Consider the following 57,671-nt stretch of genomic DNA (forward strand, 5'->3'; position numbering starts at 1 on the left):
CCCCTCGGAGATGTACAAGGCCTTGCGATTGGCATCATCCAGCCGGACCGATTCCCAGCGTCCGTACGTTGGCGATCCCACCCGAAGATCAGCCACCACATCGAGCACCGCACCATGCACACACGTCACGTACTTCGCCTGGCCGGGCGGTACATCGGCGAAGTGGATTCCTCGTACCACACCACGACGGGATACCGACATACTCGCCTGAGCCAGTCTCAGCGGATGGCCAACCTTCTCGGCGAGCCGGTCAAAGCGATACCACTCCAGAAACAGCCCACGTGAATCCCTGTGCTGCTCCGGCGTGACTTCCCAAGCGCCTTCGATACCCAACTGGTGGAGCCTCAACGTCGTCACCCCTTCCTTGCAAGGAGACCGAGTAGGTAGTGGCCGTAGCCGCTCTTGAGGAGCGGCTTGCTCAGCTCGCGCAGCTCTTCGTCGCCTATGAAGCCTGAGCGCCAGGCGGCTTCCTCCACACAGCCGATCTTGAACCCCTGGCGCTCCTCGATCACCCTGACGTATTCGGATGCCTGTACCAGTGAGGCGAAGGTGCCGGTGTCGAGCCAGGCGGTGCCTCGGTCGAGCACGGTCACCTGAAGCCTGCCTCGGCGCAGGTAGTTCTGGTTGACTGAGGTGATCTCCAACTCGCCGCGTTCACTGGGCTCGACAGCTCGGGAGATCTCCACCACCTGATTGTCATAGAAGTACAACCCGGGGATTCCGTACCGAGATTTTGGCTTGGTCGGCTTCTCTTCGATGGATACCGCTCGACCGTCTGGGGCGAACTCCACCACTCCGTAGGCGGCAGGGTTGGCCACCGGGTAGGCAAAAATGCGACCGCCCTTCGGGTTGCTATGCTGCCGTAGCCGAGTTCCCAATCCGCTACCGTGGAAGATGTTGTCCCCGAGGACAAGAGCCACAGGTTCGTTGCCGATGAAGTCCGCTCCTATGACGAACGCTTGAGCAATGCCGTCGGGGCGCTCCTGTACGGCGTACTGCAATCGTAGGCCGAGCTGCGAACCATCACCGAGAAGCCGCTCAAACTGCCAACGGTCCTGGGGGGTTGTGATGATGAGGATCTCCCGAATGCCCGCCATGATCAGGGTGCTCAGCGGATAATAGATCATGGGCTTGTCGTACACCGGTACGAGCTGCTTCGACACCGCTCTAGTGAGCGGCCAGAGTCTGGTGCCGGTTCCACCCGCAAGAAGAATCCCGCGCATGGGCAGAGTCTAGGGAGCCGGTGAGCGCAACGGTGATGCATTCAAAAGAAAAATACCCCGGACCTGGAGCATACGGTCTCACGGGGTTGCACATCCCGTCAGAGGTGTGAAGCTCAATGCGTTGAATGCCACCGCGCACTGCTTCGCTATCAATCTGATTCCGATCCCTGAGACTTACTCACCCACACGGGGGATGGCAACCTTGAATCGGGCACTGCCCTCCGAATGAATGTAGCCATGCGTATACTTGTCACCGGCGGTGCTGGCTTCATCGGCTCCGAATTCGTCCGATCCCTGCTTGCGAGCCGCGACGCCACGACGCGCGGCCCGCGGGTCACCGTCCTGGATGTACTCACCTATTCTGGCGTGGCCGCGAACCTCGACCCCGTCGCCATGCAACCCGGGTACTCCTTCGTCCACGGTGACATCTGCGATGCCGACCTGGTGGACCAGGTCATGCCCGGCCATGACGCCGTGGTGCACTTCGCTGCCGAGTCACATGTCGACCGCTCCATCGTCGGCGCAGGGCCGTTCGCGGTGACCAATGTCCTGGGGACTCAGGTGTTGCTTGAAGCGGCTCGTAGGCACAGGATCGACCGTTTTGTGCACGTTTCGACGGACGAAGTGTACGGCTCCATCGCGCGTGGTTCATGGGCTGAGGACTCCCCAGTGGACCCCAACTCACCATATGCCGCGTCCAAGGCCGGCTCCGATCTGATGGTGCTGGCCTACCACCGGACCCACGGCATGGACACGGTGGTCACTCGCTGCTCAAACAACTACGGGCCGTACCAGTTCCCGGAGAAGCTTATTCCGCTCTTCACCACCAACCTGCTGGACGGCAGGCGTGTGCCGCTATACGGCGACGGCCGCAACGTCCGCGAGTGGCTCCACGTTTCGGACCACTGCCGGGGTATCGGCCTTGTGCTTCGTAGGGGCCGCGCCGGTCAGGTCTACCACATAGGCGGCGGTGCCGAGTTGACCAACAACGAGTTGACCGGTCTCCTGCTGGAGGCAACCGGCACGAACTGGGAATTGGTAGACCGGGTAGCCGATCGCAAGGGCCACGACCTGCGGTACTCGCTGGACACCACCAGGATCGCCAAGGAACTGGGCTACCGCCCGCAGATCGACTTCCGACAGGGGCTGGCCGCCACCATCGCTTGGTACCGCGCCAACCGGGCGTGGTGGGAACCGCTCAAGGCGAAGGCAGCGATGCTGCCATGACTCCTCACGGCAGCATCGCTTGGCGAACGAGGCAGGTACGGTGGTTGGTCACCGGCGCGGCTGGGATGCTCGGCCGGGACCTCGTTGCGGTGCTCGACGCGGACCCGACCGCCGAGGTGACTGCGCTACGCAGAGTGGAACTGGATGTCACCGATGCCGCAGCAGTGCGCGCTGCCGTCGGTGGACACGACATCGTGGTCAACGCCGCGGCGTGGACCGACGTCGACGGTGCGGAAAGCGCCGAAGCCGCTGCCACAGCGGTTAATGGCACCGGGGTTCGCCACCTCGCTGAGGCGTGTGCACTGGCGCATGCTCGGCTCCTGCATGTCTCAACGGACTACGTGTTCTCCGGTGACGCGGACGCTCCGTACCAGGAGGGCGCGCCGACCTCGCCGCTGAACGCCTACGGTCGCAGCAAACTGGTCGGAGAACGCGCCATCGCCGAACTGCTTCCGCATGCCGGCTACACGGTCCGAACCGCCTGGCTGTACGGGGAGCACGGCGGCGGCTTCGTCGGAACCGTGCTGCGGTTGGCACATCGACGGCAGACCCTGGAAGTGGTCGACGACCAGCAGGGCCAACCCACCTGGTCCTTCGTGCTTGCCGATCGGCTCGTCGAGCTGGGGCGCAAGGCGCTGGTCGGCTTGGCCCCAGCCGGGGTCTATCACGGCACTGCCTCTGGCCGGACCACGTGGCTCGGACTTGCCCGGGCCGTCTTCGAACTCTCTGGCCTTGATCCCGCGAGAGTTCACCCGACCACATCCGCGGCGTTCGCGCGGCCTGCCGCACGCCCAGTCTTCAGCGTGCTCAGCCACGACCGATGGGCAGTTGCAGGCCTCTGTCCACTCCCGCATTGGCGGACCTCACTCGCGGTGGCCCTCCGACGTCCAGCCTTCGCTTCCCATGCGTTGGGGGACCCATCTGGCTGAATGAGCGTCGGATGCCGAGTCCCAGCCCTGGTTGTTGAAGAGAGTGTCCGCCGACCAGCGCCCGGGCCACAACACGCCCCAGCCTAGGGGCATCGTGATCATTGTGGTGTCCGAAGCCCGATGATCACGAGGTGGCCCGTGCCTGCTGCCTCCACCGGTCGGGTCACGCCCGCTGCGGCACCAACTCCTCGATCACCGGGACCGGGTCATTGAGGGCCGGGCTCCGCAAGTGGTCGCCACGCAGCCGGGCGGCGTTCTCCGCGAAGCACGCCCGCGAGATCGCCCGCCTGATCGACGTCACGAACATCAGCGGATTTCTCATAGCGCCTCCACCGCCAAGGAAGTCGCTGCTGCGCAAGAGGAAACCGCCAACGACATGGGCTGGTAGCCGGGACTGGTGGCAGTGGGCCGGGGATGCTCGGCGGAGCCTGTGGCGAACGTGCGTCTGTCGTGCCGGCGTCAGCTCCCGAAGGTGCGCCGGTAGGCGGTGGGGGTGGTGTCCAGTACGCGCCGGAAGTGCAGTCGCAGGTTGGCGGCTGTGCCTAGTCCACAGTCACGTGCCACGCGGTCCACTGGGTGATCGGTGGTCTCCAGTAGTTCTCGTGCCCGGCCAAGACGGGCGTCGAGCAACCACTGCAATGGGGTCGTGCCGGTCTCCTCGGTGAACCGGCGCATGAGGGTGCGCGGTGAGAGGCCCGCGTGCCGGGCGAGTTGGCGTAGTGTGACCTGCTCGCCGAGGTGTTGCAGAGCCCATTCGCGAGTGTCGGACAGCGACGCGTCGCCGGCTACCGCGACGGGGGCGGGCACGTACTGGGCTTGTCCGCCTTCGCGGTGCGGGGCGGCGACCAGGCCGCGGGCGATCCGGTTGGCCACTACCGCGCCGAGGTCGCGGCGCACGATGTGCAGACACAGGTCGATGCCGCAGCACACCCCGGCCGAGGTGAGGACGTCGCCCTCGTCGACGTAGAGCACGTCGCGATCCACTGACACAGCGGGGAAATCGCGTTCGAACTCATCGACGTACTGCCAGTGGGTGGTGGCGCGCAGGCCGTCCAGCACACCTGCCGCGGCCAGCGCGAACGCTCCCGTGCAGATCGACACCATCCGCTTACCCTGCTCGTGCGCCTCGGCCAGTGCGGCAAGCATGGCTTCCGGCTGCCGACGGGGTGGCTCGGACCCCGGCACGATCACGGTGTCGGCGGCGCGCACCTGTTCCAGGCCTCCGTCGGTGACCACCGCGAAGCCCCCGGTGGTGTGCACCTTCGCGTCGAAGGTGCACACGGTCATCTCGTACGGGGTCTCCGGCCGAGCCGAGAAGATCTGCGCTGGGATCGCCAGATCGAGGGGCATGACCCCGTCCAGGGCCAGGATCGCGATCCGATGAGTCGTCATGGCAATATCCTATCGAAGTTAGGAAATTTTGCCTATCGCGAGGTCAAAGCGGTTGCCAGCAAACTGAGGACATGACCGGACCTACCCATGAGGCGACCACTGAGGGGTCGGCCGACCTGATCACGCTGCCCAGTACACCGCTGGCCGAGGCCGTGGTGGAGCTGATCCGCCCGGTGGAGACGCCGTCGGTGTTCAACCACAGCGTCCGCAGTTACCTGTTCGCCCGGCTGGTGGCCGGCCGCCTCGGCCTGTCCGCGGGCAGCGACTACAACGACGACCTGCTGTTCTGCGCGTGCGCGATGCACGACCTCGGTGTCGCGACGGACGGCCCGCACAGTCAGCGATTCGAGGTCGAAGGCGCCGATCGCGCCGCCGAATTCCTCGTCGAACGCGGGGTGCCCACATCGGAGGCCGATCAGGTGTGGCAGGCGATCGCTTTGCACACCTCGCCGGGCATCGCGGAGCGCCGCGGCACGCTGTGCGTGCTCGTCCGCGAAGGCGTCGCTCTCGACTTCGGCGGCCCGCTGGGCACCGATCACCTCGAAGCCGTCACCGACGAGCAGGCCGACGCGGTGCATGCCGCCTACCCGAGACTGGAGATGATCCGTTCGCTCACCGACGCGATCGTCGCGCAAGCCGCGAAGAACCCGAAGAACGCACCCCGCTACGCGATTCCCGGTGAATTCCTCAGAGAACGTGAGACCTTCGGCCGGACCCGGCTGGAGCACGCCTGTCGTTCGTCCCGCTGGGGCAGCTGACGTCACGGATCCCACAACCAGTCAACAGAGAGAGGGAAGCACTGCCATGACCATCCACACCGTCGAGATCCCCGAGGACTCCGAAGTCTTCGGAAAATCCGTCAGCGCTTTCGCGAACTTCGGCTACTCCGCCGCCGTTCGCTCGCACGGGCATCTGTTCATCGCCGGCACGATCGGCCGCCGAGCCGACGGCACCATCCCCGACGACATCGAGGAACAAACCGAGCTCGCTATCGGGCGCATCGCGGAGATCCTCCGGCTGGAAGGCCTCGATCTGTCCGCGCTCGTCGATGTGACCAGCTACCACGTCGACATCCACCAGCACCTGCCCGGCTTTTCCAAGGCCAAGGCGCGCCTGATCAACCCTCCCTTCCCGGCCTGGTCACTGATCGGCGTCAGCGGACTGGCCACCCCCGGGCTGCTCGTCGAAATCCGCGCCACCGCCGCCTACCCCGACGCATCCTGACCGACCACCGCTCCTGGGCCCGGAACCCGAGTCCAGGAGCGGGTCATCACCTACTGGGAATTCCTCATGAAGACTGTCCGGCGTCCGGGCCTTCGCGGCCTCCTGTTGCCGGCCTCGATCATCGTCTCGTTCCTGGCCTCCTCCAGCGCACCGACGCCGCTCTACGCCATATACGCGGGCCAATGGCACTTCTCGCCGATAACAACCACCACCGTCTTCGGCACGTACGCCATCGCCGTCCTGACCGCACTGCTTGTGCTCGGCAGGGCATCCGACCATCTCGGTCGCAAACCGGTGCTTCTGGGCGCGCTGGCGTTGCAGACCGTCGCCATGGTCGTGTTCAGCGAAGCCGACGACATCGGAGCCCTGTTCGCCGGGCGGATCCTGCAGGGGGTCGCGACCGGCAGCGCGTTGGGCACGCTCGGCGCGGCGATGCTGGACGTCGACCGCGAACGCGGCACACGCGCCAACGCCGTCGCCCCCGGACTGGGGTCCGGGATCGGCGCCTTGTTCTCCGGGCTGATCGTCCAGTATCTGCCGGCACCCACCCGGCTCGTCTACGTCGCGTTCATCGGGGTCTTCGTCGTGCAGGCCCTCGGCGTGGCGCTGCTGCCGCAAACCACCGGCCGCAGGCCCGGACTGCGTGCCGCTCTCGTACCCGAACTCATGGTGCCCCGGCACCTGCGCCGTACTCTCCTCGGGGTGGCACCGGTGCTGTTCGCCGTGTGGTCACTCGGTGGTTTCTACGGCTCACTCGCCCCGGCCCTGGCCCGGCAGCTGTCAGGCTCGGGCTCCGTGGTGATCGGTGGTCTCGGACTGTTCGTGCTCACCGTGGTTTCGTCCGTCACTACCGTCGCGTTCGCGCGCACGCCCGCCAGGACTGTGATGTTCCTGGGAATCGCGCTACTCGTACTCGGCTCGCTCGGGACCTTGGTGGCTGTCGAAGCGTCTTCGGTCACCGGATTTTTCGCCAGCACTTTCGTCTCCGGGATCGGTTTCGGTGCGGGATTCCAGGGCGGGATGCGCACCGTCGTGCCACTGGTCGCGGAACACGAGCGCGCAGGCGTTCTTTCCTCGATCTACGTGATCTGCTACCTGGGCATGGGCCTGCCCGCCATCGTCGCCGGGATCCTCGTCGTCTACGGCGGTGGCCTGCCGGCCGCGACCCGGGACTACTCATTGTTCGTAGTCGCGTTCGCGGTCGCGACACTGATCACTCTCCTGCGCACCAGCAGTACGAGACGCCCCGCAGACCTGACGTGCGCCGCTCACCAGGACGTCCGCTGTGCACCTTGCACGAACCCCTGACCGCCACACAAGGATGATGAGATCCGCCTTGACAAGCATTTTCGAGCCGATCACCCTTCGTGGAACGTCCGCGCGCAACCGCGTCTGGCTTGCTCCCATGTGCCAGTATTCCGTCGACGCCGAGGACGGCGTGCCCACCGCCTGGCATCTCGTGCACCTGGGTGCCCGGGCCACGGGCGGATTCGGGCTCGTGATGACCGAGGCCACCGCGGTCACGCCGGAAGGACGTATCACACTCCAGGACACGGGGATGTGGAACGAAGACCAAGCGGCCGCGTGGGACGGCATCACCGGTTTCCTCAAATCGCAGGGAGCCGTCCCGGCTGTCCAGCTGGCACACGCGGGACGCAAGGCCGCGACCACTCAACCTTGGCGAGGCGGGGTTTCGGTGCGTCCGGACGAGGGCGGGTGGACGCCACTCGCGCCGTCCCCGTTGCCGTACCAGGAACTGACCACCCCGATCGCCATGACCACCGCCGACATCAACGCAACGGTCCGTGCCTTCGCTGATGCCGCTTCTCGTGCGGTGGCAGCGGGTTTCGACGTCGTTGAAGTGCATTCGGCACACGGGTACCTGCTCCATGAGTTCCTCTCCCCGTTGTCCAACAAGCGGACGGACTCCTACGGCGACTCGTTCCGGAACCGGGTGCGGTTCCTCATCGAGGTCGTCGACGCGGTCCGGGCGGCCATCCCCGACAGCAAGCCGTTGCTCGTCAGGCTGTCCGCGACCGACTGGGTCGACGGGGGGTGGACGCTCAAGGAAACGGTCGACCTGTCGGCCTTGCTGGCCGACCGTGGAGTGGACCTCGTCGACCTGAGTTCCGCGGGCAACGATCCCCGGCAGCGGATTCCCGTGGGCCCTGGCTATCAGGTGCCGTTCGCACGCGCCGTACGGGCCAAGACAGGAGTGCGCACTGCGGCGGTCGGCTTGATCACTGAACCTCGGCAGGCCCAGGAGATCCTGGACGAGGGCGCCGCCCACGCAGTCTTCCTCGGGCGGGCGGCACTGCGTGAGCCTGCCTGGCCTGTGCGCGCGGCCCACGAACTGGGAGTAGCGGTGCAGGACGCACCCTATCCCGTGCAGTACCTGCGGGGCGCGTACCGGTCGTGAGTCAGGACTTCCCACAGCGGCGCCAGGTCGACGAGCTGCACTTCAAGGTCGGCGAGTTCCCTCCCCCGAGCCGCTGGTCAGGCCATCTCCGCCCGGTCCAGCCCTTTTCACCGGCAGTGTCAGGGCGTAGGTGAGGGAGCCAGCGCACAGGGCGAAGGCGATCATGCCGGGCAGGTCGATGCGCGCCCCGGTGGGCTGCCGCCCTGCGGCCGGAGCCTTCGTCGACACGCTCCGCGCGCGGATGGGCCTGCTCGCCCGCCGCGCTCCCTGCCTGGCCCGAGGGCCGTCCTCTGCCCTCGCCAGCCGCCTTGACGTCCTGTGGGCTCTCATACGCGACCAGCGAACCTTCACCACCGAGCCGCCCCGACGTGATCTCGCTCCGGCGTAGCACGGTCATCATCAGCTACCAAGTCGCTTGGCAAACCTGATGGGGAATCACTGTGGTGCAGCGACGCCGAGCGCGTTGCATTGCGTGATTCTCACCGCTGCTGTCACGGGCGAAATTCTTCCCCGCGTCTTCAGTATCATTCGCGACCGGGAACCATGGATTATATGAAAAGCGTTTTACGCCACGGGTGTACCGACCATCCTACATTCACCTCTTGGTCTGCCCTTCTCCGGGGGTTCCTATCCAGATAGATTGATTTTGCCCACCGCTCTGCAGCGTCGTTTCACCGTCGGCAAGCGTGATGGGAGAGAACAGCGTCGTGACCAAGCTGATTCGAGAGTGCTCACGGTACCGGACCGCGAGGGTCAGTGCCCCGCAAGCGAAGCGTGGAATGCATGATGCGACAGCTTTCCAGTCTCATCGCGATCACTACCACGTCGCCGGGCAGCCCGTGGCAGCGGCCCCGTGTCAACAGCCCATAGCGCGAGGCATGGGACATGGGGGCATGGAGGTCGAATCCCGACGACGGAGGCCTTCCAAGGGTGCCAGCGGGTCAAGGAGCACCCGCGGGGATGCCGTTCCCGGGGATAGCCGGAGAACCACCGACGCAAATCCTGTGTCCGGGAACAGATCGTCGTGCGCTGTCGTCCTCGAAGGCGGTATATGGCGGGAGGCCGACGACGACTGCCTCGACGATGAACTGACCGTCGTCGCGCGTCTTCCGGTTCCAGTGGACCTTGCCCAGCTGGATGCAGTGCTGACGGCTCACCGGCCTAGGCTGCTACTGGTCAAGTCGTCCCTGGAATATCTGGACACCAGGCTGTTGAACCTGTCCTTGGTCCACCGGGCCGAGGTGTATGTGCTGGCGCGGCCCGCTTACGGGTTGCTCGGTTCGGTGCGACTGCGCCGGCTCGGTGGGCTTCCTTGGTTGCGGCTGCGTGTGCCAACACATGACCGCGTCGGAGCTCGGGCGATGCGGGTCACCGAACTCCTGCTGATCGTGTTGAGCACACCGTTCGTGCTTCCTCTGATGCTGCTCATCTGCCTGGTCCTGTGTTGGGACGGCCATCCCTTCTACTTCCAGAACCGGGTAGGCGAAGGCGGTCGCATCATTCGCCTGGTCAAGTTCCGCACGATGCGCCCCGACGCGGAGCGAGATAGCGGCCCAGTTCTGGCCGAGGCGAACGACCCGCGGGTGACGCCAGTTGGGCATCTGCTCCGTCGGACCCGGCTGGATGAGTTACCGCAACTGTGGAACGTCCTTCGCGGCGATATGAGCCTGGTTGGGCCGCGCCCGGAACGGCCCGAGTTTGTCCGGGAGTTCCGCCGTCTTCCCTACTACGACCTGCGTCATCTCATTCGGCCGGGATTAACGGGCATCGCGCAGCTGACCGATGGCTACCGGTCGACCGTGCAGAAAAAGATCCGCTGCGACCTGCTGTATGTGAACTGCCGTTCGCTGCACCTGGATTTTCACCTTTTGATGCTGACGCTCCGCGATCTGGTGCGGGGATTTCCTCGTGGCTAGATCGACGGAAGGAACCGTTGCCCGGGTGGCCCGTAATGGCATCAGCCTGTGCACGGCGCGGATCGTCACCGGTGCGGCCAGCATGCTGGCACTGCCTGTGCTGTACGAGCGTCTTGGGGCGCGCCAGTTCGGTGTGTGGGCGGTGCTCACCGGAGCCATGGCCATTGTCGCGCTCATGGACATGGGACTCGGTTCGTCACAGGTCCGCGAGGTGGCGAGGTCCCTCGGTGGGGGGTCGGGGCGCCGAGCCCGTGCCGTGTTAGGGCTTGGCGTGGTGTGGGCCGTTGGATTCGGGGTGCTGCTGGTTGCCGCGACAGTCGTGTGCTGGCCCTGGCTGACCCGCGGGTTCCACCTGGGAGAGCTGGCCGCTCGGGCTCGGAGCGCCGCGTTGTTCCTGCAGGCGGGCTTCGTCCTGGACAACCTCGCCATGCCGTGGCAAGCGGTCTTGGAAGGCAATCAGCAGTACGCCGCGGTCGCCCGGGTCAGTGGCGGTGCGTCGGTGTGCGGTGCGGGCTTAGCGGTGATCGTGGTCGCCCGTGGCGGCGGGCTGGTGGCACTGGGCGCCTCTTCGGCAGCCATCAGTGCGGCGCGAGCGCTGTTGCTGGCGCTTGCCGCCCGCCGCTGTGCTCCTGCGCTCACTCCCAGCCTGCTGAGCATCAAGCGTGAGGACGTGTCAGCTGTCATGGGATACGGAACGCGGGTCCAGGTATCCAACGCGGCGGCCGCGATCAACAGCGAGACGGACCGGCTGGTGCTCGCGGGGTTCACCTCTCCCGTCACGGTATCCGGCTTTGATCTGGGAAGTCGCCTAGTGAATGTGGTGCGCCTACCTGCGGAGGCGGTGCTGACCACCTTGTTCCCGGCGGCGGTCACGACCGCCTGCGGTGACTCCAAGGACCGGTTGGATGGGCTCTACCTGCAGATGACCCGATACCTGTCCGTCTATGCCGCAGCGACTACAGCGGCGCTGGTGGCGTCGGCCGATCCGCTCGTGCGATTGTGGCTCGGCCACCGCGTGCCGCTGGCCGCCACCACCATCGCCGTTCTGACGCTTGGCTGTGCGGTCAACCTCACCAGTGGTGCGGCGGCGATCGTGACCCGATCGGAGGGTCGGCCAGGCAGGGAGACGCGGTATGCGCTGGTCGCCGCCTGCCTGAACGTCCTCCTTACGATTCCCCTGCTGAGGCTCTGCGGTCCGGCGGGGGTGCCGCTATCCACCACGCTGGCAGCGTCTGCCGCCACCGGCTACTTCTTCGTGCACTTCCATCGCAGTTCCCGGCGGCCGATCGCGCCACTGGGGCGGATCGTAATGCCCCCGGCGGCTGCCAGCCTCATCGCCGGTGCACTCACCTGGATGACCGCCAAGCACCTTCCAGACGGCTCCGGGCGGGTCGATGCCGCGATCGCCGTGGCGAGCCGCAGCGGCATGGCCGTGGTGATCGTGATCGGGACATTGGCGGCACTGGGATTCTTCGACCGCACCGACTGGGCACGGCTACGGACCCTGGTGTGCGGGTTGGTGCCCATTCGCAGCACGGCCGGCCAACCGGATCGGAGGAACCGGTGAACAGGCAAGCGCCAGGAGAGGCATGCCTGGTCTGTGGCGAGGCGCCGCACGCCCGGTCGGTGTTGGGTGGCTGGCTGCGCCGGTGCCGCGACTGCGGCTTCACCTGGACAGCGGATGCCGCAAACAGCCAGGAGACTTCCACGCATCTGTACACCGCCGAATACTTCGAGTCCGGCGGCTACCGCGACTATTTCCGCCACACCGCGCAGTGGCGTTACGAGGCCCGTCGCAGACTGCGCTGGCTCCTCGCGGCCACCACGCCGGCGACGCTGGTGGAGGCGGGCGCGGCGGGCGGATTCTTCCTTGAGGCCGCTCGCGAGGCGGGCATCGTGGTAAGAGGGGTCGAGACTTCCGAAACCTGCGCGCGCTTCGCCAAGGACCATCTCGGACTGACGGTTTGGCACGGCACGTTCGAGACCGCGCCGCTGGACGACCATGTGGAGGCGGTCTGCGCCTTCCACGTGCTTGAACATGTCGACGACCCACGCGAGTTCCTGGTCACGGCCAGGGCGGCGTTGGCCCCCGGCGGGTGGCTGGCCATCGAAGTGCCGAACATCGCATCGGCCGCCGCCCAACGGCAGGGGCGCTCCTGGTCATGTCTGCAACCGGAGTACCACCGCTGGCACTTCGACCCGCGGACGCTGCAGGCGCTGCTTACCAGGTGCGGCTTCCATGTCCAGACCAGCGAGACGGTGCTGCCTCGCCACTACATGAGGCCCCGTCATTGGTTCCACCCCGCTGCCACTTCCGCGCTGGTCGCCGACTGGGCCGCATACGGATCGTTCTGTACCACTCATCCACACCTTGGCGACTACCTGCGTGTTCTGGCCCGACGCCCCGTGCAAAGGCGGTGGTCATGATGCGCGTCGAGGTATCCGTACTGGTGGTCAGCTGGAACACCCGTACCGAGACACAGCACTGCCTGGACTCACTGCGTGCCACGACCGATGTCGTGCGGTACGAGGTGATCGTCGTCGACAACGGGTCGTTGGACGGCTCCGCCGAGATGCTGGCCGCTCGCGACGATGTGCTGCTCATCCGCAACGCCGAGAACCGCGGGTTCGCGGCCGCGGTCAACCAGGCGAACGCACGCGCACGCGGTGAGCTGGTCTTGCTACTCAACAGTGACGTGCGGATGCGGCCGGGGGCGCTTGCGGTACTCGTCCGGTTTCTGCGCGACCGGCCGGAGGCCGCCGGCGTCGCCCCGCTGTACCTCAATCCCGATGGGACGATCCAGCAGCACTACATGCGGCTGCCGACCTTCACCAGTGCGCTGGCACTCGCAACTGGCCTGCGGAAAATGCCTGGCTTTCGCCGAGCGATGCGCAGGTACCTCATGGCGGAGGAGGACTTCACCGCGCCCCGCCAGGTGGAGCAGCCCTCAGCGAGTTGTCTGCTGCTGCGACGCGGCGTTCTCAACGCGCACCAAGTCCTCGACGAACGGCTGCCGATCTACTTCAACGACGTCCTGATGGCCCGCGAACTGGCCCTACGCGGCCACCATCTGTGGATGACGCCCGATGCCGCGGTAACGCACACTCTGGGGGCGTCCACCCGCCTGCTGGGTCCGGCCGCCAGGTCCCGTCATCACCTCGGCGGACTGGTCCGCTACCTCCAGCTCACCCAGCCGAGGTGGCGCGTGGCGGTGTTCCGGGGGGTCTCCTTCTGTGATCGTGTGGCACGGCGGCTGTTGCGTGTACGCGGCCACCTCGCCCTGCGGGAGCTGGGTGCAGCGCTGCGTGGCGATGTCGGTCCGCTCCCCGACGGTGATCAGCGTGACTGGGTCATCATGTTCAGTGGCGTGAATTGGTCCGTCGGTTGCCAGCGCCAGCACGCGCTCGCCCGTGAACTCGCCTCGGATCGACGGGTGTTGTTCGTCGATCCGCCACGACGACGTCCCCGTTGGCGGTTCATGGCGCGGCCCGTCGCGCCTTCCGTGTGGCAGGCCACCTCGCCGAGCGTGCTGCCGTTCGGTCGCCAGCTGCCGCTTGCCAACCGTGTCAACCGCCGGGTAGCCAGCGGAATCATCCGCCGCTGGTTGGACCAGCGCCCTGCGGACCGGGTGCTGTGGATCGACGAGGATCTCGCGGTCCGGGCGGTCGGCAGGCTCGGTGAAAGCGCTGTGGTGTACGACGTGGCCGATCTCGACTGGACGTTCACCCGGCCCTGGAACCGGCGGCACCTACAGCGCGCCGCCCGGGCCGCCTTGCGGGTGGCCGACCTGGTAGTCGCCTCCTCCCCCGCGCTACCCGAGCGGCTGCCCGGCACTCGGCGCTCGCCCGTGGTCGTGGCGAACGGCTGCGATCCGGCCCTGTTCACCGTCCAAGGCTCGGTCGCCGACTGGGTGGCTCGGCTGCCTGCTCCGCGGCTCGGATATGTGGGCGCGGTGGACACCCGAGCACTCGACGGAGAACTGCTCGCGGCGGTGGCACGGCGCCGTCCGGAGTGGACGTTCGTGGTGGTGGGAGCATCCACCCGGGCTGCTCGCACCGCCCTTGCCGGGTTCCCCAACATCTATCTGCACGATCAAATCCGCCTTGAGGAGGTCCCGTCGGTCCTCCGCGGCTGTGACGTGTGCCTGCTGCCCTACCGCGTGGGTGAACTGATCGACTACGTCCAGCCGAAGAAGCTGTACGAGTACCTGGCCCTGGGCAAACCCGTGGTCGCCACACCTCTCCCGGCCCTGACCGGTTTGGAAGCCGGCCTGATCCACCTCGCCGCCGACGCTGAGACGTTCACCACCGCTATCGACCAAGCCCTCCACGATGAGCCGTGCCCTTCCCGCCTATTGGCGCGCAGGGCTGTGGCGGTGGCCAACAGTTGGCCGGTACGTGGTGAGACCCTGCGCAAGCTGCTCGCGGACTTGGCGGAAGACGGGCTGCGATGAAGCCGTATCTCAGTGTGCCGCTCGCCGGTATTGCCGTGGTCGGCCTCGGCGCCGTTGCCGCCGCCGCCGCAGAACTGCTGCCCGGTCTTCTCGGTATCCTCGCGGTCGGTGCGCAACTATGCCTAGTGGTCTTCGTGTTGTGGCCGCATGTTGTCCTCCCTGTCGGCATTGTGGGCGGTACAGTCGCTTCCGGCGCGCTCGCCGACGGCCATGTCAGCCTCATCGTCGCGGTGCACGCGGGCATCCTGGCCACCGGCTGTCTGGCGTTGCTGTTCCGGCGCGCCGTGGTGCGCGAGGATGACCGTTCGGCGCGTACCGCAGCCGATGGGCTCATGCTGGCCGTGGCCGCGTTCGTGCTGATCGGTGCCGTGTACGGGCTCGCGCGTGGCAACCCTTCCGACCGGGTGGCGGTGGCCGCCTATGAGTTCGCCGTCATTCCCTCTTACTTCTTTCTGGCCACCCGCACCCTCGGTGATTCGCGGGCGCTGTCCAAGGCGGCGATGTGCTATCTCGCCGGGGCGACGGGGTTGGCTGCGGCGGAGCTGACGGTACCGGGCCGGCACGGTGGGCTGCTGTCCGCACTGGCCTTGCCGCCACTGCTGGTGGCTGTTGGCCGGGCCCGAGGGTGGCAGCGGGCCGGGCTGGTCGTGGTGGCCGCGGTGGCCGGTGCGGATGTAGTGCTCGCCGCCTACCGGGCGATCTGGCTGGCGGCGGGGCTCGCTCTGCTGATCATGCTCATTCGGTGCACCGGGCAGGTTCGGCGCACCGTCGTAACGACCGCGGCCTGCGGCGCCGTCCTCCTGCCGCTGGCCGTCGCCGCCGTTCCGGCGTTGCAGGTGCGGGCGTCACTGGTTGGAAAGGAATTCGGGCAGTCTTCCGGATATCGGCTGCCCGAAGCAGCGATCGGCCTGCATGTCTTCGGCACCCACCCGATCCTCGGCGCCGGGATCGGACAGGTCACACCCGGCGTGTATCTCCCGAACTTCGCCGTCACCACGGTCGGACCGGTCTACCACGTCTTCTACGTGATGATTCTGGCGAACGCCGGACTGGTCGGCCTGTTGCTGATCCTGCGGCCACTGCTACGGGCGGTGAGGATCGGCTTGGCCGCATGCGACGACCAAGCCGTGGCGTTCGTCGCGCTCACCTGTGGTTTCGTGGCCGCCGCAGTGTTCGCCGGACCTGCGGACGGTCATTGGGAGCTTGGTCTGCTTCCCGCCCTCGCCCTCCTGGCCGGCCGTGGTGCTGCATCGTCGGCTGGTCCTCGCACCAGTCAAGGGAAGTCGCCATGAACGGGCCGGAGGCCACCGCCATCGTCGTCACCTACAACTCCAGTGCCCACATCATCGCGTGCCTGACAGCACTCCGGCAGGCGGACGCAGCGGTGCAAGTCGTCGACAACGCCTCGTGCGACAACACCGCTGACCTGGTAGCCGCTCACTTCCCCGAGGTGGCGCTCAGGATCAACACGGCGAATGTCGGCTTCGCGGCCGCCGTCAACCAGGCCCTGGCGGGAGTTCGAACGGATGTCGTGATCCTGGTGAACCCCGACTGCGTGCTGCCTGCGGCCACCGCTCACGCCCTCCTCTGCACGGTACGCGCCCAACCGCACGTCGGCGTTGCAGGGCCGCGCATCGTGGGCCCGGACGGCCGGACCGCGATCAGCGCGCATCCCTTCGAGACCTGGTTCAGTGTGCTGGCGAGCCGCTTCGGGGGCAGCCTGCTGCCAACCAAACTGCGTTGGCTGCTGTGCGGCGGGCAGCGGCGACGTGTCTACGACGCCTGCCTGGAGCCCGGCCACCCGACCGCCGTCGACTGGGTCTCCGGTGCCTGCCTCGCTGCCCGGACCTCCCTGCTACGACAGCTCGGTGGCCTCGACGAGGGCTACTTCATGTTCTACGAGGACGAGGAGCTGTGTCTGCAGGCGTGGCGCCAGGGAGCACACGTAGTCTACGTACCGGCGGTCACAGCCACTCATGTCGGCGGAGCCAGCACCAGCGACGACCCCAGCCGCGTATGGCCGCACCTGTACAGCAGCATGCTGCGCTTCTTCGCTCGCCACCGCCGCCGCAGCTATCCCCTGGTGCGGGCAATCGTACTGCTGCGCGCCGTCATCGGGATCGGCTGCGCGTTCGCCCGCCTGCCCGCACACCGCACCACCGCGCTCGCCCGTGTCCGAGCGTGGTCACGCGTGCTGCGTCTCGCGGCCACCGCTCGCATTCCCCTACCCGAAGGACAGCAGTCATGCGCATCCTGATCACCGCGGTCGGTAAGCGGACCGAACACTGGATGAGCCTGTTCACCGCGCTCACCGACCAGCCAGCCATCGAGGTCACCGCGTTCGCCGCAGACGTGTCGCGCATTACCGCCCAGGCGTTCACAGACATGGCGAAACGCCAGGAGCGCTTCCGGTACCAGCTCGTCCCGCACCTGCTCGGCGAGGATCACAGCGGCCACATGGCGTCCGTCATGTTCCGTCCAGGCAGCGCGAAGCGCGTGCGCGCCGAGCGACCCGACGTCGTGCACATCATCGGTGAAGCCGCCTACGTGTCCACCCAGCAGGCGATCCGGATGTGCAACCGCTACTGGCCGGGCGTCCCCATCACCCTGTACGCCGCCCAGAACGTCGTCATGCGCTTCCCGTTCCCGTTTCCCGTGCTGGAGCGGCGTTCCTACCGGGCGATCGGCCACGCGTTCCCGATCACCCCGTCCGCGCTGCACGTGTTGCGGGCCAAGGGGTACCGCGGCCCGGCCACCATCGTGCCCCTCGGCGTTGACACCGATCGCTTCCGCCCGAGCACGGAGCCGAAAGCGCATCCCTTCACCGTGGGATTCGTCGGCCGACTCGAACCCCACAAAGGCATCGCCGATCTACTGCGTGCCACGGAACTTCTGGACTGCAATCTACTGCTCGTCGGTGACGGAAGCCTGCGCGACATGGTGGAAAAGGCCGAGGCGAACCGTCCTGGCCAAGTTCAGCTCAAGCGATGGGTCGACCACACGCAGCTTCCCTGGTTGCTGAGCCGCATGCACGCGGTCGCACTCCCGTCGATGGAGATCGTTCAGCGCAATGTCGTCCCGTGGATCGGCATCCCGCTGCGGGAACAGTTCGGCCGAGTCCTGGTCGAGGCCATGGCCTGCGGCGTCCCCGTCGTCGGCAGTGACACCGGCGACATCCCACACGTCATCGGACCGAGCGGGCTCGTCTTCCCCACTGGCGACGTCGGCGCGCTGGCCGACTGCCTCAGGCAGATCCGCGACGATCCCGCTCTTGCCCATCGCCTCACGGTCAGCGGCCGCTCCCGCGCCTGCGAGGAATTCAGTTGGCGTGGCATCGCCGACACACTCATCGGCGTCTGGCAGCACCTCACCGCCACCGACCCTGGCCTCCCCTCCTCTTCCTCGCCTCACGCCCGCACCACGCCGTCCGCCATGGACGCAAGCGTCGAAGGGGGCTCAGAGTGAAACTGCTCAGCCCCTCCATGACGCTGCGCGAGCTCGGCTTCCGCGCGGGAGTTCCGCTGCTGGCCCTGTGTGCAGGGGTGGGCGGTGCGAGTGTGGTGACCGCTTTGACTCCACCCACCTACCAAGCCACCGCGTCCGTCCTCGTCACCAGCGACAACGTCGGGTCGCAGAACCACGACCAGAATCCCGAACCCAACCTCGCACAGAGCCTGATCCCCACCGTGGTCCGCCTGGCCGAATCAGACACCGTCGCCCGCGCCACCGCACTCGAGGCCCACCTGACGACCAACCTCGTCGCCGGCCACGTCACCGCGAACGCACAGCCGGACGTCCAGATCGTCACCCTGAAAGCCACAGCCGACACCGCCTCCAGGGCAGCCACCATCGCGAACGCGATGGCCCACGTGCTCAACGCACAGCTCGGACACCGGCAACTGGGCGCCAACGCGTACTTGCGCGCACAACAGCTGGACCAAGCGACACCGACGCAACAGCCCGTGGAGCCAAAGCCTTTACTGAACGCGGCACTTGGCGGGACACTCGGCCTGTTCGCCGGCCTCGGCCTGGTCTCCCTGCGCCGCAGCCGCGATGACCGGTTGTACTCAGCAGCCGACATCGAGTCCGAACTCGGAACCCTCGTCCTCGCGGGGATTCCGAGGATCTCCCCATGGCTGTCACGCCGTGGCGTTCACGAAGCCCACCGCCGCACCGACGTCGGCAACTCCATCCGCACCGCAGTGGCCACACTCGCCGCGGTTTCACCCGACTCATCATGTCAACGCCTGCTGGTGACCAGCGTCCGCAACGACGACGGCAAGGCAACCCTGACCGCTCTGCTCGCTCTCGGACTCATCGAACAACACGAACACGTCACTCTCGTCGAGGGACAACTGCACCATCCCGCACTCACTCACCACTTCCCAGAGCCTCACGAACACACCTTGCAGGAATGGCTGGACGCGGCCATCGTTCCCTCCCCTTCCGCCCTGCTCAGCAAGCCGCAGCTGACTGTCATCCCTGGCGAACGGACCGACCCACAGCACAGCGCCGCACTGTTTCGCGGCGACGCGTTCCCACGCGTCCTGGACCATCTCGCCAAACACAACGACGTGGTCCTCATGCACGCACCACCTGTACTCGGCAGCGCGGACTTCGCCGCCCTGGCCCGCCATGCCGACGCGGTCGTGCTGGTCGTCCGAGCCGGCGCAACGCGTGGTCGCGAAGCACGACGCGCCCTGCGGGTGCTCCGGTTGATCGGGGCCCATATCGCAGGCGTTGTCATCACCGAAGCCGCCGGAGGAGAGCAGTGGGCGCGCAGGCGCCCATCGCCGGATCTCAGGTCGCCCGACATGGCAAGTGGTCGCCCGGCCACCAACACACCACGCCTGCCGACGAGTCCGCCACACCCTGCCCTCGAGGCAGTCGAATCCATGAACAACCACTCCGATTCGACCATCTCCTCTGGCGAAGGCGAAACCCCCTCCCGCAAGAACCGGAAAGGACCCAGCCATGAATGACCAACAGGTCTTACACAGCGACGCAGCGCACAACACAACCCATCGGGACACGACGACCGACACCAAGCGGTCAACGCGGCGTCGCTGGCTGTCCGTCACGGCCGCAACCGGGGCCGCCCTAGGCGCCGTCCTGTCCACTCCTGCACTCGCCGAGTCAGCCGACCCTCAGCCCACGGTCCTGGCCGCCGCCTATCCGCCTCCCACATGCGTCGCACAGGTCAGTGCGACCACCGTACCGGCCGGCGGGCAACTCACCGTCTCGGGAAACTGCTTCAGGCCAGGTTCCCCAGTCACGGTCAGGCTGGACACCACGGTCCTGGCCAGGGTCACCGCCAACGCCAGCGGAGTCGCCACCACAACCGTGACCATCCCGATCAGCACCAGCATCGGATCACACACGATCAGTCTGAGCGGCGTGCGTCCTACTGGGATCCCGCTGGAGGAATCCGCCCATATCCAGGTCGTGGCCGGCCCCACTGCCGCCCAACACACCCACTATCAAAACACCGGATCACTCATGCCGGTGGGCGGATCGGCCGCCGCTGCCGTCCTGGTAGGTGGCGGTAGCGTGATCCTTCGACGCCGACGCAGCCACCGGCACTGAGGAAGCCAACGGATGACGGATGAGCGAAAGAGCCAGCCTGATCTCCCCAACCGGCAGCGCAGGCGCTGGCTGCTGGCCGGGCTGGTCATCAACGGCCTGATCGGCCTTGCCTGCGTCGGCTGGCTCATCACGACCGGACGCGCGGCCCAAACCGACCTGACCGCGGCGCGCACTGCAGCCAGCCAACTGCGCGCCGACCTGAGCACAGGCAACATCCAGGAGGCCACCAAGGAACTCGTCCTCATCCAGCGCCGGGCGGCATCCGCCCGGCGCTCCACATCAGGTTTCATCTGGAACATGGCGGCGCGGATACCATTCGCCGGTCGACCGGTGCGTACCGCGCAGGGCGTGGCCGCCGCCGCCGACACCCTCGCCCGTACTGTCCTGCCCCTGCTCACCGACGCCGCCCAGGCTCTGCACCCAAACACGCCGCTCGCCTCCAGCGACACGGTGAACATCGCCGCCGTGCACGCTGCGGCTGGCCCCCTCGCCGACGCCGCATCGCATCTCGCCACCGTAAGTTCCCAGTTGGACACCCTCCCAACGCACACGGGCATCGCTCGCCTCGATCGAGCCCGAGTTGCACTGACACAACAAACCACCCAACTGGAACGCACCACGAGCACGTCGGCGACCGCCGCCCGCTTGCTGCCACCCATGTTGGGAGCCGACGGCCCCCGCCGCTACTTCCTCGCTCTGCAAACCAACGCCGAGGCACGCGGCACCGGCGGCCTCGTCGGAGCCTTCTCCATGCTCGTCGCCGACCACGGGCACATCGGGCTCCAGCAGTTCACCGCTGACGATGCCATTCCGGAGGCAGCCAAACCAGTCATCAGTCTCGGACCCGACTTCGACCACCGCTACGGGGAGGCCCAAAGCACACAGCTCCTGGCAGACTCGAACCTGTCACCCCACTACCCATACGCCGCACGCATCTGGACCCGCCTGTGGCAGGACCGAACGGGCCAGCAACTCGACGGCGCCATCGCCACCGATCCCGTCGGGCTCGCCGACCTGCTCGCCGCCACCGGGCCGATCTCCCTGCCTGCTGGGCCCCTGCTCACGGCCTCCAACGCCGTCGCCTACACCGAACGCGACCTCTACACCCAGTACCCGGACGCCGCCACCCGCAAGCAAGCTCTCACACAGGTCGCGGATTCTGTGGCCAACGCATTGGCCCACCAACATCTGAACCCCCTCGCAATACTCAAAGCGTTGTCCACCTCGGCGAGCAACGGTCATCTACGCGTCTGGAGTAGTCACCCAGAGGAAGAACAGCACCTGGCCGACACCATTCTCGGCGGCGTTCTTCCCGATACCTCCCGGCCCTTCGCAGAACTCGTCATCAACAACGCAGCGGCCAGCAAGCTCGACTACTATCTGGTCCGGCGGCTGGAATATCAGTTGGGCACCTGTAAGAATGGCAGCCGCCCCAGCACCGTTCGTATCCAACTGACCAATACCGCACCGCGCAGCGGGCTACCGGACTACGTCGTCAACCGCAGCGATGACCCGGGGCACCCGCACATCCGCGGCTCCAACTTCTCCTGGGTATCCTTCTATGCCACTCGTGGCGCGCAACTGGTCGGCGCGTCTCTCGACAGCCAGCCCCAACTGATGTCGGTAGACGAGGAAAGGGACCACACTGTTCTCTCCACCACCATGGAGATCCTGCCGGGCCGGACACGTGTTCTCGATCTCCATCTCTTGGAACCGGCCTCTGACGCAGCGCCTCTCATGCCCACGCAACCCCTGGCCCGGGGCCAAACAACCACGCTCTCCACACAATCGTGCCGGGCAGGCTGAATGCCCAATATGACACCACCCACGAAGTCGAGAATATGGCTAGCGCCTTTCAACTCGTGTTTCGCTGGAAGCATCGGCGGATCAGTGCGGCTGTCGACTTCTATCTCCACCTCGCCACCTTCCGCATGCTGATCCGACGCGCAACCAGTCGCTATCGCTGGGACACACGCCCCACCACCCACCGTCTCAATCGGGGCTCTGGGACAGTGCAGGTGACCAGCCAGATCAGTGGTGATCGGTGTCGAACTCCTGTTGTGCGGCCCGGACGTGGTCAATGTGCTCCTCGGCCCAGTCCTTGACCGCAGTCACCACCGGCATGAGGCTCGCGCCGAGCGGGGTCAGGGCGTAGTCGACACGCACCGGCACACTGGCGGTCACGGTGCGGGAGACCAGACCCGAGCGCTCCAGCGACCGCAGAGTCTGGGTCAGCATCTTCTGACTTACGCCCGCGATCAGCCGCCGCAGTTCGCTGTAGCGCTGAGGCCGCTCGGCCAGCGCCGCGAGGATCAGCGTCACCCATTTGTCGCTGATCACGTCGAGTAGTTGGCGGGTCGGGCACGTCGCCAGGAATGCGTTATAGACCGTCTTGCTCTCGACGCGACGCTCCGCCGCCGTGCGAGTAGGCATGAGACCTCCTGCCCAGCGACTCCGCCCTACGTTCCGGCGGGTGGCCTAGGCACTTCCAGGTGCCTTCTTTCTCTTGGAGGGTAACCCACTTAGCGTTTTGAACGGAACAGCGGATCGAACGAACAGGAAACCCAACTGATGCTGTCGGTCGTCAATGCCCCCGGCGACGCGAGCCGGATCGCCATCACCCAGACCGAGGCTCCGTCGGCGGCGCCGAACCAGGTCCTCGTCGACGTGCGCGCCTTCTCCGTCAACCGCGGTGAACTCTCCCTGCTCAAGGCACGCCCCGCCGGGTGGCGTCCCGGGCAGGACGTCGCCGGCACCGTCGTCGTCGCGGCGTCCGACGGCACCGGGCCCGCAGTGGGAACCAGGGTCGTCGCCAGAGTCGAGGAAGGGGGATGGGCCGAACAAGTCGCCGTCGACGTCGACGAACTCGCGGTCCTGGCCGAAACCGTCACGTTCACCGACGCCGCGACCCTGCCCATCGCCGGGGTGACCGCAATACGGACCCTGAGGCTCGGCGGTGATCTCCTGGGCCGACGCGTGCTCATCGCCGCCGCGAGCGGCGCCGTGGGACGTTTCCAGACCGAACTCGCTGCCGCCCACGGCGCTGCCGTCACCGCGATCGCTCGAAAGGAGCATGAGGCCGCGCTCCGTGCCCTGGGGGCGGTCGAGGTGGTGCCCGAGATATCGGCCGCGGACGGCCTCTACTCCCTGATCAGCGAATCCGTGGGCGGATCCGCGCTGAACGCCGCAGTCTCGAAGGTAGAGCCCGGCGGCACCATCGTCTTGCTGGGCACCACCAGCGGCGAGCCCGGCACAGTCTCGATCTACGACTTCATCGGACACGAAGGCGCCCGCCTGCAGTCCTTTCTCTCATACGCCAGCGGCCCCTTCGGCACGGATCTCGAGCGTCTCGTCGCCCTGCTCCGGGATGGCCGGCTCCATCCCTCGATCGGCTACATCGACGACTGGAACGCCCTGCCTGACGCCCTCACCGCGTTCACCGGGCGCACGTTCACGGGCAAGGCGGTTCTGACCATCCCGTGACTACTGCGATCTCGAAGTAGGTGGCAGCAGTCTGCCGGCGCCAGCCGGAAGACTGGTGGGTGAGCGGAAGTGTTCAGGTTGAGGCGGCGTTGGGTGCGAGGGCGACCTGATGTCCGAGGGCTTCGAGCCGGCGAACGAGGTCGCGGGTGCGGCGGACGGGGACGGTCAGGCGCTGGTGCCAGTCCGCTCCGAGGTCTTGGTAGGTAGCGTCGGGGTCGTTGATGAGGTACCAGATGATGACCAGGATCGAGCGGGCGACAGCGACCAGGGCCTTGTTGTGGCCGCCGCGTTTGACCAGGCGTCGGTAGCGGGCGCCGAGGAAGGTGTCGGTCCTGGCGGCGGCCATCGCAGCCTCGCCGAGCGCGCCTCGCATCCATGGGTTGCCACCGTTGTTGGGGCCGCTGGTGTTCTTACCGCCAGACTGCAGGGGGCGCGGGCACAGCTTGGCCCAGGAGACCAAGTGAGCCGCGGTGGGGAAGATGCTCATGTCCCCACCGATCTCGGCCACGATCACCTGGGCGCTGGTCGGGCCGATCCCGGGGATCGCGTCCAAGCGCTCGGCCAGCGCGGGCAGCCCGCCCGGCAAGCGAGCAGCGGAACCCTCCACAAGTACCGACATACAGCCTGACCAGCGTGGATGTACTTTCCGGCACCCACACCGTTGGTCGGTCGCGGCCGAGGGCCTCGCCCTGGGTCGTCGCCGTACCGAGAGATCAGGACTGCCAGAGCTGCGTGATGCGGATGATCAGGCCTGCCGAGTTGTAGTCGACGTGGTAGAAGTTCGGGCCGCAGCTGAAGGGCGGGGCGACCGGGTAGTGCTGCTTGCACTTGTCCAGCACCACCCGCAGCTCGTCGACGGTGGCGGGGACCATCCGAGACCGGCTGGCGTCTGTGGAGTCGATCAGGGTCACGGCGGCCTGCGGGGAGACGTAATACGGCCCGATCGTCCCCTTCGTGTTGTCGAAATACGGCTGGTCGCCGTCCGGGTTATGGCAGACCAGGTCGTTCTGGGTTGCGCCCAGGCGGTCGTCGGTGGGCTCGATGCCGGCGATGGTCAGGACGTCTCGCGGTTGGTACGGGAGCGGGACCGCAGAGCAGAAGTCCAGCGCCGAGCGCACCTTGGTGTCGGCCACCGCCGATGCCGACGCCGATGGCGAGTAGGAGGAGGATGGCGATGCCGACGTCGAGGGAGGCGCCGTGGCGCTCCGTGTGGCCGACGCCGACGCGGTTGGCACCGGGCTGCCAGCGCTCGACTTCGGCGCAGCGTGATCCGGACCGCACCCGATGAGGCATACGGCAAGCAGAGCGACCGCGGCCGTCCGCCAACTCCTGTTCCAACCCCGCATGACGCCCCCCTGCTTTTCAAGTTGTCCCGATCACGGTAGCAGCACTGCGGGCCTTTCGATGGGGCGTGGTCACGCGGCGAATCCTGCGGCCGCCGTCATGGCACGCAAGGTTGGCTCGTAGAAGTCAAACCATGGCGGGCATCGTGCCATGTCCGCAGGTTCCAGCGATTCCGTCGTGTACCCCAGCCTGCCGGCCGTGTGCGCGCCGCGCACATGCGGCCGGTCGGTTCAGCGGACGAAGGCGACCTCCGGGTAGTGGTGGGAGGGGCCGTCGAGCAGGGGGCTGTGCTGGTGGCGTAGTTGCTTGTCGAAGAAGGCTGCGAGGTAGACGCGTTGGATCTCGATGGCGCGGTCGGGGGCGAGCGTGCCGAGTGTTTGGACGAGTGAGGCGGGAGTTTGCTTGAAGGGGCCGGGCGCTTCGTGGAAGAAAGCCTCCCAGTCCAGGAAGGAGAGGTGCTCGGCGCCGCGCAGCTGCAGGTCGTACCGCTCGCCGTGCAGGTGCTTCCAGAAGGTCGCCCAGCTTCCATCGTCGTTGCGGTTGTGGTGCTGGGAACTGAGCAGCAGGAAGGGGCGGTTGAGGTCCCGGGTGATCTCCGGTCCGAAGAATTGTCCGTCCAGGTCCGCACCGGCGCGGATCCTGGAGTCCGCCTGCATGGCCGCTGGCACCGTTCCCCCGCCGAGGGACGCGCCGAACATCCCGATCCGGTCCATGTCTATCGCGTGGGACAGCCCTTGGGGGAGACGCGCGTGGTCCACGTCCGGGTTGTGACCGTGGGCGATAGCGGCCAGCTGGTCGATGACGAAGCGGGTGTCGGCGACCCGGACCGCGAACACGTGGGTCGCGGGGGTGCCTGGCGGCATGGTACTCGTCTCCACCCGCCCGCCTGGGAACTGCACTTCGCTGTCCTCGTGGGTGTCGTCGATGGTGACGACCAGGTAGCCGCGGCTGGCCAGGTCTTCGACGAGCGCGGTGCTCGTCGCGCGGTCCGAGCCCCGCCCGGGCGAGTACAGCACTACCGGCAACTTGCCGGCCTTGGGATCAACCGGGGCGCCGGTGTGCCCGGCGGTGGTGGGCAGGGTCACCGTGTTCGGCGGCACCTGCATGGCGGCCAGGAGGTGCGCGGCGGCGGCAGGCTGGATCCAGGGCGCGGCAGGATAACGGGCGGTGTGCGTGGCCGGATACCACATCGAAACCATCAGCTCGCGCGGTCGGCTGCCCGGCAGCCACGGATCCGCGCGGTGCGGATCGACCAGGTGGAGGTCGACGGTTCCGACCTGGTAGTACCCGGTCGGGGCGGGGAGCGTCAGCTCACCCGGGGTGTTCGGCTTGGCCGGGTCGTTCGCTTTGACCTGGGTGTTCGCTTGGGGGTGGGCGTTCGGCTTGGCCTGGGCATTCGCCTTGCCTTGGGCGTTCGCTTGGGGGTGGGCGTTCGCCTTGGCTGGGCCGTTCGCCTCGGCTTGGGCGTGCGCCTTGGCCGGGTCGTTCACCTCGGCCAAGGGCACCGTCTTGGCCGTGGGTGCCGCAGCGTTCTTCCCGGCAGCGGTGGCTGATCCGATCCCGGCGGTCAGGACGACGGCCAGTGCTCCCGTGGTGCCGGCGACGCGGGCCCGCATCCGACTGCGGGGTTTTCTCCGTGCATGTTTCATGAGCAGCCCTCGCTGATGCTGTTTCGCCCCGTGATCAGTATTCGGCGGTACCCGGTGGCGACCGCGGCTGCCGTGGCTGTCGCTAAGGCTCTCCGCAGTGTGAAGACTCGGGGGAAGCGCATACCTCAACTCTTTCGTGCGGGGGGATATGCAGGGCATGCCATGGGCGCCTTAGCAGGTGAATGCCATGCGGGGTGGCGCCGTGCACGTCTATGCCCTGAGGTAGGGAATTAATACAGCACTCGCAGCCCCTACCGCAATGACGCTCTGTCAACAGCCTTGGTTTACTGAGCAGTAGGGTTGGGGGAGAGACTACGCCGCCCTATTGATTACCCACGCTGGGTAATCAATAGGGCGACTTAACAGCCGATTTGGTATTGGTTACTGGTGGTAGCGGCGCAAGCTGCGATTCCGTGACGCCTCGTAGGGACTTGCCGGGAATCAAGTCGTGGCTTCCTTCTCCGGGAATCGTTGTCGTGGTATGGGGAGTTCGGAGGGGATTGAGGCCGCTTTGGCAGCCAAGTTCCAGGTGTTGTTGCCGCATCTGGACGAGCTTCAGCGTCGCCTGGTCATAGGGGCGGAGGCGCAGCCTGCGTGCGGAGGAAAGTGCGCCAGGTCTGCTGGGAGGCGCGCTGCGGTGCGGGCGGCAGGCCCGGAACGGTGCAGATCCGTCGGATGGCGGCGGCGACCCGGTGGCCGAGCCGCCGCAGTTCACCTTGGATGCGGACGTCACTGCGCCGTTGCCGGTTTCACTCGCATACGGCACGGGCCACACCGCAGTGGCCCGCGTGCCACTGCCGCGCCGCCAACTGCGCCGCCCACATGCGGGCGTAGCGCCCGTCGCGGTCGGCGAGAAGTTCCGTGTGGGTGCCGCGCTGGGTGATGCGGCCGGCGTCGAGGACGAGGATCTGGTCGGCGCCGACAACGGTGGAGAGGCGGTGGGCGATGACGACGACGGTCTTGCCTACCACCAGGCGGTCGATGGCCTGCTGCACCAAGACTTCTGACTCGGTGTCCAGGGCGGCGGTCGGTTCGTCGAGCAGGATGACGGGGGCGTCCTTGAGAATGGCCCGGGCGATGGAGATCCGCTGGCGTTCGCCTCCGGAGAGGGCGGAGCCGATCTCGCCGACGCGTGTCCGGTAGCCCTCAGGCAGACGGGAGACGAAGTCGTGGGCGTTGGCCGCGCGGGCGGCGGCCTCGATCTCGTCGTCAGTGGCGTCCGGGCGGCCCATGGCGATGTTGGCCCGGATGGTGTCGTCGAAGAGGTAGACGTCCTGGAACACGATGGCGATGTGGCGCAGCAGCTCGTCCGGTTCCAGCGTGCGCAGGTCGGTGCCGCCGAGGCGGATGGTGCCGTGCTGCGGGTCGGCGTAGCGGCTGATGAGTTTGGTGATGGTGGTCTTGCCGGAGCCGGACGGTCCGACCAGGGCGGTGAGGCTGCGTTCGGACACGGTGAGGTCGATGCCGTCCAGGGTCGGCTGGTTCTGGCCGTCATAGGCGAAGGTGACGTTGTCGAAGCGGATGTCGAAGGCGCTGGGCCGCTGTCCTCCGGGGGCGACGGGCAGGGGCTGGGTCGCAAGGACGTCGTCCACCCTGCGCAGCGCCGCTTCGGACAGCTCGAACAGCTTGGTCATCACGGCTGCCATGCTGAGCGGTTCGGCGAAACGGGCGGCGGTGACGACCACGGCGACCAGGACCACCGGGGAGAGCCGCATGTCGAGGGCGAGCGCGGAGCCGATGGCGACCAGTGCCACGAGGGCGAGTTGGACGATGAGTTGGGCGCCCGCGACGGGCAGTGCGGCGGATCGGTTGGCCTTGACCTGGGCTTGGTGCTGGTGGGCCAGGACGGGGGTCAGGCGCGGGGAGTCGGCACCGGCCTGGCCAGTTGCCTTGAGCACGGGCAGTCCTTGGACGTACTCCACGATGCGGCTGGAGAAGGCGGCGTCGGCCTCGTCCGTCTCGTGGAAGCCGGAGTTGGAGCGGCGCTGCACCTGGCGCACCAGTGGGAGAGCGGCCAGCGTGGCTGCGGCCAGCACCAGTCCGAGCCGCCAGTCGACGGCCAGGACGACCACCCCGAGCACGGTCGGTACGGCGACGAGCTGGATGAAGAGCGTGGAGAGTGAGGAGATGGCGCCGGCCGCGGTGGTGGCGTTGCTGCCGACGACAGAGGTGAGGTCGCCAGCCGCCCGGCGGGCTAGCTCCTGCTGCTGCATGGACCGAAGTTTGGCGCCGAGCCGGAGCCTGGTGGTCTGGGTGACGAGGTGCCAGTAGTCGTAGGTGAACGCCATCTCGCGGACGCGCAGGGCCGCTTCGATGCAGACCAGGGCGGCCAGTACGCCGACCCAGAGCCAGGCCCGGCCGGTGCGGACCGGCTCGTGGATCAGCGCGGCGAGCAGGGGGATGAACGTGGCGTAGGCGGCGGCCTGGAATAGGGAGGCCGCCGCCGAGATCCGCAGCGTGGCGCGGAACTGCGGGGCGTAGGGGCCTGCGGCGGTGAGCATCAGGCGAAGGGTCCGCCTCATCGGCCGGTCTCCAAGGTTGCGGTCTCCAGGTCAGAGGTGGCCAGCCCCCAGCGGGCGGCCTGTTCGTGGCGGGTCCACAGCTGCGCGTAACGGTCACCAGCGGCGACGAGTTCGGCGTGTCGGCCGCGTTCGGCGACCCGGCCGCCGTCGAGGACCACGATTTGGTCCACGTCGACGATGGTGTTGAGACGGTGGGCGATGATCAGGACGGTCCGGCCTTGGGTGAGCCGGGCGATGGCTTGTTGGATCGCGGCCTCGTTCTCGGGGTCGGCGAAGGCTGTCGCCTCGTCCAGGATGACGATCGGCGCCTGGGAGAGGATCGCGCGGGCGATGGTGATGCGTTGGCGCTGTCCGCCGGACAGGAGTGCGCCGCGCTCGCCGACCTGGGTGTCGTAGCCTTCGGGCAATTCGGCGGTGATGAAGTCGTGGGCCGCGGCGGCTTCGGCCGCTGCGTGTACCTCGTCATCGGTCGCGTCAGGCCGGGCCAGCCGGATGTTCTCGGCAACGGTGCCGGTGACCAGGAACGGCTCCTGGAACACGAGGGCGATGTGCCGGAGGAGGACGTCACTGCGGATCTCCCGCACATCGACGCCGCCGATGCGCACGGAGCCGGACTCGACGTCGTGGAACCGTGGGATGAGCCTGGCCACCGTGGACTTACCGGAGCCGGATGGTCCGACCAGCGCGCACACCGTGCCCGCCGGGATGTCGAGGTCGATCCCGTCGAGCGCCGGACGGCCTCGGTCGGGGGCATAGCTGAAGCGGACGCCTGTGAAGGTGATGGCCGAGCCGTTCGGGTCGCGGGGGTGCTCGGGTTCCGGCAGGGCGGGCGCGTCGAGCAGTTCGGTGATCCGGACGGCCCCGGCCTTGGAATCGTTGATGTAGTTGGTCAGGTGCATCAGCGGTGCGACGGCTTCGATCGGCATCGCGCCGATCAGCAGGCCGAGCAGCAGGTCGGTGTCCGAGATCCAGCCGACAGCGCGCATCGGCACCGCGGTGGCCGCGACCAGCAAGAGCGTGGGGAGCGGCACGATGAACAGCTTCGTCAGCAGGCCGGAGGCCCGCGAGGTGGCCAGCCATCCGGCGACGGCTTCGGTGAACTCCCCCACCGCGGTGGAGAACCGCCGGAAGGAGCCCCGTCCGTCGTCGAAGGTCCGCACCACCGGCATGCCCTGGACGAACTCGACCACGGCTGCGGTGACGCTCTCGTTCGCCTGGTTGTAGCGTTCGCGCTGCTGGGTGTAGTCGCGGGAGAGCAGGGACAGGCAGACCACCGCGATCGGGATGATCAGCAGCACGGCAAGCAGCAGTCGCCACTGCACCGTGCCGAGCGCGATCAGTGCGGCCAGCGGCTGAGCGACGCCGGAGCCCGCGAACGGCAGGGAGTCGGCGACCACGTTGTGCAGCGACTTGACGTCGTCCTGCACGATCTTCTTGATCGGGCCGGAGCCCAGTCGCTGCACTTCGCCCAAGGGCATCCTGGCCAGGGTGTCCGCGAGTTTGCCGCGCAGCACCACTTCGAGTGCGTAGGAGGCCTCGTGGGCGATGTTCTCTGCCCGCCATCTGGCGGCGAAGGCGGTCACCAGCGCCACCAGCGCGCCCGTAGTCCAGGCGGCGATGCCCGATCGGCGGCCGGAGAGCAGCTCGCCGACCGCGAAGGCCACGCAGAGGTAGCCGACCACCGCCACGACGCCGCCGACCACTGCGAGCAGTGCCGCCCGGCCGAGACGGGCCCGCGTGGCTGGGGCGAGCGCGACCAGGTCCATTACGCTGCGCAGACCACCCTTGTTCATCGCGTGCTCCCTGCGACGCGTTCGGCGAGCGCCCGCTTGTTGACCTTGCCAAGTCCCGTGCGGGGGAAGGATTCCATCACTTCGACCCGGTCCGGCAGTTTGAACGCGGCGAGGCCGAGGGCTGTGAGGTGGGCGTTCAGCTGCGCGCGGGTGGGCGGGACGCCACGGGCGATGACACAGGCGCAACTGCGTTCGCCCAGCGTCAAGTCCGGGATTCCGACGATGGCGACGTCATGTACGGCCGGGTGGCCGAGCAGGTGGTTCTCGACCTCCTCGACCGGGATTTTGTCCCCGCCCCGGTTGATGACGTCCTTGATCCGGCCCTCCACCATGAGGTGCCCGCTGGGCAGTTGGCGCACCAGGTCGCCGCTGCGGTAGTAGCCGTCGGGAGTGAACGCGGTGCGGTTGTGGTCGGCAGCCCGGTAGTAGCCGCGCACCGTGTACGGGCCGCGGACCTGCAACTCGCCGACCTCGCCGGGTGCCACCTCGCGGTCGTCGATGTCCACGATCCGCAGCTCGTCATCGGCGGCGAGCGGGCGGCCCTGGGTGTGCAGCAGCAGGTCGTCGGGGTCGTCGAGGCGGGTGAAGTTGAGCAGTCCCTCGGCCATGCCGAAGACCTGCTGCAGGCGGCAGCCCAGCGCCGGACCGATCCGCGCGGCGGTGTCCGGCTTGAGCTTGGCCCCGCCGACCTGGAGTAGCCGCAAGCTGCTGAGGTCCGCCTCCGCCCACTCGGCGGCCTCCAGCCAGAGCAGGGCCAGCGGCGGTACGAGCGCGGTGACGGTGACCCGTTCGCGCTCGATCAGGCGGAAGGCGTCGTCGGGGCTGGGGGTCGGGCTGAGCACGACCGTGCCGCCAACGTGCAAGGTTCCGAGGACACCGGGGCAGGCCAGCGGGAAGTTGTGGGCTACGGGGAGGGAAGCCAGGTAGCGGGTGGTGGCATCGAGGCCGGTCACCTCGGCGCTGGCCGTGAGGTTGTAGACGTAGTCGTCGTGTGTCCTCGGGATCAGTTTGGGGACGCCGGTGGTGCCGCCCGACAGAAGGAGGAGAGCGACGTCGGAGGGACGGGGTGCGGGCAGCGGCCGCGGATCGGCGTCGACCGACGACAGGGCGGTGAACTCCCCCGGGTCGCCTGCCACCAGCACGTGGCGCAAGGTCGGTGTCTTCTCACACACGATCCGGGCGAGGGGGCGGTGGTCGAAGCCGAGGTGGGAGTCGGGGATCACATAGGCGACGGCCTCGGAGAGCCGGGCCAGGTGGGCGATCTCGGTCTCCCGGTGCGCGGGGAGGGCGAACACGGGGATCGCCCCGAGCCGGAAGAGCGCGAAGGACAGGACGAGGAACTCGGCGACGTTCGGCAAGTGCACCAGCACCCTGTCCCCGGGGGCGATCCCCAGGCCGTGGAGACCGGCCGCCAGGCGGTCGGCCCGCTCGTCGAGCTCGCGGTAGGTCCAGCGACGGTCGCCGTCGATGACGGCGGTGTGGGCGGGCCGGGCCAGGGCCCGGTCTCTCAGCAGCGAGCCGAGCGTGTGGCCCTGCCAGTAGCCGCGTTCGCGGTAGCGGGTCGCGAACTCCTCCGGCCAGCCGGTGAATCCGTCCAGCATGACAGCCTTTCTTGCAGTGTGACGTTGCATCAGTTCTCGGTCGGCACGACGTACGGAGCGACGCCGGCGAGCTTCTCGCAGGTCTCCTCGTACTCGCGGGCCGGGCGGGATGCTCCGACCACACCCGCGCCGGCGCGCAGCCAGGCCCGCCCGTCGCGCTGGTAGACCGCACGCAGCACCAGGGCGGCGTCCAGCGAGCCGTCGCTGTCGGCCATCAGCACCGTCCCCGAGTAGAGGCCGCGTGGTTCCTCCTCCAACTCCTCGATGAGCCGGTACGCGGCCGACTTGGGGATGCCGGAGGCCGTGACCGGTGGGAACACCGCGCCGAGTGCGTCCCATGCCGTATGGCCGTCGGCCAGCGTCGTGGCGACGCGGGAGGCCAGGTGCTGAACGCTGCCGCGCGGTTTGACGGTGAGGAACTCTCCGACCCCGGTGGTACCCGGCCTGCCCACCGAGGCCATCTCCTCGAAGGCGAGTTTGACGGAGGTGGCGTGCTCGAAGACCTCCTTGGGGTCGCTCAGCAGCTCCGCCCGCAGGGCCTCGTCGGTGTCCGGGTCGCCGGTGAGCGCTCGAGTGCCGGCCAGCGGCTGGGTCGAGGCCGTACCGGAACCGTCCACCTCCACCACGGTCTCCGGGCTGAATCCGGCCGCCTGCCAGCCGCCGAGGTCGAGCAGGAAGGAGCGGGCCGGGGTGTTGTGGCGGCGGCCGAGCACGTAGGTGGCGCACAGGTCGACGGCGAAGGGTATGGGCACAGTGCGCGACAGGATGACCTTCTGCAGCCGATCGCGTCCGATCTCCGCGACCGCGTGTGCGACGCCGGCACGGTAGGGCCGGGCACCGGTACGGACCGGTACCGGCACGGCGTCGGCGCGGGACGGTTCGGCAGGTTCACCCAGCAGCTTGCGTGCGGCGTCGATGGTGTCGTCGTCGAGGGCGCGGACCAGGATCTCGTCCTGCGCCACCTGGAACTCCAGTCGAGGAATTATCAGGTGAGCCAGCGTCTGGTGCGCCCCTTGGGCACCCTGGCTGGCGAGTTCGAAGCAGGCCCATCCGTAGGCGCGCCAGCCCGCCAGCGGTACCCGGTCGAGCGCCGCTTGTATCCGCCGCCAGGGGGTCCCGGCCCAGGGCTCGTCACCGCCGAAGGTGCTGCGCACCCGCCGTGCGTCGACGCGGATCTCCCCCAGCGGATTGCCCGCGACGTGCCATCGCTGCCCGCGCTCGTACACCACGTGGTCGGTGAGCAGGCCGGAGCCGACCAACTGGGCGACGACCGCGAGCGGGTCGAACCGGCCCTCGACGAGCGCCTCCCGGTAGCTGTCCGTCACGATGCCGTCTCCCTCGCGGTGATCGGTGCGGCGATGAGCTCGGCGACCTGGCGCGCGTTCTGCTCCTCGATGCAGCTGAAGTGGTTGCCTTCAATGTCGGTGACCCGCATGTCCCCGATACAGACCTCGCGCCAGAAGGCGAGGGTGGTCTCGTCCATCCCCGGCGCGAAGCCGGACGCCCCGTGCGGGCGCAGGAAGCGGAGGTCACCGGCGTACGGCGCTGGGGTGAACCGCGCGGACAGGAAGCTCTGCCGGAAGACACGGAACATCGCGCCGACCATCTCCGCCGGCATCTCTTGGCCCGTCGCCTCGGAGGCGGCGCGGGCGTACTGGACGAATCGTTCCTCCCGGGTGTGGGCATCGAGGCTTCGGAAGTAGGCGGCGATCCGATCCAGTTCGGGGTCACCTCCGACCTCGGCCAGGGCTCCCTTGGGCACCCGTCCGTCGTGGCCCTCGACCACCTTCATGAAGGCACGGACCATGGCGTCGGGGTCGACTTCGCCGAAGCCGGCCTGCTCGAGGGAGATGTGCAGGTTGGGGATGAAGAGCATCTCGATCATCACGTCGTCCTCGACGTCGATGACCACGGGGTGGCTGCTCACCAGGATCAAGTCCTCGACCAGCACGCCCCGTTCGTCCAGCCGCCGGGCCACTTCGGCGGCGAACAGGCCGCCCAGGCAGTAGCCGATCAGCTGGAAGCGGGTGTGTCCCTCGGCCAGCAGTCGCTCGGCGTAGTCGTCGGCCAGCCGCTCGATCACCTCGGCCGGATCGAGCGAGGTGTAGGCCTCGGTGTCATCGATGACGACGCCGAGGACCGGGCCGAGGCCCTGTGCCACCAGTTCCTTGGCCAGCGGCCGGAAGCAGTCCATGGTGCCGAGCCCGGCGTGGAACAGCACCCGCACCGGACCGTCTCCGCCGGTGCTGAAAGGCACCAGAACGGCGTTGCTGGAATCGGCGCGTCGCCCGGCAGGAGCGTCTCCGGACACCTCCGGCCGTGCACGCAGGAATCGGGCCAGCGCCTCCAGGGTCGGGTGGTTGAGCAGCTGGCGCAGCAGCGTGTCGAACGGTACGTCGGCGGCTTCGGGCAACTCCTCGCGCAGGCGCCCGGCCATCCGGGCCATGATCAGGGAGTCGGCGCCGAGGTCGTAGAAACTCTCCGTGCGGCCGATCCGGCCGACGGCCAGGGCAGCCGACCACAGCTCGGCGAGCTGGGCCTCGAAGGAGTCGGCGGGTTCGTCGGCGCGCGCTGCGCGGATGCCACCGACCGGCGCGGGCCGCCAACCCTGCAGCGTACGGCGATCGATCTTGCCGTTGCCGGTGAGCGGGAGCGCGTCGACGATCTGCAGGTGTGACGGGAGCATGTGCGACGGCAGGCGAGCGGCCAGGTGGTGCAGCAGGTCCGCCTCGGTCACCAGCACCCGGTCGGTCTTCAGACGGACGGCGAAGAGGTGGACGCCCTGAGGGGCGAGGGTGTGGTCGTCGTCGGGCAGGCAAAGGACGTTCTCGATGCCGGTGGCCTTCGCCAGCAGTTCCAGCCACTGGTCCCGGTCGAGATACGACGAGCCGGTCGTACGGCGGGTGTCCTCAGGGGCGGTCATCATGAACGCCTGAGAGGCCAGGATCCACGGGTGTTCCCGGGTCGGCTCGGTCAGCACCAGCCAGCCCCCGGGGGCGACCAGCTCGGCGAGCCGGGCGAGCGCCGCCTCGGTGTCGCGGGCGTTCTCCAGCACGCCTGCGGCCAGCACCACGTCGAAGGAGTTCGGTGCCAGACCCTGCGCGCGATGGTCCGCGTCGACGTCGAACACCCCGAAACGCACCCACGGATGTGCACCGAAGCGGTTGCGCGCCTCGGGCAGGAAGAACGGCGAGACGTCGGTGAACAGGTAGTCGGTCTCGAAGCCTTCGGCAAGTGTGGCGAGGACACCCTCGGTGGTGCCGCCGGTTCCGGCTCCCACTTCGAGGACCCGCAATGGGCGGCCCGCCGGTCGGTGTTCCTCGGCGATGTGGCGGAAGAGCGAGGAGACGGCGCCGTTGAGGTAGCGGGCCATGCTGTGCTCGCGGTACAGCGCGTGGGCCGTGTCGAACCTCCCCTCGGGGAAGAGCAGTTCCACCGGGTCCTGCTCGCCGGTCAGCAGGGCGGGCAGCCGTTCGGCGTTGCGTCGCAGATAGGCGAGGAACTCCGGGGAGCCCAGCGCGTCCGTCCAGGCCGCAGAGACCTCCGCCCAGCGTTTGGCCGCCGCCTCCTCGTCGACGGGGCCGAGGTCGGCTTGCGCCAGCACCGCCCGCCAGCGCCCGACCAGCCACTCGTGGCGCGGGTCGATGGCGGCCCCCGCTGCCTCCACCTCGCGCAGCGCATGGGCCATCGAGGAGAGCACGGCCGTATCGAGTCGCTCGATGTACGTCTCGACCTGAGCACGGGTCAGGCCCTCGGCAACCTCGTCCGCCAAGGCGCTCACCGGGGCGGAGACCTCGCCGCCGCTCCGGGAGGCGCGGGCGCACTCGGCCACCGCCAGCAGGCCGCGTTCGGAGCCGGATCCGTCCAGGACGACGCCCGCGGCGGCGACGGCCGGGTGCTCCAGCAGCGCGGCCTCGATCTCCCCGAGCTCGATCCGGTGGCCCCGAAGTTTGACCTGGGTGTCCTCCCGTCCAAGGAACTCGATCTCCCCGCCGGGCAGATAGCGACCGAAGTCGCCGGTGCGGTACAGCCGTTGGCCGTCCTGCGGGTGGGTGATGAAGCGGTACGCCGTGGTCTCCTGGTCGCCGAGATAGCCCTCGGCGAGTCCGGCTCCGGAGATGTACAGCTCACCGACCGTCCAGACCGGGCAGTCGCGCAGCGCGCTGTCCAGTACACGGAAGCCCTGGTTGGCGAGGGGTGTGCCGTACGGGACGCTCCGCCAGCCCGGGTTCAGGCCGCTGTACGGGTGGTGGATCGACCAGATCGACGCCTCGGTGGCGCCGCCCAGGCTGATCACCCGCAGCCCGGGCACGCGCCCGGTGATCTCGTCGGGGAGGGTGATCGGGATCCAGTCTCCGGAGAGCAGGGCAAGGCGCAGCGTGGGCAGCGCGATCCCGGGCTCGGTCTCCAGGTAGGTGGCGAGCATCTGCATCAGCGCGGGTACCGAGTTCCACACCGTCACGTCGTGCTCGGCGATCAGCGCGGCCCAGTGTGAGGGGTCGGCGCGCCGCCCGGCGTCCGGGTAGACCAGGGCGCCGCCCACCGCGAGAGGGCCGAAGATGTCGTAGACGGAGAGGTCGAAGCCGAGGTTGGCCAGGCCCAGGACGCGGTCCTCGCCGGTGACGCCGAGGCGGCGGTTGATGTCGGCGATGGTGTTGCCCGCGGCGCGGTGGCTGATCACCACGCCCTTGGGGCGTCCGGTGGAGCCGGAGGTGTAGATGACATAGGCGGGTTGGTCCGGGTCGCCGCCGGTCGGCACGGTTGCCGGTGTGGTGGAGGGCAGTCGGTCCACCGCGATGACGTGCGTGCCCTCGGGCCAGTCGGCGTCCACCCAGGACTGGGTCAGCACGTGGCGTACCTCGGCGTCCGCGAGGATGGCGGCGCGGCGCAGCGGTGGCTGGACGGTGTCAACCGGCAGGTAGACGGCTTCGGTGAGCAGCGTCCCCAGTACGGCCGCGACTTGTTCGACGCCCTTGTCCATGACGATGGCAATGCGCTCCCCCGGTGAACAGCCCACCGAGCGCAGTGCCTCGGCGACAGCGGTGGCCTGGCCCGCTAGTTCGCCGTAGGTGACGACGCCGTGCGGGCCGTACACCGCGGGCCGTTCCGGGGCACGCACCGCGTGGGCGAACACCGGCTGGTGCAGCAGGGTGTTGGGCAGGGGTGCCGCGGTATCGTTGACTCGGCGGCGTTCCTGCTCCTGCCAGGCGGGCAGCGGGACGGACTCCCCGGCGTCCCAGGTCTCTTCGCTGGTGGCGAGGGCGCGCAGCAGCGTTTCGAAGGCGGCGAACATGTCGTCTACGACGCCTTCGGGGAAGACGCCTTCGCGGGCATCCCAGTTGACCTGTAGTCCTTCGGCGTCGTCCATCGCCTGGCAGTCGATGAACACCTGCGGGGTCTGGGTGATGCCGAAGCCGCCCAGCCGACCGGAGACATGCCGCCCGCCGTCGCTGAGGCCGATGGCACTGGTGAACACGATCGGCAGGAGAGCGGCCTCGCGCCCGCGCCGGCGGGCGAGTTCACGCAGCACCTCGACTCCGGAACACAGCCGGTGGTCGAGGTCGTCGAAGAGCTGACCGCTGACCGCCATGGCGCGCTCGGTGAACGAGGTGCCCGCGCTCCAGTCGACGGCCAGCGGGTTGACGGAGGTGAAGTCGCCGACGATCCGGTCGACGTTCGGGTGCAGTGGCAGTCGGCCCAGCACCGTGAGGTTGAGGGAGAAGCGGGACGTACGGCTCCACCGCTCGATCACGGCGGCGTAGGCGGCCAGGACGGCCGAGGACGCGGTGAGTCCGCGCCGCTGGGCACGCTGTTTGAGCTGCTCCCAGGCGGGGCTGTCGAGCTTCAGGAAGCGGCGTCGGAAGCGAGGCTCCGACTGACCGTCGGCCGTCGGCAGTTCCGGTGCGGGTGGCAGCTCGTCGATCCGGACCCACCAGTAGTCCCTGTCGCGCTGGTAGCGGCTGCTCTCGCGCAACTGGCGTTCGGCCAGCAGGTAGTCGCGGAACCGGACGTCCAGCTCTGGCAGTTCGCGGGCCGGGGCCGCGTGCAGAGCCTCGAACTCGGCCAGTAGCAACCGGATGCTGGCCCAGTCCGCTATCAGGAAGTCCAGGGACAGGTGCAGCACGGCGCGGTCGGGACATCGGCTGACCCGCAGGTCGAACAGCGGCCACTGGGTGGTCTCGTGCACCCGGTGGCCCAGTTCCTCCCGCACGGCCTCCAGCGCGCTCTCGATCCGTTCGCTTTCCGCCTCTCGCAGGTCGGCCGCCGGAACGGACAGGTGCGGGACGCTTGGCAGGACCCTCTGGGAGCCGTCGGCCTCGATGACGGCCCGCAGCATGTCGTGGCGCTCGATGAGCCGGTTCCATGCCGCCTCGACGCGCTGCGGGTCGAGGTCGGGGTAGTTCACCTCCAGGTAGACGTGGCAGGCGACCCCGCCATAGCCGAAGGCGTCATTGCGCCCGAGGAGGTATGCGGCTTGAACGTCGGTGAGCGGGAACGGCTCGTGTGCGGCCTGCGGTGCTGGCGTGATGGCGGTCGGGGTGCTCTCTGCCCGCAGGTGTTCGATGACGACGGACTTGGCGCTCCGCAGCGCGTCGCGCTGCTGCGGGGTGAGGGCGCCCTTGGGAGCCCGGTAGCGGAGTTCACCGGACTCCTCCCACAACGTCACTCCGCCGCGGCGCAGTTCGGCGATCAGCTCGGCTGGGCTCATGCTTCTTCTCGACCTTCTATTCGGTTGGGTCGCGGCGGAACGTCGGCGGCGGAAGGGGGTGCCATGGTCATCCCTTCGGCACGGCGGCGGTGAAGGCGGCGCCGTGTAGCTTGTCGGGGTCCAGGTCGGCCTTGAGACCGGCCAGTTCCACGCCGAGGAGCCCGGTCCGCGGTGCGGGCTCGACGGCAAGCCACCGGTCCTCGCCGATCAGCGCGTCGAAGCAGCGCCGGTCGGCATCGGCCACCCCCATCCGGACCCGGGCGATGCCGTGAGCGCCGTTGGGGTGTACGACGTGTGCGGGGCGCTGCGGCGGGTCGTAGGCGGAGACGACGAAGGGCAGCCGGGACGGGCGCGGGGCGAGGAACTGGTACCGGACGAGCTGACCGTCCGGTCGGGTGCGCCGTCCCTTGACGACCCGGGAGAGGGGAACCCCCGCCGCGCGCAGCGTCGTCCGGGTCTGGTGCAGGGCCGACTCGTCCGTCTCCAGGGCGAGGTCGCGCCAACCCTCGCCGGGCCGGGCCCAGCGCGTGAGGCGCTCGCCCGCACCCGGCCCGTAGGCGGCACCGAGTGGCCATCGCAACAGGCGGAATGCGGTGTGCAGTTGGAAGAACTCGATGAACGGCCCCTCGGCGAACCACAGCAGCGCGTTGTGCGCCCGCGCGGGGTCGCTGCCGTACTCCACGGTGAAGCCGAGGTCCGTGAAGTCCCTGACGAGGGCCCGGACGTCGTCGACCTTGTAGACGAGATGGCTGGTTCTCAGCATGGTGAGGTCCTTGCGGCGAAGAGGCGCTGGCCCAGCGGTGCGAGCGGATGGTCCTCGCCGGGCAGCGTGAGGACGTTGTCGATACCGGCGTCGCCGAGTACGTCCAGCCACTGGCGGCGCGAGAGGAAGGTGGTGCCCGAGTCGAGGCGGGCGTCTTCGGGGGCGGTCATCATGAACGCCTGCGAGATGAGGATCTCCAGGTGCTCGCGGGCCGGTTCGGTGATCAGCAGCCAGCCGCCGGGGACCAGCAGTTCGACCAGGCCGCGGACGGTCGCGGCGGTGTCCCGCGCGTTGTTCAGGACACCGGCCGCGATGACGATGTCGGCGGAGCCCGATGCATAGCCCTGGGCGCGGGGGGCCCGGTCGATGTCGAACAGGTCGAAGCGGATCCACGGGTGCCGCGCGAAACGCTCGCGGGCCGGGGCGAGGAAGAACTTCGAGACGTCCGTGAAGAGGTAGTCGGCCTTCAGGCCGCCCTCGGCCAGCGCCGCGGTCACCGCTTCGGTGGTCGCGCCCGTTCCCGCCCCGGCCTCAAGGATGCGCAGCGGGCGCGGTCCCGGATGCACCGCGGCGACCGCGCGTACCGTGGCCGCGACCGCGGTGTTGAGGTATCGGGCTGTGACGGTGTCGCGGTAGACGGAGTCGGCCAGTGCCGAGCGGCCTTCGGGGAAGAGGAGGAGCGCGGCCTGCTGCTCGCCGGTCATCAGCTGGGGCAGACGTTCCGCGTTGCTGCGGAGGTAGTCGATGAGTTCGGGCGGTCCCAGTCGGCCGGTCCACGATTCGGCGGCCAGGTCCCAGGCTCGACTGGTGGCGGCCTCGCCGACCGTCCTGGTGGAGCGGAACAGCTCGCCCTCGCGCTCGACCGGGCCGCGCTCCACCAGCTCCTGGAGCCAACGCTCGATCAGCCAGTGGTGCACAGGTGCCACACGCCCGGCGGTGAGGATCTCCGGTATACTGCGGCCCGACTCGTCCAGGCCCTGGGCTTGCAACGTGAGCAGCACCGAGGACAGTACGGCTTCGTCAAGGCGCTTTACGAAGGCCTCGACGTGGTCGGCGGTGACTCCGCGCACCTGCGCCTCCGCGCTGGTCACCGCCTGGGCGACGGCACCGTACAGGCTGGCGGGGGTGTGCTGCCGCCCGGTCAGGCCGCGTTCTTCCCCGACGGCGGCCACGGCGGCGGTCAGGTCGCCGACGGCCACCGGCTGGTGGACCTGCTGGGGGCGCAGAGCGGGATAGCCCAGCTGCGAGGTGACGTCCTGCCACATGCGGCACAGCGTCAGGTGATACTGGTCGGGGCGCTCGCCGCCGAGCTCCCCCAGGATGGCCGCACGCAGCGCGAGCAGGTCGCCGCCGATCGCGGCGGGCCACAGCTCGCCCAACGCCTGGCGATATCCGGGCTGTTGGGACGGACCCAGAACGGTCGTGCTCGGATCCCCCAGATGATCCGTGCCAGGCCCCGTGAAGTCGAAGTGGTTCTTGGCCGCATCGGGGATGTGCAGGCGTGGGCTCCAGGTGACCGGGCCGTGCGTGTCGCAGAGGGTGAGCCTGCCACCGGCCGTTCCGATGGTCGCCTGGTGCAGAAGGTGCAGATGGTTGTCGGGGTCGGCGGGATCGACCTGGTTGTGTACGCGCAGGGTGAGTGGCACGCCCCCGATCTGCCCGGTCAGGACGGAGAACGGGCCGTCGGCGCCGTCCGCCGCGGCCACCCGCCACGGTCGCACCGCGCCCAGCGCGTCGCCGAGGATGTGGAGCAGCGGGAAGGCGACCTGCACCGAACAGGCCGCGTCCACGTGGACGGCCGGCTGCCGGGCGAGCAAGGCGCGGGCTGCCGCCGCGAACCTGCGCACGGCAGGCAGCCGGGCGTACAGGTCGCCGACCCGGAAGTGGACACCCTGGCGGCGTGCCTCGCGCAGGCATGCCACCAAGTCGTCGTGGTGCACGGGCTGTTCCTGCATCACGTAGATGCCCCGGCGCAGCAAGCGCAGCGCCAGGTCGGTGCCTGCGCCGCCCATCACGCCGGAGCGCAGGACGACACAGGCGAGGTCGATCTGGTCGGGCAGTTCCTCGGGATCGGTGAACAGCGGTACGGCGTAGCGCTCGGCGCACTCGACCGAGCGCCTGCTGCCCTTGGCGAGCACACCGATGATCTCGAACTCGTCCGGCAGCGCGGCGAGCGCGGACAGGTAGAACTGGCCGAACGTCGTCCCGCACACGATCACCCGCAGCCTGCGACCGTTCACAGGGCTCCCTCCTCGACCACGACCAGCTGATCGATCGTTGTTTCCAGGACCGTCAGTTCGCATCTGTCGCGCAGCCGCCCGACGGTGGCCGACGGGTCGAGCGCCGTCGCGGCGTGCCGGGCTCCGGCCGGTACTTCGCCGCGCAGCACGGCCAGCGCGGTGGCGGCGGTCATGGCGCCGGTGAGCTCGGCGATGCCGGGGGCGCGAAGGACCGCCGTGCGGGTGGCCGCCCTGCCCGCTGCCGTGGTGCCGTCGAGTTGAATCAGCAGGGTCACGTACGGGGTGCGCCCGGCGGCGTCCAGTGCGGTGGCCCGGCACAGGTCGGCCGCCGCCTCGGCTGGTGGCCGCGTACGGGCGGCGTCCAGCGCGGCGCCCAGGTGCTCGCCGTCCAGCACGGTGTACCAGTGGCCGTGGGTGAGCGAGAGGTCCCGGGCCAGTTGTTCGCCCTCCGCGTCGAGGTACGGGACCGCGCTGACCTCGCGCGGGAAGAACGGTAGCGTGACCGCCGCCTGCCGGGTCAGGGCGGAGGAGCGGCGGTCGCCGTCCCGCCAGGCGGCGAGCGGCTCGTTGTCGCCGCCGAGGACGCCGCGCAGATAGTCCTCGGCACCGGTTGGGGTGAACCGGTCGAGGACTCCGGCGTAGCAGGTCAGGGCATGCACGGTGGTGAACTCCCGGGCCGCCAGCCAGCGGGGCAGCAGGCCGGACAGGCCGGGCAGGGCGCCTGCGGCGAAGACCGCGCGGCGCTCGCCCACGTACTCCGGTACGGTGTCCCCGCCCGCTTCGACGTAGTGTGCTCCGGCCGCCAGCGCCGCACGGGCCACGCGTGCGGCGGTCCGGTGTGATGGGCCAGCGCAACCCACGACCACCTCGCAGCCTTGGACGAACGCCGCCAGTGAGGCGTCGTCGTCGACGTCGACCACGGCCGCCTCGACCGTGCCGGGCAGGGCGGCCGCAGCGCGCTGAGCCGCCGTCAGGTTCCGGCCGCCGATGCGCAGCGGGCCCGCGCCCCACTCGCCCAGCAGACGGGCGGCCTGCGCGCCGACCGCGCCATAGCCGCCGATGATGCCGATCACAGGGCGCCCTCTTCCATCTCGTCCGCCGCCGCCAGTTCCTCGGCGAGAGCCGCTGTCACCTGGGCGAGGCTCGGTCCTGCGAACAACCGCCGCAGGGGCAGTTCAACGCCGTAGCGCTGCTTCACACGCTCGATGAACCGGGTGGCCAGCAGGCTGTCGCCGCCCAGCTCGAAGAAGCTGCGCCTTCTGCCGACCGTTGAGCGACCGAGCAACTCGGCCCACATAACCGCGATTTCCTGCTCCAGGCCGCCCTGCGGGGCTTCGTCCAAGTCCTCGGAGCCGTCTGCTGCGGCGAGCGCGGCGAGAGCCGCGCGGTCCACCTTGCCGTTGGCGCTCAGCGGCAGCCAGGGCAGGACCTCGACGCGCTCGGGCACCATGTGCGCCGGAAGGCGGGTCGCCACGTGGGCCCGCAGCCCCACCGGGTCCAGGTCGACGGCCGTCTCCGGGCGCCGCGCCCACAGCAACTCGGTGCCGGGTGAACCCATGGGGCGGTAGCCCGCGTCGCTCAGGCCGGCCCGGGACAGCAGCTCGGCCCAACGTGAGCCGGGCAGCATCGGAGAACCCGCCTTCTGGCGTTCGCGGTCGAAGCCGGAGTAGCCACGATCGAGGAGGGCCCCTGTCAGCAGGACGATGGGCGTCAGCTCGGCTCGCTCGGCGGCGATCAGCGTGCCGCCGCTTCGGGCGAGCAGGGCGGCCAGCGCGAGGCCCTGGGCCGGGTCCGGGTAACGGTGCAGGGCGTTCACGGCCACCACCGCATCGAACCGGTGTCGCAAGTCGTCGGATATTCGGCGCAGTTGGTGGCAGGCCGTCTGATGTGGCAGCGCTTCCAGACGGCGGCTCGCCTCGGCGACCATGGTCGGGGCGGGGTCGAGCAGGGTGTAGCGCACCTGCTCCGGGCCGAGGAGGCCCAGCAGGCGGGCCGCGGTCCGGCCGTCTCTGCCGCCGAGCTCGGCGACCTCGATGGGCCTGCCCGCCTTCTCCGCCAGGTCGGCCAGGCGACGGGCGATCTCTGCGATGACCTGCGCGGTCCCCGGGTCTTGGTCGGCGAGGCTCACCGGGGACAGCGCATCGTCGTCGAGCAGTACCGCCGGGTCGAGACGGCCGGCGAGGATCTGCCGGTAGTCGTCCAGCCGCTCCAGCAGCCGGGCGTGGACGCGGGCGATGAGGCCGCCGTACTCGTCAGTGCCTACCTGCGGTTCGGTGCGAGTGAGCGCGGACGCAAGGCCGGGTCCGGCACCGTATGCCCCCGCCTCTTCGACCAGAACCTTCTGTTCGACCAGCCAGCGCAGCCACAGCCGCAGGGTCGGTAGGTGCTCGTCCGCCACGCTCAACCGCGTGGCGAAGTCGTATGGTTCTCGATCAGCGAGCTCGTCCAGGCGGAGCAACCTGATGAGGACGGCCTCGACCGCCTCGCCCTCCTGCTGGAGCGCGCGGGCCCGCTCCGCCAGAAGGTCGGCGCTCGGCTCGGTGCCCTCGGCGTCAATCGACTGCGACGGCGTGGCCGGGACCACGGCGGCGAGCAGTTGGCGGGCCGCGGCCTCACCGGCGACCGTGACGACGGCGCCACCGACACCGGGATGGTCCCGCAACGCGGCTTCGATTTCGCCGAGTTCGATCCGGTGGCCGCGTACCTTGACCTGGCGGTCGGCCCGGCCGAGGAACTCCAGCGTCCCGTCCGGCCAGTACCGGCCCAGGTCCCCGGTGCGGTACCACCGCTCGCCACCGAGCTCTACAAACCGTTGAGCCGTCGCATCGGGCGCGCCACGGTAGCCACGGGCCACCCCCGCACCGCCGATCCACAGCTCACCGGTCACCCAGTCCGGGCAGTCCCGCCCCAAGGTGTCCACCACCCGGTAACGCTGGTTGCGCAGCGGAAACCCGTACGGGATCGACCGCCACCCCGGCTCCACCTCGGCCACCTCGAACGCGTTGGACCAGATCGCCGCCTCGGTGGCACCGCCAAGAGCGACGAACCGGCAGTCGGACCGCTGCGCCGCGAGCCGCCCCGGCAGATCAAGACCCACCCAGTCACCGGAAACCAACACCATCCGCAAAGGATCAGGAGCCTGCTCCCCCTCCGCGACCACCAACAGCATGTCCAGCAACGCAGGCACCGAGTTCCACACCGTCACCCCATGACAGCGAACCAACTCCAGCCAGCGCCGGGCATCACGCCGCGACTCCTCCTCGACCAACACCACCGCACCACCCACCGACAACGGACCGAACACGTCGAACACCGACAAGTCGAAATCCAGCGCGGACAACGCCAGCGTCCGGTCCTCGGAGCCGATGGCGAAGCGGGTGTTGATGTCGTCGACGGTGTTCATCGCCGCCGCATGCGTGATCTCCACACCCTTGGGCTCACCGGTCGAGCCCGAAGTGAAGATCACGTAGGCGAGTGCGTCCGGGTCGGAGTCGACGGGCCTCGGCGCGGGCTCGACCGAGACGAAGTCGTCGATCACCAGGGGCCGAAGCGACTCCGTCCACCCCGAAGCCGCCTGACCGGCTTCGTCGGTGACGACGAAGTGGACGTCGGCCAGGCGATGGATGCGATCCCGGCGCGCGGCCGGCTGGTCCGGGCCGACCGGCAGATACGCCGCTCCGGCCGCGAGCACCCCGAGCACCGCGGCGATCTGGTCGGGCCCCTTGGGCAGGGTCACCGCGACCACCTCACCTCGCTGGACGCCATGTTCGGCGAGGAGCGTTGCCAATCGAAGGGCGCGCTGCGCGAGTTGGCCATAGCTGAGCCGCTCCTGGTCGCCCCACCGCAGCGCGACGCGGTCGGGGTGCTCGGCGGCACGCTGGAAGAATCCCGCGTGAAGCAGCTGAGCCGGGGCCGTGGTACCAGTCGCGTTGACCCCGGCGCGAGTGTCCTGCTGGGGCCCGGGGAGCAGGTCCGGTCCGGCCGAGTCCCAGTCGCCCCAGCCAAGCCAGTCGAGCAGCCGAAGGTAGGCGTCGAACATCACGTCGACCAGGCCGTCCGGGAAGAGTTCCTCGACGACGTCCCAGTTGAGGTGCACACCGCCGTCGGCGGCGTCCGTGACCTGGTGGTCGAGCCACACCTGCGGGGTCTGCGACACCCCCCACACGTAGTCGGTGAACAGCCCCGAGCCGGGTTCACTGCCGACGCCGAGGGCGCTGGTGAACACGACGGGCATGGTCGTCTCGGGTTCGCCGGTGTGCCGGGCGAGTTCACGCAGCACCCAGACGGCTGAGACCTCCCGGCGGTCGAGCGCCTCCCACAGCTCCTGCTGCACGCGCCGTGCCTTCGCCAGCCAGCTCTCCCCCGACTGCGGACGGCAGGCGACGAGCATCAGCGAGGTGAAGTCACCCAGGACGTTGGCGATGTCCGGGTGGACGTCCTTGCGGTCGAACAGCGTGAGGTTGAGTGTCAGGTCGGCCCGGGCGCTCCATCGTCCGAGCACCTCGGCGAAGGCGGCGAGCAGCACTGCGGATGGAGTGAGACCGTGCTCGCGGGCCCGGTCGGTGATCGGCCGCCAGTGCGCGGCGCTGATCCGGGCCTCGCGCCGGGTGAACCGCGGTCGGTGAACCGTAGCCGGATCCACGGCCAGCGGGAGCTGCGGCGACGGCGGGAGGTCGGGCAAGCGTTCGTTCCAGTATTCCCGCGCGACGGCGAGGGCGGCGGGTTCCCGGGCGGCGCCCAGCACGTAGTCACGGAACGAGACGCCCACCGGGGGCAGTTCGGCGTCCAAGTCCTCGTAGAGGACGCCGAGTTCGGCGTAGAAGGTGAGGATGCTGAGGGCGTCGAGGACGATGTTGTCCACGCCGATTCCCAGCCGGATGCGGTTGCCATAGCGGACGGCACGGATCGAGAAGAGCGGCCAGCTCGCCGGGTCGAACACCTGGTGCGAGGCGGCGTTCCGCAGTTCCTCGAAGGCGGCTTCGGGCTCTGATCCGGCCTCGGTGACGGTGACGCGGTAGCGGGGCACGTCGGGCAGAATGCGCTGCCGGCCGCGTTCGTCAACGACGGCTCGCAGCATCTCGTGCCGCCGCACCAGGCGGTCGACGGCCGCCTCAAGGCGCTCCACGTCGAGGTCCAGCACGTCGTACTCGCGATAGAAGTGGCAGCCGACCCCGCCGAGGGTGAAGCCCTCACCCCGGCCGAGCCAGTAGGCGCGCTGGACGTCGGTCAGCGGGAACGGCTCCAGCCGGTGCTCCGGATCGGCGGCCAGGACGGTCCTGGACGGCGTGGTGTCGTCCAGCCGCAGGGTGGCGGCGAAGTCGGCAAGCACGGGGCGCCTGAAGAGCTGGGCGAGGGTGACGTCGGCGAAGCCGTCCGCCCGCAGCCGTCCGACCAGCCGTGTCGCGAGCAGGGAGTCGCCGCCGAGGGCGAAGAAGTCGTGTTCGCGGCCGACTTCGGCCACTCCGAGGATCTCGGACCAGGCCGCGGCAGCACGCCGCTCGATCTGGCCGGTCGGCCGGGTGACGGGCACGGCGCCCTGGGCGTCGTGGTGCCCGAGCGTGCGGCGCAGGGCAGCGCGGTCGACCTTACCGTTTGGCGTCAGTGGCAGCTCGGACAGCAGGGCGATCCGCTCGGGCACCATCGCCGAAGGCAGTCGCTCCGCCAGGAAGGCCCGGAGCTCGGTGATGTCCGGTGCCTTGCTGTCCTGGTTGCGTGACGCTCCCGCCGCTATGTCGGCCAGCGCCTTCCAGTCCGGTACAGGCTCGGGTGACGCGTCCGTGACAGCGGCGGCCAGTCCGCCGTCCTCGCAGACGACCGCGATGCCCTGGCCGACACCGGGAAAGTCCCGCAACGCGGCTTCGACTTCGCCGAGTTCGATCCGGTGACCGCGCACCTTGACCTGACGATCGGCCCGGCCGAGGAACTCCAGCGTTCCATCAGGCCAATAGCGGCCCAAGTCCCCTGTCCGGTACCAGCGCTCGCCTCCGGCCTCAACGAACCGATCCGCCGTCAGTTCAGGCGCACCCCGATAGCCACGGGCAACCCCCGCGCCACCGATCCACAACTCACCCGTCACCCAGTTCGGGCAGTCACGCCCCAACGCATCCACCACCCGGTAGCGCTGGTTCCGCAACGGACACCCGTACGGGACGGAACGCCACCCCGGATCCACCTCGGCGACCTCGAACGCGTTCGACCAGATCGCCGCCTCCGTCGCCCCACCCAACGCGATGAACCGACACCCCGGCCGCAACACCGCAAGCCGCCCCGGCAGGTCAAGCCCCACCCAGTCACCAGAGACCAACACCAACCGCAGCGGCTCAGGAGGCTCTCCGCCCTCCGCCACGATCAGCAACATCTCCAGCAGCGCCGGAACGGTGTTCCACACCGTCACCCCGTGACAGCGGACCAGCTCCAGCCAACGTCCCGCGTCACGCCGTGCCTCCTCCTCGATCAACACCACCGCCCCGCCCACCGACAAAGGTCCGAAGACGTCGAACACCGACAGATCGAAGTCCAGCGCGGACAGCGCAAGGGTGCGATCCTCAGGTCCGATGGCGAAGCGCTCGTTGATGTCGTCAACGGTGTTCATCGCCGCCGCATGCGTGATCTCCACGCCCTTGGGCTCGCCGGTCGAGCCCGAGGTGTAGATCACGTAGGCGAGGTCAGCGGGAGCCCCGGGCACGGGTCCGACCAGTGGTGTGACGTCCTCCGGTACGGCGAGGTCGTCGAGGACGAGCCGCACTCCGGCAGTGCGGTGGATGCGTTCGCGCCGCAACTCGGGCTGGTCGGCGCCGAGGGGCAGGTAGGCCGCACCGGCGGCGAGTACACCCAGGACCGCCGTGATCTGTTCCGGCCCCTTGGGCAGGGTGACCGTGACCAGATCTCCGGGACCGACGCCTTGGGACCTCAGATGGGCGGCGAGGGCGAGCGCCCGTCCGGCCAGCTCTCCGTAGCTGAGCGAGCGGTCTCGGCCCCAACGCAGTGCCGTGGCCTGGGGGTCGCGGGTGGCGTACGCGAAGAAGCCGTCATGCAGCCGCGTACCCGGGATCGGCGCCGCCGTGTCGTTGACGCCTGCCCGCACCGCGAGTTGGGCTTCCGGGAGAAGGGCGGGGGCGGGCTCGCTCCAGGCGTCCTGGTCGGACAGCAGACGGTCGAGCAGTCGGCTGTAGGCATCAAACATGGCGTCGGGGACGCCGGGGGCGAAGGCGTCCTCGCGGACGTCCCAGTTGACCAGCAGCCCGCCGTTCACCTCGGTGACCTGTGCGTCCAGCCACACCTGCGGTCCCTGCGAGATGATCCAGGACGGCTCGCCGAACGCGTCGCGGACCTCGGCCGGGAACAGCTCGCCGAGGCCGAGGGCGCTGGTATAGACGACGGGGGCGAGGATCTGTTCGCCGTGCAGGCGGGACGCGTCGCGCAGAACCTCGACTCCTGAGTATCCGGCGTGCGCGGCATCAGCGTGGAAGCGCGCCTGGAGCCGGGCCGCGCGTTCGGCGAAGGATCCGGGTGCGGCGCCGTCCCAGGCCAGCAGCACCGATGAGGTGAAGTCACCCACCAGATCGTTGACTTCGGCATGCAGTGGTTCGCGGTCGAAGAGCGGGAGATTGAGCAGGAAGCGCGGCTGGGCACTGAAAGCGGTCAGCGTCTCAGCGAAGATGGCGGCCAGTGCCATGGCCAGGGTCAGGCCGTGCCGACGGGACAGCCGGTCGAGACATCGCATCGTCTCCGGATCCAGCCACCGGTGCCGACGCACCGCGACGGCCGTGTCCGAGGCTGCGACGAGCGGCAGTTGAGGAGCGGCGGGCAGATCGGGAAGATGCCTGCGCCAGTAGTCGCGGTCGGCGTCGAGCGCTGCCGCGCGGGGCTGCGCGTTCCGTGCGGCACGCCGCTCGGCGAGATAGCGGGGAAAGCTGTAGTCCAGCGCGGGCAGCGGCGTGCCGGGGTCCGCGTAACCGCGGGCGAGATCGGCGAGCAGGACCCTCAGGCTCAGCGCATCGGCCGCGACCATGTCCAGGTTGACGTGGACGCGGGAGCCGCCGGGGCGGATACCGGGTGGCAGCAATGAGAGTTGGATGTCGAAGACATCACCGGCCGCGATGTCCATACGTCGGTGGGACAGGCGTTGCCGGATGTCGGCCAACTCCCGCTCCGCGTCGGCCGCGGGCAGCGTGCGGAGGTCGTGGACCCGCAGTCCGGGCCAGTTGCTCCGTGCGGCGATCTGCTGACGGCCGTCGTCGAGGATCCGTACCCGCAGCATGCCATGGCGCGCGAGCAGCGCCCGCACGGCCGATTCCAGGCGGACCGGATCGACCTGCTCGCCGTCGAACTCGTTGTAGAAGTGCGCCGCCACGCCGCCGAGTTGCTGGCCCTCGGCGCGACCGACCCAGTACGCGTGCTGCATCAGCGCGAGCTCGAAGGGCTCGGACTCGTCCACGCGCAGGGCGCCGGTCGGCACCAGGTCGGACGTCCCACCGGCTTGCGAGGCGGCAGCGACCAGCTCGCGCCAGGCTGCCACGGTCGGTTCGGCGGCCAGTTCGGCGAAACCGATGTCCAGGCCGGACCGCCGCAGTCGGCCCGCCAGCCGCATCATCGCGAGTGAGTCCAGTCCGAGCGCGATGAGGTTCTGGTCCTCACCAACCTCCTGCGTCGGCAACCCGAGCAACTCCGCGACCTCGTCTGCCAGGTCAGCTGCGGCCATCTCGCGATCCTGCGACATGTGGGCCCCCTCCCGTGATGTGGACGTGCGCCCGGTTCTCGCTCCCGGGTTCGACTATTACGGCCACTTCTCTACTTGGAAGTGATTATCATATGCGTTAAGCCGCTCCGGTAGGCAAGCCCTTGAAGAGTGAACGTTCGACTCACACGCAAAGGAGCTGTCGAGGCGGCAACTTGAGACCCCGAACACGTCGATGCGCGACGCCATGCAGAGAGGGCGACCATGAGCACTACGGAAGCGGTCCCGATCGAGGCGGGGGGCCCGCCCGAGGTCCGGAGCAGCAGACGCTGGACAACAGCCGTGACCTCACTCGCGGCGGCGATGATGACCTTGGACATCACCGTGGTCAACGTGGCACTGCCGCGCATCGGTGCGGATCTGGACGCCTCACTGGACAGCCTCCAGTGGATCGTCAACGCCTACACGCTGTCCTTCGCCGCCCTGCTGCTCACGGCGGGCTCGGTGTCCGACCGGATCGGCCGCCGAAGGGTCTTCCTCGCAGGCGTCGCCGTCTTCACCGCCGCCTCGGCCGTGTGCGCGCTGGCCCCGAACACGGCGGTCCTCATCGCGGCACGGGCAGCGCAAGGCGTCGGGGGCGCGATGGCGTTCGGCACTGCGCTCGCCCTGATCGCCGGCGCGTTCGAGGGTGCTCCGGCGCGTTCCCGCACCACTGCCATCGGGCTGTTCACTGCGGGCGGTGCGGTCTCGGCGGCACTCGGTCCCCTGGTCGGCGGCTCGATCGTGGAGTGGCTCAGCTGGCCCTTCCTGTTCGCGGTCAATGTGCCGATCGGGCTGCTCATCCTGGCCGCCACCGCGCGGAAGGTACCCGAGAGCGTCGCCACCGACGCCCCCGCGAACGTCGACTATGCCGGAGCGGTGCTGGCCGTACTGGCGCTGTTCGCCCTCAACTACGGTTTGCTGGCTGGATCGGAGAAGGGCTGGACGACGCCCGACGTGCTCACGGCACTCATCGGGGGCGGGATCCTGGCCGTGGCGTTCGCCGCCGTGCAGTGGCGGCTCGGCCCGACCGCCATGCTGGATCTGCGGCTGTTCGCCATCCCCAGCTTCAGTGGTGCGGTCCTGCTGAGCTTCGCCGCCCGGGTCTTCAGCTTCGGGCTGCTGCCGTTTCTGACGCTCTGGCTCGGCGGCATGCTGAGGCTCTCCCCCTTCCAGGTCGGCCTCGTCCTGCTCGCGCAGTCCGTGGCGCTGGTGATAGCGGCGCCGGTGAGCAGCCTGCTGACCAAGGTGATGTCGGTCTCCAAGGTGCTGGCGCTGGGCTCGGCCGTGGTCGGGGTGGGCATGTTCCTGGCTGTGGGGATCGGCCCACACGACAGCTGGACGGCCGTCCTGCCCATGCTGGTCCTCCTGGGTGCCGGAGCTGGCCTGACGCTCCCTCACCTACTCGCGCTGGCCGTGGGCGTGGTGCCCGCCTCGCGGGCGGGAACCGCATCAGGTGCGGCCAACAGTTTCTTCCCCCTCGGCACCGCGACCGGCGTCGCCGCCTTCGGCATAGTGCTGACCAACAAGGTCGACACCACCATGAACGCCGCTACGCTCAGCCGGTTCCCTCTGCCCCGTGGTCACGCCGCTCAGCTGCGCCAGCTCGTCACCGCCGGCCAATTCGACGCGCTGGGCGCCGCCGTCCCGGAGGCAGCCCGCGGTCAGGTACTCGACCTGGCCCGTTCCGCGTATACCGGGGCGCTGTCGACGATCTTCCTCATCGCCGGTATCGCGGGTCTACTGGCGGCGGTCGCCAGCCTGGTGCTGGTCCGTGAGAAGGACAACTTCGAAGCCACCCAAACGGCTTCGAGCAGCGGCTGACCAGAGATCGAGGTCTGCCAGAGGTCTGCCACCAGTGGGGGTGGCAGACCTCATCGGCAAGGGTCAGGGCGCTGCGGTGGCATTTCCAGCGAGTTGCCGCCGGATGGTGGCAATCACCTCGCGGGGGCGTTCCGAAAGGTAGAAGTGGCCGCCCGAGAAGGTCAGCAGCTCGAAGGGTGCCGAGGTCCAGTCCCGCCAGCCGTCGGCTTCCTCGGCGGTGAGTTCCGTGTCGTCCGCCCCGATGAGCGCCGTCACGGGGCACGGCAGGAGGCCTTCCAGCTGGGGACGGTAGTTCTCGATCAGCCGGTAGTCGCCGCGGATGGCCGGCAGGACCAGTTGGCGGAGTTCGGGCATGGCCAGCAGGGCGGCGTCGGTGCCGCCGAGGCGGGCGAGTTCGGCACACAGGGCGTTGTCGTCGAGCAGATGAGTGGTACCACCGCGATGGTGCTGAGGTGCCTCACGGGCCGAGACGAACAGGTGGACCGGCGCAGGGTGGCCCTGACGGAGGAGATGCAACACGAGTTCATGGCCGACTGCCGCGCCCATGCTGTGTCCGAAGACAGCCCATGGCCGGTCCAGTAGCGGTGCCACCGCGGTCGCGAGGCCGGAGACCAGCCCGGGTAGATCCGCCGGAATGGGGTCGTCGAGGCGGTCCTCGCGGCCCGGCGGGCAGGCGAGCAGAAGCTCCACCCGGGGCGGGAGCAAAGCGGCCCACTCCCGGTAAAGACCGGTCGAGCCGCCCGCGTGCGGCAGGCAGACCAGTCGTAGTGCGGCGTTCGGAAGGGGGTGGGGGCGGCGCAGCCAGCGTTCCGCGGTCATGGCGGGGTGTCCTCAATGTCAGGGTTGTTTGGTGATTCCTGCCGGCGCGGGTCGTGCCATCGGCAAGGACGGTACGGCCGCCAGGAGTTCGGCGGTCACCGGATCGGTCGGTGCGCTGAGCATCCGGTCGGTCGGGCCGCTCTCCCTGATCCGTCCGTCGGCGAGCACCGCGAGCTGTCCGCCGAGCCGCGCGGGCACGGTGAGGTCGTGGGTGACAACGACCAGGGCGACGCCCAGTTCGCGCCGCAGTCCAGCCAGCAGGGCGATCACGGTGTCGGCGGTCGGCGCGTCGAGGGCGCTGGTCACCTCGTCGCACAGCAGCACCGCGGGTTCCACCGCCAACGCCCTTGCCAATGCCACTCGTTGGCGCTGCCCGCCCGACAGGTGCTCCGGGCGGCGGTCGGCGTGTTCGGCCGCCAGCCCGACCTGCTCCAGTAGCCGGTGAACCTCCCGCCGCAGCGCTTCCGCATCCAGCTCGGGACGATACTGACCGAGCGGGCGAGCGATGATCCGGCCGACGGTGTGGCGCGGGTTGAGCGAGTCGTGCGGGTCCTGCGGAACGAGTTGCAGCATCCGCAGCCGATCGCGGGACCGTCCGCGCAGTCCGTGCGGCACCTCGGCACCGGCCAGGCGCAGGTCGCCCGACCAGTCGGGGTGCAGACCGGTGAGGCACCGCAACAAGGTGGTCTTGCCGCCGCCCGAGGGGCCGACCACGCTGAGGCAACCGCCGGGATCGACGGACAGGTCGATGGCGGTCAGCACGCGCCGGGCACCGCGCCGGGCCTCCAGTCCGCGCAGGACCAGGGCGGGCGTGTCTGCGTGGTTCGCCACCTCGCGCGGCCCGGGCAATGCGGTCATCCGGGCAGCGTCGACCAGCCGACGGGCGGTGGCGCTCGCGGGGCGGGCGAGTACCTCCGCCACCGGACCGCGCTCCACCAGGCGCCCCGCGTCGAGGACGGCCACCTCGTCGGCCGCCGAGGCGACCTGGGCCAGGTCATGCGCGACCAGCAGGATGGCCGGGCCCCCGTCCTCGCGCAGCCGTTTGATGTCGGCGAGCAGCGCCGCCGCGGTGGCCGGGTCCAGGGCGCTGGTGGGTTCGTCGAGCACCAGCAGGTCAGGCCTATGAGCGAGCGCCGCGGCCAGCGCGACCCGCTGGCGCTGGCCGCCGGAGAGCTGGTGCGGGAAACGACGCAGAAAGGCGTCGTCGCACGGGAGTCGGACCGCCCGCAATGCGGACCGGATCCGCTCGGGCCGTTGCGCGCGGGGCACCGAGCGGGCTCTCAGGAACTCCCCGATGTGTTCGGCCACCCGCATCGTGGGAGCGAGCGAGGTGCGCGGATCCTGCGGGACGTAACCGGCGTGGCGGCTGCGCAGCCGCCGAAGCGCCCGCTCGGTCAAGCCGAGAACCGGAAGCCCGGCCAGATGCACCTCGCCTTGCCGCAACGCCAGTCCCGGGCGCAGTTCTCCGAGGGCGGCCAGCGCCAGCGTGGTCTTCCCGCTCCCCGACGGCCCGACCAGCGCGAGGACTCGGCCCGGGGCGAGTTCGAGGTCGACGCTTTCGACGACGGAACGCGTCCCGGACGGCCCGTCTGCCCCCACCGTCAGGCCGCGCAGCCGCAGGACCGGGGCATCTGCGACAGCATCCGCCGCCACGACCACCGGCCGCCGTCGGGTCCGTGGCCGGCGAGCGGCGGGGAAGACCGCGTCCACCAACAGGTTGGCGGCCAGCAGCAGCACGAGGATGCCGACGGCGGGCACGGCCACCGCCAGGGGTTGCAGCGACAGCCCGTCACGGTTCTCCAGGACCATCAACCCCCAGTCGGCAGCCGGTGGTTGAGCCCCGTAACCGAGGAATCCAGCCGTTGAGACGACGAACACCGCTCCCACGAACCGCACGGCGGCGTCGGCCGCGAGCACCGGCGCGAGATTGGGCAGCACCTCACGCAGCAGGACGTACGCTGTGCGCTCACCGCGCGCGACTGCGGCCTCCACGTAGTCATGCTGCAGGGCCTGCAAGGTGGTGGCTCGTACCACCCGGACGATCTCCGGCAGCAGGACGACGGCGGTGGCGGCTCCGACCCCGGCCACCCCACGGCCCAGCGCAACCACGGTGAGGCTGAGCAGCAGGAACGCGGGCAGGCTCAACAACACGTCGGCCGCGCGCAGCACCACGGGATCGATCCGGCCGCCGCGCAGCGCCGCCAGCATCCCCGCCGACGCGCCCAGGACGTACGCGGCGGCGAGCGCCGCCAGCGAGAGCAGCACCAGCGACCGACCGCCGGCAAGGAACCGGCTGAGCACGTCGGCGCCCAAGTGGTCGGTGCCCAGCGGCGTCGATCCGCCTGCCGGAGCGTACGGCATGTCCAGCACCTCGCCCGTCCCATGCGGCGCGAGCAGCGGCCCAAGCAGGGCGAGCAGCACGGCTGCCACCAGCACGACTGCGGCCACGACAGCCCGCAACCGACCGCGTCCGCGGGCAGGGGTGGCCTTGTCCATGGTCAACTCAGGCTCCTCGCCGCCGGGTTGAGTGCGGCGGCGAGCAGGTCCGCCAGCAGGTTGAGGGTGACCGTCACAGCGGCGACCAGCAGGGTCACGCCCTGTACCACGGGCACGTCACGCGCGGCCGTGGCGTCCACCAGGGCCGCGGCCAGCCCGGGGTAACCGAACAGCGTCTCGGCGACCAGGGTTCCGCCGAGCAGGTAGGCGAGATAGCGGGCCAGCACCGGCACCGCCGGAACCACGGCCGCCGGGAGCACCCAGCGCAGCACGACACGATGCTCCGGCACGCCGCCGAGCCGGGCCGTGCGCGCCGCGTCCGAGGCATTGGCCGCGATCACTCCGGCGCGCACCAGCCGGACGTTCTGGGCCAGGCTCACCGAGAGCAGCGTGAGCACCGGAAGCACCAGGATCTGCGGCTGCGTCAGCACGCTGTGCCCGGCCGAGGGCACGGACACCGAGGGCAGCCAGCCCAGCCCGACGGCGAAGAGCAGCACCAGCAGAGTGCCGATGACGAACTCGGGCATGCTGACCAGGGCGAGCGTCGCGGTCGACACCAGCCGGTCCGCGGCCCGGCCGGCCCGCATCCCCGCCCACAGGCCGAGGCCGATAGCGAGCGGCACCAGCAGCGCCGCCGCGGTGGCCCCGAGCAGCAGGGAGTTCCCGGCCCGCTCGGCGATCAGCGCGGACACCGGGCGCCCGCTGGCGTAGGACGTGCCGAGGTCACCGTGGAGGGCGTGCCACAGCCAGTGGCCGTAGCGGACCCACGCGGGCTGGTCCAGGCCGAGGCTGTGGCGCAGTTGGGCGATCTGCTGCGGCCCGGCCCGCCCACCTAGGCGGGCGGCCGCCGCGTCGCCGGGCGCCAGCGTGGTCGCTGCGAACACCAGCACCGATGCGGCCAGCAAGGTGCCCGCCGCGGCGCCCAGCCGACGAAGCCACCGTGCGGTCCGGGCGAGTCTCACGAGCTGAGGAAGGCGTCGCGCAGACACGGGTAGTCGAAGACTCCATGCGGCTGGATGCCGTGGACAGCGGGCGTGGAGGCCGCGATCGGGGGAATCCGGGCGAACACCGCGTCCCCACCGTGGTCGTACAGGTAGTGCTGGACATCATGCACCGCGCTGGCGCGCTTGGTGTCCCCGACGGCGGCGTGCATGGCGGTCAGCAGGCCGTCCAGGGTGGCGTTGGACGGTCCGGTGAACGGGTAGGAGGCCTTGGAGCCGTAGTACAGCGAGAGTTGCAGCGGCAGTGGCTGGGCGTGGTAGAGGTTTGTCTGAAGCGGCGTGCGGAGCAGGGTCTTGATGTCGGTGTAGTAGTCCGCGGCCGGGATCTTGTCCACCGCCAC

40 protein-coding genes and 3 pseudogenes (2 of these 43 cut by a window edge) are annotated in these 57,671 nt (G+C 69.1%); 21 read left to right on the plus strand and 22 right to left on the minus strand.

All coding sequences use genetic code 11. The features are described 5' to 3' along the window. Both P2L57_RS17425 and rfbA read right to left on the minus strand, forming a co-directional pair. Nucleotides 1-348, minus strand: partial view of a dTDP-4-dehydrorhamnose 3,5-epimerase family protein gene (locus tag P2L57_RS17425; RefSeq protein ID WP_275815755.1) — the 5' portion only. The gene continues 258 nt to the left of window position 1, outside the view; 348 of the gene's 606 nt are visible here — the first part of the coding sequence; the start codon lies at nt 346-348; its stop codon lies off the left edge, out of view. Nucleotides 349-353: 5 nt separating this feature from the next. Next, a complete protein-coding gene (gene rfbA, locus P2L57_RS17430) occupies nt 354-1,223 on the minus strand; it encodes a glucose-1-phosphate thymidylyltransferase RfbA (RefSeq protein ID WP_275815420.1) in 870 nt (289 codons plus the stop codon). Nucleotides 1,224-1,460: 237 nt separating this feature from the next. On the opposite strand from rfbA, the gene rfbB reads away from it, so the two are divergent. Both rfbB and rfbD read left to right on the plus strand, forming a co-directional pair. Next, a complete protein-coding gene (gene rfbB, locus P2L57_RS17435; RefSeq protein WP_275815757.1) occupies nt 1,461-2,450 on the plus strand; it encodes a dTDP-glucose 4,6-dehydratase in 990 nt (329 codons plus the stop codon). Continuing rightward, nucleotides 2,447-3,379 (plus strand): dTDP-4-dehydrorhamnose reductase, encoded by a 933-nt coding sequence (gene rfbD, locus P2L57_RS17440; RefSeq protein ID WP_275815422.1) that lies wholly within the window; start codon nt 2,447-2,449, stop codon nt 3,377-3,379. The genes rfbB and rfbD overlap by 4 nt, the downstream gene beginning before the upstream one ends. 163 nt (nt 3,380-3,542) lie before the next feature. On the opposite strand, the gene P2L57_RS17445 is transcribed toward rfbD, so the two are convergent. Both P2L57_RS17445 and P2L57_RS17450 read right to left on the minus strand, forming a co-directional pair. After that, nucleotides 3,543-3,701 carry a hypothetical protein gene (locus P2L57_RS17445; protein WP_275815424.1) on the minus strand — a complete coding sequence of 53 codons (159 nt, stop codon included), beginning with the start codon at nt 3,699-3,701 and terminating at the stop codon, nt 3,543-3,545. A 137-nt stretch (nt 3,702-3,838) separates the two neighbouring features. Next, entirely contained in the window at nt 3,839-4,771 is a 933-nt protein-coding gene (locus P2L57_RS17450) for a GlxA family transcriptional regulator (protein WP_275815426.1), read from the minus strand. Between the two features lie 71 nt (nt 4,772-4,842). On the opposite strand from P2L57_RS17450, the gene P2L57_RS17455 reads away from it, so the two are divergent. From P2L57_RS17455 to P2L57_RS17530, 16 genes and pseudogenes are all read left to right on the plus strand, one after another. Beyond that, complete coding sequence (locus P2L57_RS17455; RefSeq protein ID WP_275815428.1) at nt 4,843-5,529, plus strand: HD domain-containing protein; 687 nt, start codon at nt 4,843-4,845, stop codon at nt 5,527-5,529. Nucleotides 5,530-5,575: 46 nt separating this feature from the next. Beyond that, on the plus strand, nt 5,576-5,995 hold the full coding sequence (locus tag P2L57_RS17460) for a RidA family protein (RefSeq protein WP_275815430.1): 420 nt from the start codon (nt 5,576-5,578) through the stop codon (nt 5,993-5,995). A 66-nt stretch (nt 5,996-6,061) separates the two neighbouring features. Next, complete coding sequence (locus P2L57_RS17465; RefSeq protein WP_275815432.1) at nt 6,062-7,303, plus strand: MFS transporter; 1,242 nt, start codon at nt 6,062-6,064, stop codon at nt 7,301-7,303. Nucleotides 7,304-7,331: 28 nt separating this feature from the next. Continuing rightward, nucleotides 7,332-8,414, plus strand: a complete 1,083-nt coding sequence (locus tag P2L57_RS17470) for an NADH:flavin oxidoreductase/NADH oxidase (protein WP_275815434.1) — start codon at nt 7,332-7,334, stop codon at nt 8,412-8,414. A gap of 163 nt (nt 8,415-8,577) precedes the next feature. After that, a complete protein-coding gene (locus P2L57_RS17475) occupies nt 8,578-8,802 on the plus strand; it encodes a hypothetical protein (protein WP_275815436.1) in 225 nt (74 codons plus the stop codon). Between the two features lie 616 nt (nt 8,803-9,418). Next, nucleotides 9,419-10,330, plus strand: a complete 912-nt coding sequence (locus tag P2L57_RS40215; protein ID WP_275815438.1) for a sugar transferase — start codon at nt 9,419-9,421, stop codon at nt 10,328-10,330. Between the two features lie 25 nt (nt 10,331-10,355). Further along, the gene (locus tag P2L57_RS40220; protein ID WP_275815759.1) at nt 10,356-11,897 is read left to right on the plus strand and encodes an oligosaccharide flippase family protein; all 1,542 of its coding nucleotides are present in this window, start codon (nt 10,356-10,358) and stop codon (nt 11,895-11,897) included. Next, nucleotides 11,894-12,757 carry a class I SAM-dependent methyltransferase gene (locus P2L57_RS17490; protein WP_275815440.1) on the plus strand — a complete coding sequence of 288 codons (864 nt, stop codon included), beginning with the start codon at nt 11,894-11,896 and terminating at the stop codon, nt 12,755-12,757. Before P2L57_RS40220 ends, P2L57_RS17490 begins: the two co-directional genes overlap by 4 nt. Continuing rightward, the gene (locus P2L57_RS17495) at nt 12,754-14,784 is read left to right on the plus strand and encodes a glycosyltransferase (protein ID WP_275815442.1); all 2,031 of its coding nucleotides are present in this window, start codon (nt 12,754-12,756) and stop codon (nt 14,782-14,784) included. Before P2L57_RS17490 ends, P2L57_RS17495 begins: the two co-directional genes overlap by 4 nt. Continuing rightward, nucleotides 14,781-16,076 carry an O-antigen ligase family protein gene (locus P2L57_RS17500; RefSeq protein WP_275815444.1) on the plus strand — a complete coding sequence of 432 codons (1,296 nt, stop codon included), beginning with the start codon at nt 14,781-14,783 and terminating at the stop codon, nt 16,074-16,076. Before P2L57_RS17495 ends, P2L57_RS17500 begins: the two co-directional genes overlap by 4 nt. After that, nucleotides 16,073-17,041, plus strand: a complete 969-nt coding sequence (locus P2L57_RS17505; RefSeq protein WP_275815446.1) for a glycosyltransferase family 2 protein — start codon at nt 16,073-16,075, stop codon at nt 17,039-17,041. The genes P2L57_RS17500 and P2L57_RS17505 overlap by 4 nt, the downstream gene beginning before the upstream one ends. Next, on the plus strand, nt 17,029-18,249 hold the full coding sequence (locus P2L57_RS17510; protein ID WP_275815448.1) for a glycosyltransferase: 1,221 nt from the start codon (nt 17,029-17,031) through the stop codon (nt 18,247-18,249). Before P2L57_RS17505 ends, P2L57_RS17510 begins: the two co-directional genes overlap by 13 nt. Nucleotides 18,250-18,470: 221 nt before the next feature. Beyond that, nucleotides 18,471-19,766: a tyrosine-protein kinase domain-containing protein gene (locus tag P2L57_RS17515; protein WP_275815450.1), complete on the plus strand. Its 1,296-nt coding sequence runs from the start codon at nt 18,471-18,473 to the stop codon at nt 19,764-19,766. Further along, nucleotides 19,759-20,370 carry a hypothetical protein gene (locus P2L57_RS17520; RefSeq protein ID WP_275815452.1) on the plus strand — a complete coding sequence of 204 codons (612 nt, stop codon included), beginning with the start codon at nt 19,759-19,761 and terminating at the stop codon, nt 20,368-20,370. Before P2L57_RS17515 ends, P2L57_RS17520 begins: the two co-directional genes overlap by 8 nt. A 12-nt stretch (nt 20,371-20,382) precedes the next feature. Further along, complete coding sequence (locus P2L57_RS17525) at nt 20,383-22,176, plus strand: DUF4012 domain-containing protein (RefSeq protein WP_275815455.1); 1,794 nt, start codon at nt 20,383-20,385, stop codon at nt 22,174-22,176. 83 nt (nt 22,177-22,259) lie between these two features. After that, nucleotides 22,260-22,364: pseudogene (locus P2L57_RS17530) on the plus strand (IS5/IS1182 family transposase); the annotation flags it as partial. 37 nt (nt 22,365-22,401) lie between these two features. Here P2L57_RS17530 and P2L57_RS17535 read toward each other — a convergent pair. After that, the gene (locus tag P2L57_RS17535) at nt 22,402-22,803 is read right to left on the minus strand and encodes a winged helix-turn-helix transcriptional regulator (RefSeq protein WP_275815457.1); all 402 of its coding nucleotides are present in this window, start codon (nt 22,801-22,803) and stop codon (nt 22,402-22,404) included. A gap of 138 nt (nt 22,804-22,941) precedes the next feature. On the opposite strand from P2L57_RS17535, the gene P2L57_RS17540 reads away from it, so the two are divergent. After that, nucleotides 22,942-23,853, plus strand: coding sequence for a zinc-binding dehydrogenase (locus P2L57_RS17540; RefSeq protein WP_275815459.1), 912 nt, complete (start codon nt 22,942-22,944; stop codon nt 23,851-23,853). Nucleotides 23,854-23,926: 73 nt separating this feature from the next. Here the strand turns inward: P2L57_RS17540 and P2L57_RS17545 are convergent, their stop codons facing one another. The 3 genes from P2L57_RS17545 to P2L57_RS17555 all read right to left on the minus strand — a co-directional run bounded on the left by P2L57_RS17545 (nt 23,927) and on the right by P2L57_RS17555 (nt 26,813). After that, the gene (locus tag P2L57_RS17545) at nt 23,927-24,472 is read right to left on the minus strand and encodes a transposase (RefSeq protein ID WP_275815461.1); all 546 of its coding nucleotides are present in this window, start codon (nt 24,470-24,472) and stop codon (nt 23,927-23,929) included. Between the two features lie 94 nt (nt 24,473-24,566). Beyond that, a complete protein-coding gene (locus tag P2L57_RS17550) occupies nt 24,567-24,986 on the minus strand; it encodes a hypothetical protein (RefSeq protein WP_275815463.1) in 420 nt (139 codons plus the stop codon). Nucleotides 24,987-25,427: 441 nt separating this feature from the next. After that, on the minus strand, nt 25,428-26,813 hold the full coding sequence (locus tag P2L57_RS17555) for an alpha/beta hydrolase (RefSeq protein ID WP_275815465.1): 1,386 nt from the start codon (nt 26,811-26,813) through the stop codon (nt 25,428-25,430). A gap of 514 nt (nt 26,814-27,327) precedes the next feature. Between P2L57_RS17555 and P2L57_RS40755 the strand changes: the two are divergent. Then, nucleotides 27,328-27,498 (plus strand): annotated as a pseudogene (locus P2L57_RS40755) (ISAzo13 family transposase); the annotation flags it as partial. Here the strand turns inward: P2L57_RS40755 and P2L57_RS40225 are convergent. From P2L57_RS40225 to P2L57_RS17600, 10 genes and pseudogenes are all read right to left on the minus strand, one after another. Then, a pseudogene (locus P2L57_RS40225) lies at nt 27,434-27,574 on the minus strand (integrase); the annotation flags it as partial. The pseudogenes P2L57_RS40755 and P2L57_RS40225 overlap by 65 nt on opposite strands. Nucleotides 27,575-27,595: 21 nt before the next feature. After that, complete coding sequence (locus P2L57_RS17560) at nt 27,596-29,368, minus strand: ABC transporter ATP-binding protein (RefSeq protein ID WP_275815467.1); 1,773 nt, start codon at nt 29,366-29,368, stop codon at nt 27,596-27,598. Continuing rightward, a complete protein-coding gene (locus tag P2L57_RS17565) occupies nt 29,365-31,161 on the minus strand; it encodes an ABC transporter ATP-binding protein (RefSeq protein WP_275815468.1) in 1,797 nt (598 codons plus the stop codon). The genes P2L57_RS17560 and P2L57_RS17565 overlap by 4 nt, the downstream gene beginning before the upstream one ends. Continuing rightward, nucleotides 31,158-32,762, minus strand: coding sequence for a (2,3-dihydroxybenzoyl)adenylate synthase (locus tag P2L57_RS17570; RefSeq protein ID WP_275815470.1), 1,605 nt, complete (start codon nt 32,760-32,762; stop codon nt 31,158-31,160). The genes P2L57_RS17565 and P2L57_RS17570 overlap by 4 nt, the downstream gene beginning before the upstream one ends. 29 nt (nt 32,763-32,791) lie before the next feature. Further along, nucleotides 32,792-34,087, minus strand: a complete 1,296-nt coding sequence (locus P2L57_RS17575; protein ID WP_275815472.1) for a salicylate synthase — start codon at nt 34,085-34,087, stop codon at nt 32,792-32,794. Then, the gene (locus tag P2L57_RS17580; RefSeq protein WP_275815474.1) at nt 34,084-39,471 is read right to left on the minus strand and encodes a non-ribosomal peptide synthetase; all 5,388 of its coding nucleotides are present in this window, start codon (nt 39,469-39,471) and stop codon (nt 34,084-34,086) included. The genes P2L57_RS17575 and P2L57_RS17580 overlap by 4 nt, the downstream gene beginning before the upstream one ends. A 67-nt stretch (nt 39,472-39,538) precedes the next feature. Then, the gene (locus tag P2L57_RS17585) at nt 39,539-40,234 is read right to left on the minus strand and encodes a VOC family protein (protein WP_275815476.1); all 696 of its coding nucleotides are present in this window, start codon (nt 40,232-40,234) and stop codon (nt 39,539-39,541) included. Beyond that, nucleotides 40,228-42,474: a Gfo/Idh/MocA family oxidoreductase gene (locus P2L57_RS17590; RefSeq protein WP_275815478.1), complete on the minus strand. Its 2,247-nt coding sequence runs from the start codon at nt 42,472-42,474 to the stop codon at nt 40,228-40,230. Before P2L57_RS17590 ends, P2L57_RS17585 begins: the two co-directional genes overlap by 7 nt. Continuing rightward, a complete protein-coding gene (locus tag P2L57_RS17595; protein WP_275815480.1) occupies nt 42,471-43,547 on the minus strand; it encodes a saccharopine dehydrogenase NADP-binding domain-containing protein in 1,077 nt (358 codons plus the stop codon). The genes P2L57_RS17590 and P2L57_RS17595 overlap by 4 nt, the downstream gene beginning before the upstream one ends. Further along, a complete protein-coding gene (locus tag P2L57_RS17600) occupies nt 43,544-51,175 on the minus strand; it encodes a non-ribosomal peptide synthetase (protein WP_275815482.1) in 7,632 nt (2,543 codons plus the stop codon). Before P2L57_RS17600 ends, P2L57_RS17595 begins: the two co-directional genes overlap by 4 nt. Before the next feature lie 240 nt (nt 51,176-51,415). On the opposite strand from P2L57_RS17600, the gene P2L57_RS17605 reads away from it, so the two are divergent. Next, nucleotides 51,416-53,014, plus strand: a complete 1,599-nt coding sequence (locus tag P2L57_RS17605) for an MFS transporter (RefSeq protein ID WP_275815484.1) — start codon at nt 51,416-51,418, stop codon at nt 53,012-53,014. 63 nt (nt 53,015-53,077) lie between these two features. Here the strand turns inward: P2L57_RS17605 and P2L57_RS17610 are convergent, their stop codons facing one another. The 4 genes in view from P2L57_RS17610 to P2L57_RS17625 are tightly spaced (at most 18 nt apart) and all read right to left on the minus strand, a layout consistent with a single transcriptional unit that may run on beyond the window. Then, the gene (locus P2L57_RS17610) at nt 53,078-53,833 is read right to left on the minus strand and encodes a thioesterase II family protein (protein ID WP_275815486.1); all 756 of its coding nucleotides are present in this window, start codon (nt 53,831-53,833) and stop codon (nt 53,078-53,080) included. An 18-nt stretch (nt 53,834-53,851) separates the two neighbouring features. Continuing rightward, the gene (locus P2L57_RS17615) at nt 53,852-56,329 is read right to left on the minus strand and encodes an ABC transporter ATP-binding protein/permease (RefSeq protein ID WP_275815761.1); all 2,478 of its coding nucleotides are present in this window, start codon (nt 56,327-56,329) and stop codon (nt 53,852-53,854) included. A 2-nt stretch (nt 56,330-56,331) separates the two neighbouring features. Then, nucleotides 56,332-57,291 carry an ABC transporter permease gene (locus tag P2L57_RS17620; protein WP_275815488.1) on the minus strand — a complete coding sequence of 320 codons (960 nt, stop codon included), beginning with the start codon at nt 57,289-57,291 and terminating at the stop codon, nt 56,332-56,334. Continuing rightward, nucleotides 57,288-57,671, minus strand: partial view of an ABC transporter substrate-binding protein gene (locus tag P2L57_RS17625; RefSeq protein WP_275815490.1) — the final stretch only. The gene runs 1,206 nt beyond the window's last position; the window shows 384 of its 1,590 coding nt (coding positions 1,207-1,590); the start codon falls outside the window, past its right edge; the stop codon is at nt 57,288-57,290. The genes P2L57_RS17620 and P2L57_RS17625 overlap by 4 nt, the downstream gene beginning before the upstream one ends.

It is taken from the genome of Streptantibioticus ferralitis, assembly GCF_029223525.1.
GTDB classification, from domain to species: Bacteria; Actinomycetota; Actinomycetes; order Streptomycetales; family Streptomycetaceae; genus Streptantibioticus_A; species Streptantibioticus_A ferralitis.

Bases quoted from the DNA above. Each gene is read 5' to 3' on its own strand.
- P2L57_RS17540 (WP_275815459.1), top strand. From the start codon at position 22,942: ATGCTGTCGGTCGTCAATGCCCCCGGCGACGCGAGCCGGATCGCCATC.
- rfbB (WP_275815757.1), top strand. From the start codon at position 1,461: ATGCGTATACTTGTCACCGGCGGTGCTGGCTTCATCGGCTCCGAATTC.
- P2L57_RS17520 (WP_275815452.1), top strand. From the start codon at position 19,759: ATGAATGACCAACAGGTCTTACACAGCGACGCAGCGCACAACACAACC.
- P2L57_RS17605 (WP_275815484.1), top strand. From the start codon at position 51,416: ATGAGCACTACGGAAGCGGTCCCGATCGAGGCGGGGGGCCCGCCCGAG.
- P2L57_RS17600 (WP_275815482.1), bottom strand. From the start codon at position 51,175: ATGGCCGCAGCTGACCTGGCAGACGAGGTCGCGGAGTTGCTCGGGTTG.
- rfbD (WP_275815422.1), top strand. From the start codon at position 2,447: ATGACTCCTCACGGCAGCATCGCTTGGCGAACGAGGCAGGTACGGTGG.
- P2L57_RS17570 (WP_275815470.1), bottom strand. From the start codon at position 32,762: ATGCTGGACGGATTCACCGGCTGGCCGGAGGAGTTCGCGACCCGCTAC.
- P2L57_RS17615 (WP_275815761.1), bottom strand. From the start codon at position 56,329: ATGGACAAGGCCACCCCTGCCCGCGGACGCGGTCGGTTGCGGGCTGTC.
- P2L57_RS17610 (WP_275815486.1), bottom strand. From the start codon at position 53,833: ATGACCGCGGAACGCTGGCTGCGCCGCCCCCACCCCCTTCCGAACGCC.
- P2L57_RS17445 (WP_275815424.1), bottom strand. From the start codon at position 3,701: ATGAGAAATCCGCTGATGTTCGTGACGTCGATCAGGCGGGCGATCTCG.
- P2L57_RS17580 (WP_275815474.1), bottom strand. From the start codon at position 39,471: ATGAGCCCAGCCGAGCTGATCGCCGAACTGCGCCGCGGCGGAGTGACG.
- P2L57_RS17535 (WP_275815457.1), bottom strand. From the start codon at position 22,803: ATGCCTACTCGCACGGCGGCGGAGCGTCGCGTCGAGAGCAAGACGGTC.
- P2L57_RS17585 (WP_275815476.1), bottom strand. From the start codon at position 40,234: ATGCTGAGAACCAGCCATCTCGTCTACAAGGTCGACGACGTCCGGGCC.
- P2L57_RS17450 (WP_275815426.1), bottom strand. From the start codon at position 4,771: ATGACGACTCATCGGATCGCGATCCTGGCCCTGGACGGGGTCATGCCC.
- P2L57_RS17525 (WP_275815455.1), top strand. From the start codon at position 20,383: ATGACGGATGAGCGAAAGAGCCAGCCTGATCTCCCCAACCGGCAGCGC.
- P2L57_RS17565 (WP_275815468.1), bottom strand. From the start codon at position 31,161: ATGAACAAGGGTGGTCTGCGCAGCGTAATGGACCTGGTCGCGCTCGCC.
- P2L57_RS17545 (WP_275815461.1), bottom strand. From the start codon at position 24,472: ATGTCGGTACTTGTGGAGGGTTCCGCTGCTCGCTTGCCGGGCGGGCTG.
- P2L57_RS17475 (WP_275815436.1), top strand. From the start codon at position 8,578: ATGCCGGGCAGGTCGATGCGCGCCCCGGTGGGCTGCCGCCCTGCGGCC.
- rfbA (WP_275815420.1), bottom strand. From the start codon at position 1,223: ATGCGCGGGATTCTTCTTGCGGGTGGAACCGGCACCAGACTCTGGCCG.
- P2L57_RS17505 (WP_275815446.1), top strand. From the start codon at position 16,073: ATGAACGGGCCGGAGGCCACCGCCATCGTCGTCACCTACAACTCCAGT.
- P2L57_RS17460 (WP_275815430.1), top strand. From the start codon at position 5,576: ATGACCATCCACACCGTCGAGATCCCCGAGGACTCCGAAGTCTTCGGA.
- P2L57_RS17555 (WP_275815465.1), bottom strand. From the start codon at position 26,813: ATGCGGGCCCGCGTCGCCGGCACCACGGGAGCACTGGCCGTCGTCCTG.
- P2L57_RS17465 (WP_275815432.1), top strand. From the start codon at position 6,062: ATGAAGACTGTCCGGCGTCCGGGCCTTCGCGGCCTCCTGTTGCCGGCC.
- P2L57_RS17560 (WP_275815467.1), bottom strand. From the start codon at position 29,368: ATGAGGCGGACCCTTCGCCTGATGCTCACCGCCGCAGGCCCCTACGCC.
- P2L57_RS17500 (WP_275815444.1), top strand. From the start codon at position 14,781: ATGAAGCCGTATCTCAGTGTGCCGCTCGCCGGTATTGCCGTGGTCGGC.
- P2L57_RS17510 (WP_275815448.1), top strand. From the start codon at position 17,029: ATGCGCATCCTGATCACCGCGGTCGGTAAGCGGACCGAACACTGGATG.
- P2L57_RS17455 (WP_275815428.1), top strand. From the start codon at position 4,843: ATGACCGGACCTACCCATGAGGCGACCACTGAGGGGTCGGCCGACCTG.
- P2L57_RS17495 (WP_275815442.1), top strand. From the start codon at position 12,754: ATGATGCGCGTCGAGGTATCCGTACTGGTGGTCAGCTGGAACACCCGT.